General features: G+C 66.5%; 57 protein-coding genes and 2 pseudogenes (1 of these 59 running past the window's edge). 35 read left to right on the top strand and 24 right to left on the bottom strand.

The window, feature by feature from the left end; translation table 11 throughout:
- Together IPM60_12580 and IPM60_12585 are read left to right on the top strand one after the other, a co-directional pair.
- Window positions 1-2081, top strand: a 2081-nt coding sequence (locus IPM60_12580; GenBank protein ID MBK8908698.1) for a TRAP transporter permease, incomplete at its 5' end; no start/stop codon positions are given.
- A gap of 184 nt (window positions 2082-2265) precedes the next feature.
- Window positions 2266-2697: a universal stress protein gene (locus tag IPM60_12585; protein MBK8908699.1), complete on the top strand. Its 432-nt coding sequence runs from the start codon at window positions 2266-2268 to the stop codon at window positions 2695-2697.
- On the opposite strand, the gene IPM60_12590 is transcribed toward IPM60_12585, so the two are convergent.
- Window positions 2658-3728, bottom strand: coding sequence for a COX15/CtaA family protein (locus IPM60_12590; GenBank protein MBK8908700.1), 1071 nt, complete (start codon window positions 3726-3728; stop codon window positions 2658-2660). The two genes, IPM60_12585 and IPM60_12590, sit on opposite strands and share 40 nt — an antisense overlap.
- A gap of 161 nt (window positions 3729-3889) precedes the next feature.
- On the opposite strand from IPM60_12590, the gene IPM60_12595 reads away from it, so the two are divergent.
- From IPM60_12595 to IPM60_12605, 3 genes are all read left to right on the top strand, one after another.
- Window positions 3890-5452 carry a 4-hydroxyphenylacetate 3-hydroxylase gene (locus IPM60_12595; GenBank protein MBK8908701.1) on the top strand — a complete coding sequence of 521 codons (1563 nt, stop codon included), beginning with the start codon at window positions 3890-3892 and terminating at the stop codon, window positions 5450-5452.
- Window positions 5453-5545: 93 nt separating this feature from the next.
- Window positions 5546-5986 carry a large conductance mechanosensitive channel protein MscL gene (mscL, locus tag IPM60_12600; GenBank protein ID MBK8908702.1) on the top strand — a complete coding sequence of 147 codons (441 nt, stop codon included), beginning with the start codon at window positions 5546-5548 and terminating at the stop codon, window positions 5984-5986.
- Between the two features lie 102 nt (window positions 5987-6088).
- Window positions 6089-6841, top strand: coding sequence for a lytic transglycosylase domain-containing protein (locus IPM60_12605; protein MBK8908703.1), 753 nt, complete (start codon window positions 6089-6091; stop codon window positions 6839-6841).
- Window positions 6842-6946: 105 nt separating this feature from the next.
- On the opposite strand, the gene IPM60_12610 is transcribed toward IPM60_12605, so the two are convergent.
- Window positions 6947-7189 carry a hypothetical protein gene (locus tag IPM60_12610; GenBank protein ID MBK8908704.1) on the bottom strand — a complete coding sequence of 81 codons (243 nt, stop codon included), beginning with the start codon at window positions 7187-7189 and terminating at the stop codon, window positions 6947-6949.
- 215 nt (window positions 7190-7404) lie between these two features.
- On the opposite strand from IPM60_12610, the gene IPM60_12615 reads away from it, so the two are divergent.
- The 7 genes from IPM60_12615 to IPM60_12645 all read left to right on the top strand — a co-directional run bounded on the left by IPM60_12615 (window position 7405) and on the right by IPM60_12645 (window position 13796).
- A complete protein-coding gene (locus tag IPM60_12615; protein ID MBK8908705.1) occupies window positions 7405-7572 on the top strand; it encodes a hypothetical protein in 168 nt (55 codons plus the stop codon).
- Between the two features lie 143 nt (window positions 7573-7715).
- Window positions 7716-8285, top strand: a complete 570-nt coding sequence (efp, locus tag IPM60_12620; protein ID MBK8908706.1) for an elongation factor P — start codon at window positions 7716-7718, stop codon at window positions 8283-8285.
- A gap of 72 nt (window positions 8286-8357) precedes the next feature.
- Window positions 8358-9164, top strand: coding sequence for an inositol monophosphatase (locus IPM60_12625; protein ID MBK8908707.1), 807 nt, complete (start codon window positions 8358-8360; stop codon window positions 9162-9164).
- 127 nt (window positions 9165-9291) lie between these two features.
- Window positions 9292-10074, top strand: a complete 783-nt coding sequence (locus IPM60_12630) for an OmpA family protein (protein ID MBK8908708.1) — start codon at window positions 9292-9294, stop codon at window positions 10072-10074.
- A gap of 38 nt (window positions 10075-10112) precedes the next feature.
- The gene (locus IPM60_12635) at window positions 10113-11261 is read left to right on the top strand and encodes a flagellar motor protein MotA (GenBank protein ID MBK8908709.1); all 1149 of its coding nucleotides are present in this window, start codon (window positions 10113-10115) and stop codon (window positions 11259-11261) included.
- A gap of 12 nt (window positions 11262-11273) precedes the next feature.
- A complete protein-coding gene (locus IPM60_12640) occupies window positions 11274-12467 on the top strand; it encodes a peptidoglycan -binding protein (GenBank protein MBK8908710.1) in 1194 nt (397 codons plus the stop codon).
- A 132-nt stretch (window positions 12468-12599) separates the two neighbouring features.
- On the top strand, window positions 12600-13796 hold the full coding sequence (locus IPM60_12645; GenBank protein ID MBK8908711.1) for an MFS transporter: 1197 nt from the start codon (window positions 12600-12602) through the stop codon (window positions 13794-13796).
- On the opposite strand, the gene cyaY is transcribed toward IPM60_12645, so the two are convergent.
- On the bottom strand, window positions 13793-14122 hold the full coding sequence (gene cyaY / locus IPM60_12650; GenBank protein ID MBK8908712.1) for an iron donor protein CyaY: 330 nt from the start codon (window positions 14120-14122) through the stop codon (window positions 13793-13795). The genes IPM60_12645 and cyaY overlap by 4 nt on opposite strands.
- A 105-nt stretch (window positions 14123-14227) precedes the next feature.
- Between cyaY and rpmE the strand changes: the two genes are divergently transcribed.
- Together rpmE and IPM60_12660 are read left to right on the top strand one after the other, a co-directional pair.
- A complete protein-coding gene (rpmE, locus tag IPM60_12655; protein ID MBK8908713.1) occupies window positions 14228-14452 on the top strand; it encodes a 50S ribosomal protein L31 in 225 nt (74 codons plus the stop codon).
- Window positions 14449-14676 (top strand): hypothetical protein, encoded by a 228-nt coding sequence (locus tag IPM60_12660; protein MBK8908714.1) that lies wholly within the window; start codon window positions 14449-14451, stop codon window positions 14674-14676. The genes rpmE and IPM60_12660 overlap by 4 nt, the downstream gene beginning before the upstream one ends.
- 130 nt (window positions 14677-14806) lie before the next feature.
- On the opposite strand, the gene IPM60_12665 is transcribed toward IPM60_12660, so the two are convergent.
- The 8 genes from IPM60_12665 to IPM60_12700 form a co-directional block, all read right to left on the bottom strand.
- Window positions 14807-15253 carry an acyl-CoA thioesterase gene (locus IPM60_12665; protein ID MBK8908715.1) on the bottom strand — a complete coding sequence of 149 codons (447 nt, stop codon included), beginning with the start codon at window positions 15251-15253 and terminating at the stop codon, window positions 14807-14809.
- A 552-nt stretch (window positions 15254-15805) separates the two neighbouring features.
- Window positions 15806-15988 carry a DUF1192 domain-containing protein gene (locus tag IPM60_12670; protein MBK8908716.1) on the bottom strand — a complete coding sequence of 61 codons (183 nt, stop codon included), beginning with the start codon at window positions 15986-15988 and terminating at the stop codon, window positions 15806-15808.
- Between the two features lie 113 nt (window positions 15989-16101).
- A complete protein-coding gene (locus tag IPM60_12675; GenBank protein MBK8908717.1) occupies window positions 16102-16353 on the bottom strand; it encodes a hypothetical protein in 252 nt (83 codons plus the stop codon).
- 335 nt (window positions 16354-16688) lie between these two features.
- The gene (locus tag IPM60_12680; GenBank protein ID MBK8908718.1) at window positions 16689-20102 is read right to left on the bottom strand and encodes an AsmA family protein; all 3414 of its coding nucleotides are present in this window, start codon (window positions 20100-20102) and stop codon (window positions 16689-16691) included.
- Between the two features lie 177 nt (window positions 20103-20279).
- Complete coding sequence (locus IPM60_12685; protein ID MBK8908719.1) at window positions 20280-21050, bottom strand: slipin family protein; 771 nt, start codon at window positions 21048-21050, stop codon at window positions 20280-20282.
- Between the two features lie 23 nt (window positions 21051-21073).
- Complete coding sequence (locus IPM60_12690) at window positions 21074-22519, bottom strand: nodulation protein NfeD (GenBank protein ID MBK8908720.1); 1446 nt, start codon at window positions 22517-22519, stop codon at window positions 21074-21076.
- A gap of 144 nt (window positions 22520-22663) precedes the next feature.
- A complete protein-coding gene (locus tag IPM60_12695) occupies window positions 22664-23563 on the bottom strand; it encodes an SDR family oxidoreductase (protein ID MBK8908721.1) in 900 nt (299 codons plus the stop codon).
- A 19-nt stretch (window positions 23564-23582) separates the two neighbouring features.
- Window positions 23583-24287 carry a glutathione S-transferase family protein gene (locus tag IPM60_12700; GenBank protein ID MBK8908722.1) on the bottom strand — a complete coding sequence of 235 codons (705 nt, stop codon included), beginning with the start codon at window positions 24285-24287 and terminating at the stop codon, window positions 23583-23585.
- Window positions 24288-24432: 145 nt separating this feature from the next.
- On the opposite strand from IPM60_12700, the pseudogene IPM60_12705 reads away from it, so the two are divergent.
- A pseudogene (locus IPM60_12705) lies at window positions 24433-26013 on the top strand (YifB family Mg chelatase-like AAA ATPase).
- A gap of 51 nt (window positions 26014-26064) precedes the next feature.
- Here IPM60_12705 and IPM60_12710 read toward each other — a convergent pair.
- The 3 genes from IPM60_12710 to IPM60_12720 form a co-directional block, all read right to left on the bottom strand.
- Complete coding sequence (locus IPM60_12710) at window positions 26065-27024, bottom strand: cation transporter (protein MBK8908723.1); 960 nt, start codon at window positions 27022-27024, stop codon at window positions 26065-26067.
- Window positions 27012-27677: a transporter substrate-binding domain-containing protein gene (locus tag IPM60_12715; protein ID MBK8908724.1), complete on the bottom strand. Its 666-nt coding sequence runs from the start codon at window positions 27675-27677 to the stop codon at window positions 27012-27014. Before IPM60_12715 ends, IPM60_12710 begins: the two co-directional genes overlap by 13 nt.
- A gap of 204 nt (window positions 27678-27881) precedes the next feature.
- On the bottom strand, window positions 27882-29678 hold the full coding sequence (locus IPM60_12720) for an ATP-binding cassette domain-containing protein (GenBank protein ID MBK8908725.1): 1797 nt from the start codon (window positions 29676-29678) through the stop codon (window positions 27882-27884).
- Between the two features lie 152 nt (window positions 29679-29830).
- On the opposite strand from IPM60_12720, the gene IPM60_12725 reads away from it, so the two are divergent.
- Both IPM60_12725 and IPM60_12730 read left to right on the top strand, forming a co-directional pair.
- Window positions 29831-30517, top strand: coding sequence for a tyrosine-protein phosphatase (locus tag IPM60_12725; protein ID MBK8908726.1), 687 nt, complete (start codon window positions 29831-29833; stop codon window positions 30515-30517).
- A 150-nt stretch (window positions 30518-30667) separates the two neighbouring features.
- On the top strand, window positions 30668-31024 hold the full coding sequence (locus IPM60_12730) for a hypothetical protein (protein MBK8908727.1): 357 nt from the start codon (window positions 30668-30670) through the stop codon (window positions 31022-31024).
- On the opposite strand, the gene IPM60_12735 is transcribed toward IPM60_12730, so the two are convergent.
- The 5 genes from IPM60_12735 to IPM60_12755 all read right to left on the bottom strand — a co-directional run bounded on the left by IPM60_12735 (window position 31021) and on the right by IPM60_12755 (window position 34154).
- Entirely contained in the window at window positions 31021-31356 is a 336-nt protein-coding gene (locus IPM60_12735; GenBank protein MBK8908728.1) for a type II toxin-antitoxin system RelE/ParE family toxin, read from the bottom strand. The genes IPM60_12730 and IPM60_12735 overlap by 4 nt on opposite strands.
- On the bottom strand, window positions 31357-31644 hold the full coding sequence (locus tag IPM60_12740) for a hypothetical protein (protein ID MBK8908729.1): 288 nt from the start codon (window positions 31642-31644) through the stop codon (window positions 31357-31359).
- A gap of 31 nt (window positions 31645-31675) precedes the next feature.
- On the bottom strand, window positions 31676-32107 hold the full coding sequence (locus IPM60_12745) for a SufE family protein (GenBank protein ID MBK8908730.1): 432 nt from the start codon (window positions 32105-32107) through the stop codon (window positions 31676-31678).
- Entirely contained in the window at window positions 32100-33356 is a 1257-nt protein-coding gene (locus IPM60_12750) for a cysteine desulfurase (protein ID MBK8908731.1), read from the bottom strand. Before IPM60_12750 ends, IPM60_12745 begins: the two co-directional genes overlap by 8 nt.
- A 630-nt stretch (window positions 33357-33986) precedes the next feature.
- The gene (locus IPM60_12755) at window positions 33987-34154 is read right to left on the bottom strand and encodes a hypothetical protein (protein ID MBK8908732.1); all 168 of its coding nucleotides are present in this window, start codon (window positions 34152-34154) and stop codon (window positions 33987-33989) included.
- Between the two features lie 79 nt (window positions 34155-34233).
- Between IPM60_12755 and IPM60_12760 the strand changes: the two are divergent.
- From IPM60_12760 to IPM60_12785, 6 genes and pseudogenes are all read left to right on the top strand, one after another.
- Window positions 34234-35759: pseudogene (locus IPM60_12760) on the top strand (UbiD family decarboxylase).
- A 71-nt stretch (window positions 35760-35830) separates the two neighbouring features.
- Complete coding sequence (locus IPM60_12765) at window positions 35831-36043, top strand: hypothetical protein (GenBank protein ID MBK8908733.1); 213 nt, start codon at window positions 35831-35833, stop codon at window positions 36041-36043.
- A gap of 81 nt (window positions 36044-36124) precedes the next feature.
- A complete protein-coding gene (locus IPM60_12770; GenBank protein ID MBK8908734.1) occupies window positions 36125-36760 on the top strand; it encodes an SRPBCC family protein in 636 nt (211 codons plus the stop codon).
- Window positions 36761-36773: 13 nt separating this feature from the next.
- Complete coding sequence (locus IPM60_12775; protein MBK8908735.1) at window positions 36774-37949, top strand: glutathione-dependent formaldehyde dehydrogenase; 1176 nt, start codon at window positions 36774-36776, stop codon at window positions 37947-37949.
- A 206-nt stretch (window positions 37950-38155) separates the two neighbouring features.
- Window positions 38156-39244, top strand: a complete 1089-nt coding sequence (locus IPM60_12780; protein MBK8908736.1) for a type III polyketide synthase — start codon at window positions 38156-38158, stop codon at window positions 39242-39244.
- On the top strand, window positions 39244-39753 hold the full coding sequence (locus IPM60_12785) for a hypothetical protein (GenBank protein MBK8908737.1): 510 nt from the start codon (window positions 39244-39246) through the stop codon (window positions 39751-39753). The genes IPM60_12780 and IPM60_12785 overlap by 1 nt, the downstream gene beginning before the upstream one ends.
- 29 nt (window positions 39754-39782) lie before the next feature.
- Here the strand turns inward: IPM60_12785 and IPM60_12790 are convergent, their stop codons facing one another.
- Together IPM60_12790 and mepA are read right to left on the bottom strand one after the other, a co-directional pair.
- Window positions 39783-40379 (bottom strand): nitroreductase, encoded by a 597-nt coding sequence (locus IPM60_12790; protein MBK8908738.1) that lies wholly within the window; start codon window positions 40377-40379, stop codon window positions 39783-39785.
- A 32-nt stretch (window positions 40380-40411) separates the two neighbouring features.
- A complete protein-coding gene (mepA, locus tag IPM60_12795; GenBank protein MBK8908739.1) occupies window positions 40412-41272 on the bottom strand; it encodes a penicillin-insensitive murein endopeptidase in 861 nt (286 codons plus the stop codon).
- Between the two features lie 301 nt (window positions 41273-41573).
- Between mepA and IPM60_12800 the strand changes: the two genes are divergently transcribed.
- Both IPM60_12800 and IPM60_12805 read left to right on the top strand, forming a co-directional pair.
- Window positions 41574-42173, top strand: coding sequence for a Uma2 family endonuclease (locus tag IPM60_12800; protein ID MBK8908740.1), 600 nt, complete (start codon window positions 41574-41576; stop codon window positions 42171-42173).
- Between the two features lie 41 nt (window positions 42174-42214).
- Window positions 42215-43003, top strand: coding sequence for an enoyl-CoA hydratase/isomerase family protein (locus IPM60_12805; GenBank protein MBK8908741.1), 789 nt, complete (start codon window positions 42215-42217; stop codon window positions 43001-43003).
- Window positions 43004-43059: 56 nt separating this feature from the next.
- Here the strand turns inward: IPM60_12805 and IPM60_12810 are convergent, their stop codons facing one another.
- Window positions 43060-43317 carry a hypothetical protein gene (locus IPM60_12810; protein MBK8908742.1) on the bottom strand — a complete coding sequence of 86 codons (258 nt, stop codon included), beginning with the start codon at window positions 43315-43317 and terminating at the stop codon, window positions 43060-43062.
- Between the two features lie 48 nt (window positions 43318-43365).
- Entirely contained in the window at window positions 43366-43800 is a 435-nt protein-coding gene (locus IPM60_12815) for a PRC-barrel domain-containing protein (protein MBK8908743.1), read from the bottom strand.
- Between the two features lie 271 nt (window positions 43801-44071).
- On the opposite strand from IPM60_12815, the gene IPM60_12820 reads away from it, so the two are divergent.
- The 8 genes from IPM60_12820 (at window position 44072) to IPM60_12855 (ending at window position 54544) form a co-directional block, all read left to right on the top strand.
- Window positions 44072-44617 carry a peroxiredoxin gene (locus tag IPM60_12820; GenBank protein ID MBK8908744.1) on the top strand — a complete coding sequence of 182 codons (546 nt, stop codon included), beginning with the start codon at window positions 44072-44074 and terminating at the stop codon, window positions 44615-44617.
- Window positions 44618-44780: 163 nt separating this feature from the next.
- Complete coding sequence (gene glgX, locus IPM60_12825; protein MBK8908745.1) at window positions 44781-46952, top strand: glycogen debranching protein GlgX; 2172 nt, start codon at window positions 44781-44783, stop codon at window positions 46950-46952.
- Window positions 46953-46977: 25 nt separating this feature from the next.
- Window positions 46978-48828 (top strand): malto-oligosyltrehalose trehalohydrolase, encoded by a 1851-nt coding sequence (gene treZ / locus IPM60_12830; GenBank protein MBK8908746.1) that lies wholly within the window; start codon window positions 46978-46980, stop codon window positions 48826-48828.
- Window positions 48825-51770 carry a malto-oligosyltrehalose synthase gene (treY, locus tag IPM60_12835; GenBank protein ID MBK8908747.1) on the top strand — a complete coding sequence of 982 codons (2946 nt, stop codon included), beginning with the start codon at window positions 48825-48827 and terminating at the stop codon, window positions 51768-51770. The genes treZ and treY overlap by 4 nt, the downstream gene beginning before the upstream one ends.
- 170 nt (window positions 51771-51940) lie before the next feature.
- Window positions 51941-52798, top strand: coding sequence for a 3-hydroxybutyryl-CoA dehydrogenase (locus IPM60_12840; GenBank protein ID MBK8908748.1), 858 nt, complete (start codon window positions 51941-51943; stop codon window positions 52796-52798).
- A gap of 32 nt (window positions 52799-52830) precedes the next feature.
- Entirely contained in the window at window positions 52831-53121 is a 291-nt protein-coding gene (locus IPM60_12845) for a hypothetical protein (protein ID MBK8908749.1), read from the top strand.
- 22 nt (window positions 53122-53143) lie between these two features.
- Complete coding sequence (locus tag IPM60_12850) at window positions 53144-54226, top strand: exo-alpha-sialidase (GenBank protein MBK8908750.1); 1083 nt, start codon at window positions 53144-53146, stop codon at window positions 54224-54226.
- 21 nt (window positions 54227-54247) lie between these two features.
- The gene (locus tag IPM60_12855; GenBank protein MBK8908751.1) at window positions 54248-54544 is read left to right on the top strand and encodes a MoaD/ThiS family protein; all 297 of its coding nucleotides are present in this window, start codon (window positions 54248-54250) and stop codon (window positions 54542-54544) included.
- 278 nt (window positions 54545-54822) lie between these two features.
- Here the strand turns inward: IPM60_12855 and IPM60_12860 are convergent, their stop codons facing one another.
- Complete coding sequence (locus tag IPM60_12860; protein MBK8908752.1) at window positions 54823-55044, bottom strand: addiction module protein; 222 nt, start codon at window positions 55042-55044, stop codon at window positions 54823-54825.
- 132 nt (window positions 55045-55176) lie between these two features.
- Here IPM60_12860 and IPM60_12865 point away from each other — a divergent pair, with 132 nt between their 5' ends.
- A complete protein-coding gene (locus IPM60_12865) occupies window positions 55177-55482 on the top strand; it encodes a hypothetical protein (protein MBK8908753.1) in 306 nt (101 codons plus the stop codon).
- A 259-nt stretch (window positions 55483-55741) separates the two neighbouring features.
- A protein-coding gene (locus IPM60_12870) for a TolC family outer membrane protein (protein MBK8908754.1) crosses the window boundary here: on the top strand, window positions 55742-56555 show its 5' portion. 497 nt of this gene lie beyond the right edge of the window; only the first 814 of its 1311 coding nucleotides appear in the window; it begins with the start codon at window positions 55742-55744; its stop codon lies off the right edge, out of view.

The following is a 56555-nucleotide window of genomic DNA, read 5'->3' on the forward strand; positions in this document are numbered from 1 at the left end:
GCGGCGCGTACATGCCGGACGTCATCGCCCACCAGGGCGCGTCGCTCGCCAAAACCATGTCCCACCAGTGGCTGACGACCGAGGGCGTGTTCGGCATCGCGTTGGGCGTCTCCACCAGCTTCGTGTTCCTGTTCGTGCTGTTCGGGGCGCTGCTGGACAAGGCGGGGGCCGGCAACTATTTCATCCAGGTGGCGTTTTCGATGCTCGGCCATATGCGCGGCGGCCCCGCCAAGGCGGCCGTCGTCTCGTCGGCCATGACGGGCCTGATTTCCGGCTCATCCATCGCCAACGTGGTCACCACCGGAACCTTCACCATCCCGTTGATGAAGCGGGTCGGGTTCAGCGCCGAGAAGGCCGGCGCGGTGGAGGTCGCATCCTCCGTCAACGGCCAGATCACTCCGCCGGTGATGGGTGCGGCGGCATTCCTGATGGTCGAGTATGTCGGGGTGTCGTACACCGAGGTCATCAAGAGCGCCTTTCTGCCGGCGGTGATCTCCTACATCGCGCTCGTCTACATCGTGCATATCGAGTCGTTGAAGGCGGGCCTGCAGGGGCTCGAAAAGCCGGTGGCGCCGAAGCCATGGCTGATCCGCATCATGAACATGCTGCTCGGCTTCATCATCGTCGCCGGCATGGCCGCCGCCGTCTACTACGGCCTCGGATGGATGAAGGTCGCGTTCGGGGACGCCGCAACCTGGATCATCACCATTCTGTTGCTGGCGGCCTATCTCGGGCTGCTGTGGTTCGGAACGCGCTATCCCGAGTTGCAGATGAGCGACCCCAACGCGCCCATCGTCAAGCTGCCGGAAACCGGGCCGACGGTGAAATCCGGTCTCCACTTTCTGCTGCCGGTGGCGGTCCTGGTATGGGCGCTGATGGTGGAGCGGCTGTCGCCCGGCCTCTCGGCGTTCTGGGCGACGCTCCTCATGCTGTTTATCCTGATCACCCAGCGGCCGATCATCGCCCTGATGCGCCATCGGCCGGTGCCGGGAGCGGTCAAACAGGGCTGGCACGAGTTGCTGGACGGCCTCGTCGCCGGCGCCCGCAACATGATCGGTATCGGCATCGCCACGGCGACCGCCGGCATCATCGTCGGCACCGTGACGCTGACCGGCATCGGCGCGGTCATGACCGACCTTGTCGAGGTGGTGTCGGGCGGCAACATCATGCTGATGCTGATGTTCACGGCGCTCGTCAGCCTGATCCTCGGCATGGGGCTGCCGACCACCGCCAACTACATCGTGGTGTCGGCGCTCATGGCGCCGGTCATCGTCAATCTCGGCGCCCAGACGGGCCTCCTGGTGCCGCTGATCGCCGTGCACATGTTCGTGTTCTATTTCGGCATCATGGCCGACGTGACGCCGCCCGTGGGGCTTGCGGCCTTCGCGGCGGCGGCCGTGTCCGGCGGCGATCCGATCAAGACCGGCTTCGTGGCATTTTTCTACAGTCTTCGCACCGCGCTGCTGCCGTTTCTGTTCATCTTCAATACCGACCTGTTGCTGATCAACGTCGATTTCCTGCACGGCATTCTGATCTTTGTCGTTGCCACCATCGCGATGCTGTTGTTCGCGGCTGCCACCCAGAACTTCTTTCTGGTCCGCAGCCGCATCTACGAGAGCGTCCTGCTGCTGCTCGTGGCGTTCGCCCTGTTCAGGCCCGGATTCTTCATGGACATGATCTATCCGCCCTACGAGGAAGTGCCTCCCCAGGACTTCGCCGAAGCCCTGATGGCGAGGCCTGTGGGAAGCGAGCTTCGGGTCCGCGTCGCCGGCTTCGACCTCATCGGCGAGCCGCGCGAGTTCGTGACGCTCGTCCCGGTGCCGGAGGGAGGAACCGGCGAGGAGCGGCTGGCCGCGCTCGGGGTGGAACTCATCGAGGACGACGGCAAGGTGATGATCGACGCCGTCGAGTTTGGAAGCCCGGCCGAAGAGGCGAAGCTCGATTTCGATCAGGAGATCCTTGAGGTGCGGGCGCCGGCTTACCAGCCGCCCAAGGAGCTGATCTTCATTCCCGCGCTGGTGGTGCTGGCCGTCGTCTACCTGATGCAGCGGGCCCGGCGCCGCCCGGACGAGGCTGCCTGAGGCGCAAAGAGAGCCCGAGGTGCGAGAGAAGAGGATCGTGTCCGATGTTCAGGGAGATTCTGCTGCCCATCGCTTTGGAGCCTGAAGTGGCCGGGACCTCGGCCCTCGCGGCGGCGCTTGCCGTCGCCCGGGCGTTCGGGTGACACGACCCGGCAACCGGCCAGCAACTGGAGAGCTACACGCAATGTTCAAGAGCATCCTGTTACCCGTCGATCTGAACGAAGAGAGTTCGTGGCGCCGCGCCCTGCCGGCAGCGTTGGAGCAAAGCCGCGCGCAAGGTGCGTCTCTGCACATCGTGACGGTGGTGCCGACCTTCGGCCTCGCCATGGTCAGCCAGTTCTTCCCGGAGAGCTACGAGGAGAGGATCCTGGAACACACCGACAAGGAGTTGCACGCCTTCGTCCGCGCCCATGTTCCGACGGACATGGAGGCGCAGACTATCGTCACCAGCGGCAACGTCTACGAGGAGATCCTGAGGGTCGCCACCGAGATGAGCTGCGACCTCATCGTCATGGCGTCGCATCGCCCGAAGCTCCGCGACTACCTGCTCGGCCCGAACGCCGCCCGTGTCGTCCGTCACGCCACCTGCTCGGTGCTGGTCGTCCGCGGCGACTGACGCACGCGCGCGACCTCGCGGCGGTCCGGCCGCAGCTCGAACAGGGTCCAGAGGACGATCGTGAACAGCGCCACGGCCCCGGCCTGGTGGGCTGCGGCGAGCGGCACCGGCACGAACAGGAGCAACGTGGCGACGCCGAGGGTGACCTGTCCGAGAGCCGCGACGGCAAGCAGCACAGCCGCCGCGCGCGCCCGTCCGGCGATCGGCGACCGTAACGCCGCCGTCGACAGCGCCAGAACCCCGACCAGGGTGGTGATCGCCAGTATGCGATGCACGAACTGGATCGTCGTGATGTCCTCGAACGGGCTGAGGTACGGCGCATCCCCGGCGAACAGACCGTCAGGAATCCACTGGCCATCCATGGTCGGGAAGGTGTTGTAGGCGAAGCCGGCGTCGGTGCCGGCAACGAAGCCGCCGGACAGGGCGGTGACGAACACCAGCCCCGTCATGACCGCCGCGAGCCGCGCCAATCCCGCCGAGCGAACGTTTTCCGGCCGCGGCTCGCGCGCGAGCAGCCCGAGCGCCACCCAGATCAACGCTGCGTAGATGACCAGCGCCAATGCAAAGTGCGCGACCAGCCGGTACTGGCTGACGTCCGGCCGGTCGACCAGCCCGCTCTTGACCATGAACCAGCCCAGGACGCCCTGCAGGCCGCCGAGGACGAACAGCAGGACCAGCTTCGGTATCATCCGCCGCTCGATCCAGCCGAGCGCCAGGAACACCAGGAACGGCACGGCGAACGCCACCCCGATCGCCCGCCCCCACAGGCGGTGAATGAATTCGAGCCAGAAGATGCCCTTGAACTCGCCCAAGGTCATGCCGGCGTTGACTTCGCGGTACTCGGGGAACTGCCGGTACTCGGCGAATACCCGCTGCCATTCCGCCTCGCCGAGCGGCGGCAGCCAGCCGGTCAAAGGCCGCCACTCGACCATCGAGAGGCCCGAGTGGGTCAAGCGCGTTAAGCCGCCGAGGACGACCATGGCGAACACCATCGCGGCGACGGCGAACAGCCAGAACGCGATGATCCTCATTTGGTGTTGTCGTTGCTGTACGGTAATCACAATCTACTCCTTTCGCCGTCCGGCACTATCGCCGCTGCGGCGGCGGTTGCCAAGGGACCGCGCGCTTCTTGCATGCCTGAAGCGCTTGGCCTAGAGCATGTGAGACACGTTCGCAGTCAAGGAGTCCGATGATGTTCCTTTCGGCAAACGGCTACCGGGAGTCGCTCCGGCGCTATCGCCCGCGGGTGTTCGTCAACGGGCAGCAGGTAGACTCCGTTGCCGACGAGCCGCAACTGGCGCCGGGCGTCAGCGCCATCGGCGTCACCTATGACTTTGCGCTGCGCCCCGAGTTGCGCCGCCTGATGGTGGCCAAAGACCCGGTCACGGGCCGTGAAACCAACCGCATGCTGCACATCAACGGGGAGACGGGCGATCTTCTCTACAAGCTGGAGGCGGTGCGCGTCTTGTGCCGGGAAAGCGGCTGCGCCCAGCGCTACCTCGTCCACGACGCCCTCAACGCCATCTTTCAATCCACCCACCGCATCGACGCCGAGCACGGCGCCGAGTACCATGGACGGCTCCGCGCCTATCTCGACCGCGTCCAGGCCGAGGATCTGACCTGCGCCGTCGCCATGACCGACGGCAAGGGCGACCGCGCGCTCCGTCCCCACGCTCAGACGAACCGCGACTCCTATGTCCACATCCGCGAGCGCCGGACCGACGGCATCGTCATCCGCGGCACCAAGGCGATCGTCACCGGCGCCCCCTACGTCCACGAATTCCTCGTGATGCCGTGCCGATCCATGACGGCCGAGGACCAGGACTTCGCGGTCTGCTGCGCCGTGCCGGTCGACGCCGACGGCATCACCATCATCTCGCGGCCGGCCGGACGCCCCGGCGTCGCAGCGGCCAAGTTCAGCGCCCGCTACGGCCAGTCGGTGGCCGTCGTCCATTTCGATGACGTGCTGGTGCCGTGGGAGCGGGTGTTCTTGGCCGGCGAATGGGACCACGCGCAGTTCCTGACGACCACCTACGCCAACCACCACCGGCACAGTTGCATCGCGGCGCGAGCCGGCTTCGGCGACCTGCTCATCGGCGCCGGCGTGCACATGGCGGACATCAACGGGGTCGGACCCCAGTCCGTGCACCACATCCGCGACGCCATCGTCGACCTCATCAAGATCGTCGAAGGCTTCTTCGCCTGCGGAGTGGCGGCCTCTGTCTACGGCGTCGCCGACCCGGCTGGAAACGTCATGCCCGAGCCGGTGTTCGCCAACGTGGGCAAGCTGTTGTTGTCCACGCAGATCTACGACATGCAACGGCTTGCGCACACCGTGTCGGGCGGCCTTGTGGTCGCCCTGCCGACCCCGGACGAGGACCACAACCCGGCGGCCGCCGGCGACCTGATGGCGACCCTTGCCGGTCGCGGCGATGTGCCGCAGGCGCACCGTGCCGAGGTTGCGCGGCTGATGGAGGATCTGACCGCCTCCGACACCGCCGGCTGGTACTCCGTCATCAGCCTACATGGCGGCGGCTCGCCGGAAGCCATGAAGCGCGAGATCTACCGCAACTACCCGGTTCAGGAGCGGGTGGCGCTGATCGACGCGCTGGTGGAGCGCGGTGTCACCGGCGACGGCAGCGGCGAGGCGAGCCGCGACAGGCAACCGGGCCGCTGCTGCCCGGTCGGCTGCGCCGAGCCGGAGCACCATCGCTCCCCGCCATCGCCGCGGCACAAACCGCTTGCGGCAGAGTAGGCGCCCGCCGCCGGTCGTCACTGCGAGCGGTTGCGGGGCAAGCGCGCCGCAATACCACCGCTGCACTGGCAGGCCTCAAGGAGGACAGGGTCCATGGACGGCTTCATCAAGGAATTCCGCGAGTTCGCGGTTCGCGGCAACGTCATCGACATGGCCGTCGGCATCATCATCGGCGCCGCCTTCGGCAAGATCGTCGGCACGCTGGTCGAGGATGTCATCATGCCGCCGATCGGCTGGATCGTCGGCGACGTTGATTTCAGCAGCCTGTTCCTGAATTTGACCGGCGAATCCTATGCGTCGCTGGCCGCCGCCAAGGAGGCCGGCGCCCCGGTCATCGGCTACGGCACGTTCCTCAACGCCTGCCTGCACTTCCTGATCGTCGCCTTCGCCGTGTTTCTGCTGATCCGCTGGATCAACCGGCTGAAGGAGTTGGCCAGCACCGATCCGGCGGCGGAAGCGGCCGCCCAGCCGACGCCGCCGCGCCAGGAAGTCTTGCTGGAAGAAATCCGCGACCTCCTGAAAAAATCCGCCTGATCGGACCGCAGGGCGCCCGATCGCACCCTTGTGGGGGTCGCGCACAACACGATGCGGTTGTAGAGTGGCGTGGAGTTGTACGTCGCAGGAGAGTGACACGGCATGACGACGATCAGGAGAGCGGCGGTCCACACGATGGTGGTTGCGGTCGTTGCAATCATCGCTGCGGTGGCCGGCCTCCCATCGCCGGGCGCGGCTCAGCCACCGTATCACACCCAAAGCGGCAAAGGCTTCGGAACCATCGCCGTTGGCCGGCCCGCCGGCGTGATGAGCGTGCCGGGGCGCCATCGTCCCAGCGACGACGCGAAATCGCCAAGAGCATCGGCGCCCGGTCTCGGCCGCACCACCACCGGCAGCGTCCCCGTCCACACCCATGCAAGCAGGTGCGATGCGCGTTGGCAGCCGTGGATGGCGTCACGGGCGCCCGGCTGGATCACCGCCATCGTCGAGGACATGGCGCCGCGCTACGGGCTCGATCCCAATCTCGTCCTGTCGGTGATGGCAGTGGAATCCCGCTTTCAAGTGGAGGCCCGCTCCCACAAGAACGCCCAGGGCCTGATGCAGCTAATCCCCGATACCGCCGCCCGCTTCGGCATCGAGAAGCCGTTCGATGCGCGCCAGAACATCCGCGGCGGCATGGCCTACCTGCAGTGGCTGCTCGACTATTTCGAGGGCGACATCCCATTGGCGCTGGCCGGCTACAACGCCGGCGAGAACGCCGTGGACCGCCATGGCGGCATTCCGCCCTACGCCGAAACCCGGGCGTACGTGGAGAACGTGCAGGCGATCTACCGCTGCAACAGCGTATCAGACAACCCATGGCTGCTGGTCGTCAAGAACGCAAACCCGCGCTAGTGCACTGAATCAATTCGTTGCGTTCAGCGACCGTGCATTCGTTGAATGCACCGCTGCGCAAGTGACTCGGCGGGGGCACCATGCCGTCGCCAACGGTCTGCAACTTCAGAGAACGCCCTCGGTGTCGTCGAAGGGCCCGCTGGCTGTCATCAGGATCTCGCACACGGCGGCGACGTTCGGGCTCATGGGCTTCATCTTCTCGGCGCCGACCTCGTCGCCCCGTTGAACCCAGTTCAGCGCCTCCACCAGTTCCGCCTCATTGGCGCCGGTGCGGGCGATCTCGGCGATGGCGTGGTCGTCGAGGCGAGACCGCCCGACCAGCTTCAAGATGGTTTCGCGGTGCAGCATGGCTGGTCAGCTCCCACCCGGTCCGTCCTCATACGCAGCCCTGGCATCACCTTATCCCATCTGCCTTTCCACGCAACCCCGCTCTATAGTCATTCCGAGTGCTGAAGACTCGTCGCGGCGGGCCAAAGATCCGCTTCGCGCCAGACCGGAGATCGGTTGTCTGCAGCATCGGTTTCGACATACCCTGTCGCCAGAAACCCTGGGGGAGAGACGCAATGGCCGGCCCATTCCAGCAGCTTGCATGCTGCCACATGCTGTGGACGCGCCAGTGGCTGATGACGCTCGTGGCGGTGACGGACGCCTACCTCGCCGTCCTCGACCCGCGTCCGGATCTCGCCAGCCGCGCCCGCGAGTTGAAAGCGCCCTTCGCCTGGTGGTGGTGACTGTGGTCGTGCAGAGAGGCGCGGCAAAGCGGCGCCGCGTCGCTCGCCGTTGCCGGCAGCGGGGCAACCTGCTAGGGTCCGCCGCATGGTCATGAAGACACCATGACGCCATCGTTGCGATTTATCGAGACACGGCGCGAAACATGAAGATCAGCGGCAATGCCGTTCGCCCCGGCATGGTGATCGAGCACCAGGGCCGGTTGTGGCGCGCGGTCAAGATCCAGCACACCCAGCCCGGCAAAGGGGGAGCCTATCTGCAGGTGGAGTTGCGCGACGTGCGCGACGGCACCAAGCTCAACGAGCGCTTCCGCTCGGCGGAGACGGTGGAAAGAGTACGCCTTGAACAGCGGGACTTCCAATACCTGTTCACCGACGGAGACACCTACACCTTCATGGACATCACCACCTACGACCAGGTGGCGCTCGGCGCCGACGTCGTCGGCGAGGACCAGATCCCGTTTCTCCAGGAAGGCATGGCGGTGACCATCGAGTTCCATGAAGAGACGCCGATTGGCTTCCAGTTGCCGGACACGGTGACCCTCGCCATCGTCGAAGCGGACGCGGTGGTCAAGGGGCAGACGGCTGCGTCGTCCTACAAGCCGGCGGTCCTGGAGAACGGCATTCGCGTCATGGTTCCGCCGCACGTGGAGGCCGGCACCCGCATCGTCGTCAACACCAGCGATCGCACCTACGTCGAGCGCGCCAAAGACTGATCACTTTGCGGCTCGCTCCCGAACCCGGAGCGCCGCTGCGATTCCCTCCAGCCTCTAGCCCGAACGGAACCCATGGCGAACCGCTCGCCCCTTCTCAACGTCATGGTCGCCGCCGCGCAAAAGGCGGCGCGCCGCTTGATCCGCGACTTCGGCGAGCTGGAGCATCTGCAGGTGTCCCGCAAGGGACCGGCCGACTTCGTCAGCAAGGCCGACCGCCGCGCCGAGCAGATCATCCACGAGGAACTCGCCAAGGCCCGCCCCACCTTCGGCTTTCTGATGGAGGAAAGCGGCGCCCAAGTGGGCACCGACACCTCCAATCGCTGGGTCGTCGACCCCCTCGACGGCACCACCAATTTCCTGCACGGCATCCCGCACTTCGCCATCTCCATTGCGCTCGAACGGGACGGCGAGCCGTTCGCCGGGGTCGTCTATTCCCCTGTGCCGGACGAGATGTTTTTCGCAGAGAAGGGCGCCGGCGCGTTCCTCAACGGGCGGCGGCTGCGCGTCTCGGCGCGGGCGCGGATGAACGAGGCGATCTTCGCTACCGGCATCCCGTTTTACGGCCTGCCGGACCACGAGCTGTTTCTCGCGCAGGTCCGTGCGGTGATGGCGGTGTCCGCCGGCGTGCGCCGATTCGGTTCGGCTGCCCTCGATCTCGCATACGTCGCCGCCGGCCGCTACGACGGGTATTGGGAAAACGGCTTGCACCCTTGGGACGTGGCGGCCGGCATCGTGCTGGTGCGGGAAGCCGGCGGCTTCGTCGCCGACCTCACAGGCGGCCGCAAGATGCTGTCGGAAAGGGGAATTCTTGCGACCAACAGCGCCTTGCACGAAGAACTCGGCCATCTCGTTCGGGGCGCCGCAGCGTCTGGCCCGTAGATCATGCCGCCGCCCGGATCCGGTGGAAGCCGGTTGTGCATGCCGGGTCGCGATACTATCGTGGCGAAACTTGGATTCTCGCATAAGATATACAAGCAGAGGTTAAACAAACGCAGGTCGCGCACGCATGGTCGCCCCCCTTCGGCTGCTGATGCTGACGGTGGTCGCGGGCTTGGCTAGTCCCTGGCCGGCAATAGCGTCGGCGACAGTGAGCGGCGCCGCATCCGCCGCCGCAGACTCGTCCGTTCGCTTGGCCTCCCGCCTCGACGAGCCGGTCCGCAATCCCCGGCGTGCTGCCGCGCCCGATCAGGACCGCGGCGCAGAAACTCGCCGATCCGGCGCCGGGGTTGGCGTGCGGCAAGCGGCGGTCGTTCGCAAGCCAGACGTGACCGGTGCGACAGCCGCCGCGCCGGGCGCATCCCCGTCCCGGGACGTCGGCGCCTCGACACCAAAGCCTGATAGCGCGCAGGGACGGTCTGCAGCGAAGGACAGGGGCGCCGCACAGCCGGCATTGGAGAGCGGCGCATCCGTCACGGCGCCGCCGGACGATCGGCAAGCCGCTCCCGCGCCCGAGCAGCGGACTCCCGAGGCGGTCACCCTCGTCGCCATCGCGTTTCCGGCGGACGGCGCCATGCTGGACGATCAGGCGCGAGCCGGACTGGATCGCGCCGTCGGCGACGCGGCGGCGGACCCCGGGCTCCGCTTCCAGTTGCTGGCCTATGCCCGCGCCGGCGGGGCATCCGCAAGCAAGGCGCGCCGCCTGTCCCTCTCCCGCGCCCTGGCGGTCCGCAGCTATCTCATGGAAAGCGGCATCGCCGGCAACCGCATCGACGTCCGCGCCCTCGGCGCCAGCGACAGCGCTGGCGATGCGCCGCGGGACCGGGTCGACGTGAGGATCGTGGAGCGTTGATGCCGGTCCGCGAACCCCCGGTAGTGCAGGCGAAGCCGATGAACCGGCCGCGCCGGTATCTGTATCGCATGATCCTGTTCGTCGGCGTGGTCGTGATCACGGTGCTGGTGCTGTACCGGCCGCTGCAGGCGGCGTTCGTCACCAACGCGCCGATCAACGGCCTGATCGTCGGCGTGCTGCTGCTGGGCGTCATCTACAATTTTCGCCAAGTCCTGATGCTCTGGCCGGAGGTGTCGTGGATCGAGCATTTCCGAACCGAACCGGGCTCCCGCGGCCAGCACGCGCCGCCGCGGCTGCTGGCGCCGATGGCGACCATGTTGGGCGAGCGGCGGGGCCGTCTCAGCCTGTCGGCGCCGGCCATGCGCTCGCTGCTCGACGGCATTGCATCGCGGCTGGACGAATCCCGCGATCTGTCCCGCTACACCATTGGACTGTTGATTTTTCTCGGCCTGCTCGGCACCTTCTGGGGCCTGTTGGAAACGATCAGCTCGGTCGGCGACGTCATCGGCGGCTTGTCGTTCGAGAGCCGTGACGCATCGACGGTGTTCTCCGAACTGAAGCGCGGCCTCGAGGCGCCGCTCAACGGCATGGGCACCGCCTTCTCGTCATCGCTGTTCGGCCTCGGCGGCTCGCTGATCCTGGGGTTCCTCGATCTGCAGGCCGGCCAGGCGCAGAACCGCTTCTTCAATGACCTGGAGGAATGGCTGTCGGGGATCACGCGGCTCGCCAGCGGGGCGCTCAGCGGCGACGGCGATCAGTCGATCCCGGTCTATGTGCAAGCGCTTCTTGAGCAGACCGCTGAAAGCCTCGACGCGCTCCAGCACACCATCGCCCGCGGCGAGGACAGCCGAAGCGCGACCAACGCCCACCTGCTGCGCCTCGCCGAGCAGATCTCGACGCTGACCGACCAGATGCGCACCGAGCAGTCGCTGATGCTCCGGCTGGCGGAGGGCCAGTCGGATTTGAAGCCGGCGCTGATCCGGCTCGCCGAAATGCGCGCCGCAGAGGCCTCGCCGGCGCTCGACGAAGCCACGCGCGCCCACATCCGCAACCTCGAGCTCTACGTGGCGCGCCTGGTCGAGGACGTCTCGACGGGGCGCGACGAGATCCTGCACCAGGTGCGCGGCGACATCAGGCTGCTGGCGCGCACCATCGCGGCAGTGGCCGAAGACGCCGAGCAGCGGTAGCGCCGCTTTCCGATGGCCACCCTCGCCCGCCGCACCCCCTATTCCATCAACACCTGGCCCGGCTTCGTCGACGCCCTGGCGGCGCTGCTGATCGTCGTCATTTTCCTGCTGATGGTGTTCGTGCTCGCCCAGTTCTTCCTTAACGAGGCGCTGACCGGTCGCGACGAGGCGCTGATGCGCCTGGAGACAAGGGTTTCCGAGCTTAATGACCTGCTCGGCCTCGAACGCAACGCCAACGAGGACATGCGCGCCAACGTTGCGCAGCTTTCGGACGACCTGCAAGCCTCCCTCGCCGTCCGCGACGACCTTCGCTCTGCCATACGGGCTCTGACCGATCGCGCCACCGCCGCGGAGAGCCGGGTGGAGGATCTCGCCACGGATCTCAGCCGGGCACAGCGCACTGTCGCGGCGGACAAGCGGGCGATCGACGAGCAGACGCGCCGACTCAACCAGCTGCTGAGCCAAGTCGCCGCCCTCCAGGCGCTGAAGGAGGAGCTGGAACGGGAGGCCCTTGCGCTCGGCCGCAAAGCCGAAGACACCGAAGCGAGGTTGATCGAGGAGCGCGAGCTTTCGAACAGCGCCCGCGCCCAGGTCGCCCTTCTCAACAAGCAGCTGACCGCCCTCCGGGAGCAGCTCGGGCAACTGAGCGCTGCGCTCGACGCGTCCGAGCTGAAAGCGGTGCAACAGGAGGAGCAGATCGCGACGCTCGGCCAGCGCCTCAACGCGGCACTCGCCGAACGGGTCCAGGAGCTGGCCAGCTACCGCTCCGAGTTCTTCGGCCGGTTGCGGCAGGTTCTGGGCGATCAGGAAGGGATCCGGGTGGTCGGTGACCGCTTCGTGTTCCAATCGGAAGTGCTGTTTGAAAGCGGCTCGTCCGAGCTGGACGAAGAAGGCCGGCAGCAACTGTCCCAAGTCGCCGACAGCATCCGGGAGCTCCAGGACCGCATCCCCGACGACCTGCCATGGGTGCTGCAGGTCAATGGCCATACCGACAGCCTGCCGATCCAGACACCGGCGTTTGCCTCCAACTGGGAGTTGTCGGCGGCGCGGGCGCTCTCCGTCGTCAACCTGTTGATCGAGCGTGGAATTCCGCCCAACAGGCTGGCGGCCGCCGGCTTCGGTGAGTTCCAGCCGCTGGTCGAGGGATCCTCGCCCGAGGACCTGCGCCGCAACCGCCGCATCGAGCTCAAGCTCACCCGGCCCTGAGTCCTTCGCGGGCTTCCCTAAAGAGTCGTCATTGCAGGCTTCTTCGTAGAAGATGCGCGGCAATCCGGCACTCTGCCCTCCTGCGCCGTCTGGACCACCCCGTCGGCACCGCCGCCTAGCAATGACAATTTCATGCTCACGCTGTTTCTGATCGTCTTCATCGACCTCGTCGGCTTTGGCATCGTCATTCCGCTGCTGCCGTTCTACGGCGAGCACTTTGCGGCCACGCCGGCTGAGGTGGGGCTGCTGATGGCGACGTATTCCGCAGCCCAGTTCCTGGCGGCGCCGCTGTGGGGTCGCCTCAGCGACCGGGTGGGGCGGAGGCCGGTCCTGGCGGTCAGCCTCGCCGGCATCGCCGCCGCCTACATGTGGCTCGCTTACGCCACGCAGCTATGGGAGTTGTTTGCCGCGCGCGCCGTCGCCGGCGCCATGGCCGGCAACATTGCGGTCGCCTTCGCCTACGCCGCCGATATCACAACCCCCGCCAACAGAGCCAAAGGCATGGGCCTGATCGGCGCCGCCTTCGGCCTCGGGTTCATCTTCGGGCCGGCCATCGGTGGCGTGCTCGCCGGGCCCGACCCGTTGCAGGCGGACTACCGCTCTCCGGCGCTGGCCGCCGCGGTCCTGTCGGCGATCGCATTCGTCATGACCGTTGCCACGTTGCCTGAGTCCGTGTCACCGGAGGTACGCGAACGGCTCCGCGCCATGCCGCGGCAAAGCCGCTGGCGGCAATTGCGACGGTCGTTGACCCAGCCCGCGGTGCTGCTGCTGATCCTGCTGTCGTTCCTGGCGCATTTCGTCTTTGCCGGCATGGAGACCACCTTCGCCATGTGGTCTCGCCGCCAGTTCGGATGGGGACCGGAGCAGAACGGCTACGTGTTCGCCTTCATCGGCGTAGTTTCCGCGGCAATTCAGGGGGGGCTGATCGGTCGCCTGGCGCGCCGCTTCGGCGAGCCGCGGCTGATCGTGTTCGGTGCGTGCGCCCTGACCGTAGGCATTCTGTTGATCCCATTGTCGCACGGTCTGCCGTTGCTGTTGACGGCGATGTTCGTCGTTGCGGTCGGATTCAGCCTGATGTCTCCCGCTCTCAACAGCCTGACGTCGCTGCAGGTGCACCCGGACGCGCACGGCGGCACCCTGGGTGTCAGCCGTTCCGCAACCACCCTCGCCAGGGTCCTCGGCCCCGTGTGGGCCGGCGCGCTGTTCTTCTATTTCGGCAAGGCGTGGCCGTTCCTCGGCGGCGGCGCCGTCATGGTGCTGGTCGTAGCCCTCGCGCTCCGCATCGGCGCCCGCGTCACCTCGCCCGCATCAGGCGGCGACCAAGGCTAATTCAGGGACACCGGGGCCCCGGTCTCGTCCGATAGTTCCATGGCCAGAATTTGCGGGAGCGTTCCGGCGCCGCTGGTCGCCACCCAGCCGTCGGTCTCGTGGTGGTCGAAATGCAGGGCGCCGCTTTTCGGCGACGACATCCAGATCTGGCGGCTGGCGGCATGCTTGTTGATGACGTAGTGACCGCCCGATTCCAGATCGATGGTGAGGATCCCGCCGTTGAACTCCACGTCTAGGAGGTCGCCGACGGCTTCGTCGATGGCGTCGGCGAGGCGGGCCAGGGTCTGCTCGGCGCGCGTCTCGAATTCTGCTTCGGTGGTGAACATCGGCTCCTGCTCCTGCGCAACCTCTGCCGGGCGTCGGCATTGCGCCCGCCGCCCCCGCCAGATATATACAGGCTCTCCAGACGGCCCTCCTACAGAGATTAGGCGATGAAGAAAGACATTCACCCCGACTATCACGAGATCACCGTCGAGATGACGGACGGCTCGTCATTCACGACCCGGTCGACCTATGGCAAGAAGGGCGAAACCCTGAAGCTCGGCATCGATCCCAAGACTCACCCGGCCTGGACCGGCGTGCACCGCCTCATGGACAGCGGCGGTCAGGTCGCCAAGTTCCACAAGCGTTTCAAGAACCTGGGCATCGGCGGGTGACCGTCCGAGGCGCTGGGAAGATCGTCGACCTGTTCATGAAACTGCTGCCGGCGGCGGCATTGCTGCCGGCACTGTTCGTGCTCGACGGCGGGCTGCGCTGGATCGGGTTGCTGGGCCTGATCCCTCTGGCTTTCGCATTCGTCAAAGGCTGCCCCGTTTGCGCTGTGCGCCATGGTGGTGCTAGCCAGATCCCTCCCGGCTGGACGCCATTCGCGGGCCACTGACTCCTATCTTCGATAAAGAAGAATCCTCGTGCCGAGCCCGTCGAAGCATGAGCCCGACAACGGCGCGCCCGCACTTGGACCGCGCTCAGGGTGAGCTGCCGGTCTCAGCAACGCCGATGCCTCGCGCAGTTCACACCGGCTCCGGCCTGTAGTAGCGCTGGTACACGGCGCGGATGGGGTCCGGGATCGCGACCGGCGATTCGCTTTGGCGCTCTACATAGACGTGCACGAAATGGCCGACTGCGGCCGGGTCGGAGTCGTTGCGGGCAAACAAGGCCAGCCCGTAGGTGACGCTGGTTGTGCCCAGCCGAGCGACGTTCAATCCTGCCTCTACCACCTCTGGAAACGTGAGCGGCTGCCGGAACTGGCAGCGCACGTCGACGGCATAGGGAATGAGCGGATCCCGACGCCAGTCCAGCTGGGCTTCCTCGATCAGCATGGCGACGACCGCTGCCTCGAAGTAGCGAAAGTACAACACGTTGTTGACGTGGCCGAGCTGGTCGTTGTCGCTCCACCGGGTCGAAATCGTCGTCCAGTAGAAGTAATCGGCGCGTGACAAGCTGTATTCGAGCGGCATGATCAGTCCGAAGGTGGTGGAAGCGACGGCCGGCACTTTGGACGCTTTGCCTCCCTCGGTCAACGGCGATGGCTTAGCGTCGGACCGCCGTCCTCCCTCCAATGGAGCCGCATTGCCCGCGCTAGTGCTCTTGATTCTCGTGCACACCGTGACCCGTTCAAGTGGGTCTGTGCACTACCACAAAAAAAGCCGCCCCGGAGGGCGGCTTAGTTTGGATAGGGAGGAGGTCAAATCGAACCGGGGAGGGATGGCGATCCCTGAGGACGCCGGTCCGGTTCGATATGGACGCTCGCGGGACAAGGATGTGTATACCCCCTTTGGGTTACGTACACAACAAAAGAATTGCCGCGATCGAAGATTTTTTTTGAGCGCCCGGTGCCGCCGTCCCCGTCGTCGGGCCAAGCGCCGCGCCCAGCGGATACGCTGATCCATCGACGGCATGGCGCTCTGGTGCAGAAACCGACCCGGATGAATCAGTCGAATGGGTCATTGCATGCACGAGAATAAACAGCTACGTGCAGCAATGGTGCATTCTTGGAAGGCGCCGCTGCCCTAGCGCTTGAACAGCTGCTGAGCGCCGGATCGGGCGGCTTGTTTGTGTTGGATGGCGGCGCGAGCTCGAACGATTTCGGCTTCCAACGCCGCGATGTACTCGTGCAAGGCGGCGATGGACATTTCGTCCAGGTTCACTGGCGCCGGCTGCTTCCGAACCGGTTGCAGATCGTCGGGATCCACGGCCTCACCTCCGCTCTGCTCGCCTTCGCGCACCTCTGTGCGCCTCCGCAGATTGGAAGGAAGGGCCGGCAGTCCGTCCGGCCCTGCGCCTTCGATCGTGCGGCAACTCGGCTCTATCTCTCCTGCGTCGATGGACGCCAGCGATAGTGCGCTCCAGCGAGCTGGTGGCCGGGACGGCGAAACACGCTGCCCCAGGACTGCGCAGTGCGCTTCAACCAGTCCGTGATATAGGCGCTCCGGATGGCGCGCGCCCGCCTCACGTGGATTTCGACTTCAGACCAGGAAATCTCGGAAAGCCGGCGTTCGCCGGTCCGGTTATCGCTGGTGACGTGAGCCTGCAGGTGGTTATTCTGGAATCCGCTCATGGTTGCATTTCTCCAAAGATCGATCGGTGTCCCACAACCTTGCGACGGATCCTCCCGTTCTTATGCGCTTCCCAGCGTTCCAATTCGTCGCCCGTTGCGCACTCTCCATATACGCTCGTTGCCGCTGCCGCACAAGTTGCGTGTGCAGTGCACAATACCCTCTTTACTGTCATATTTCTGCCACACGAAAACGGCAAACTATTGAAATCATTGCCAGCCTTGTCAGATGTGGAGTACGGTCAGGTTCGAAGCAAGGGCACTTATGCGCTGCGTGCGCGACAGGACTGCGTGCAAGTACTGGCTGCTAGTGCACGGACATACTGCTTATGCGCGTGTCAGGGCGGCGTTTCAAGAACTCCGGGCGGCGAATCCGACGGGTCCGTGAGGGGCCCAAGTCCCCGCTGAAGACCCTCGCCGCCCGGCGTCGGAGTCACCGTGGGCAGTGATTCGATCCGGATGCGGACGTCGGCATCGTCGATGGGACCGCTAACCGTGAAATCGATTCGCTGCGGCGGATCGATGCGCCCGAGGTCAGCGACGACATCGACGGCGAGCTGGCGCCAAACCTCGGGCGCCATGGTGACCCCGCCCGCCATATCGATCATCCATGCCGGCAGATCCACCACGCCGCGCCCTTCTCCGCGGGCCCAGCCGAGGACGATGGATAGATCGTCAGACCGAACAATCCCGTCCTCCACCCGCGCCGTCGCACTGACGTCGGCGCCTGATGCCGGCGCCGCCGCCGGCCGCAACAGGGCGCCCGCCTGGTCGAGCGCCTTCAGGATCCGAAACAATGGCGCGGTGCCGGCGGCCGCCGCATCCGTCACCACCACATCGGTCAGCGTCAGGCGTCCCGAGCCCTGCAGACGGGACACCAGTTCGGCAGTGCTCTGTCCCGAAGCCGCCAGCCGGAGATCGACGTCTCCCCGTCCGGCGGATACCGCCCGCGCAGCAGAATCTTCAGCCGATGCCGCGGAGACTCGCCGTAGATCCGCCCCGGAAAGCTCCGCGGTCATGTCCACCGCCGCAGGCACGCCCGCTGCTGAAACATGACCCGATGCGGTGAAGGCTCCGTCCCACAACCGCCCCGCAATATCTGCAATGGTCAGGCGTCCGTCGGCGAGAGTCGCCTGCAGGCGGGCGGCCTCCAGGGCCGTGGCGCCGTACGCAATCGCTTCGGCATCAAGCATCAGACGGCCGTCGATCGCCGTGAGCACGCCGAAATCGAACGGTATCCGCGACCAGTTCGGTTGAGTGGCACCCCTGGTACCGGACGCTGGCGGGTCCTCGCGCCGTCGCTCCGCCGACGAGGCCGGCATCGGTTTCCTCAACGACGCCTGATCGTCGGTTGCGGAGAGGAACCGGTCGATCACGATGCGCCCGGCGGCAAGCTCGGCGTCGATGCGAGGGCGCGGCGCGGCGAAATTGACGTTAGCCGATCCGGTCATGCGGACGCCGGCCACCGTCCCTTCGATGGCGGCGGCGGACACGCCCTTGCGGTCGGCGGTGACGGAGCCGCTGACGTTGGTCGGGCCCCACGCCCGGGCTGGAGGGGCGCCGCCAAGCGCAGCGATCATGCGCGTGAGGTCGTCGTGGCGGAGCGTCGCCCGGCCGACGAATCTCGGTTCGCCGTCGAATGCCGCGACATCGCCGGTCGCTTGCAGGAAGGCTCCGGCCACCGTCAGGCTCAGGTCGAGAGCCGCTTGGTCTGCCGTTCCCGAAAGCCGGCCGGAACCGGCAACGGGTCCGACGGCGCGCGCCACTTTCGGAACCTCCATGGCCAAAACCGGCAGCAATCGGGCCGGATCGGTTGCGCTGAACTCGAAATTGAGGCCATCGAACCGCGGGCGCTCGGCCGGCGTGCTGACCACGCCGGAGATCCAGCCCGAGGCTCCTGCCACGTCGCCGACGCTGAGCCGCCGCAGCAGCAACCGGTCGCTCCCCAAGGCCCCGTCGAACACTACCGTCTCCATCCGGGCTCCGCGATAGCCGAGGGCGCCGACGCGAAGCCGCAGATCGAGGGCCGGGTTTGCCGGAACTTCCGCTTCCGTTTCGCCCGCGCCGTCGGGCGAGGCGGCGCCTGCCCGTCCGCCGGTTGCCACCGTGCCGCCTTGGGCGGTCGCGGTCGACCATAGCGACGACGGCAGCAGCCCGTCCAAAGTGAGGCGATCCATGCTCAAGTCCGCGACGAGCGGCGGGGAGTCTTCCGGGCTCCAGATCACGCGGCCGGCCACGGTCGAGCCGTCGAGCTGCGCCGTCAGGTCGTCGGCCGCGATGTGCTGCGGCGATGCCGAGAGTGCCGTCTTCAACGTCACGGACCGCAGGTGCTGGCGCGGCAAATCGTCCCGATCCAGGCCGAGCCAGCGCAGGACGCCGCGCAGATCATCCGACCGGGCCGCGGCGCGCCCCTCGAAACGGGGCGCGGTAGGCGCGCCGCGGACCGTCGCCGTCGGCTCCCAGCGCACGGATCCCTCAAGAGCAACCTCCGCGGCGCCGGGAATCAGCGCCGACATCTGTCGAACGAACAGAGTGCCGTCTGCAAAATCGCCGCCGGCTTCCATCTGGCGGATGATGCCGTCGCGGTAGGTGAGGGCGTCGACCTTGAGGTCGATCGACGCCGTCAAGCCGTCGAGCAGGCGCGCGGCCGCCGAGCGTGTCCTCTCCGCACGTGGCTGCGGCTGCGCGGGGCGCGGTTGCCCGGGCGCCGGCATCGCCAGCCACGCATCGAGATCGAGACGGGTCGCGCGCAGGTCGAGTTGCATGTGTGGCGGCGTGCCGAACGCGACAGCGGCGGTTCCCGACGCGCGGCTGTCACCGATCGTCAGCGACAGTGCCCGGACCTCCGCGCCCACTGCCGCAGCCTCCAGCGTGCCGGAGAACGTGGCCGCCTGCGCGAGGAAAGCGGGGGCGTGCATGTCGAACCGCTCGGCGAGAAAGGCGGCGAGGTCGGCGCTGCTCCCCTCGATGTGTCCCTGCAGACGCGGCGCAGCGTCGCCGAGGCCCAACAGGGTTCCGCGTACCTGACCGCCGGTTCCGGTCGAATCGGCGACGGCCAAGCGCAGCGGCACCGGATCAGATCCGCTGACGTCGCCGAGCGCAAGTTCGAACGCCAGTGCCGCGTCTCCGTAGCGCAGCCGGCCCTTGCCCTCGAATGGACCGCTGAGCGAACGTGCCGCGAGGTTCGCCGTCAGCCCGCCGATCCGCTCGACTGTCCCTTCCGCCTCGTTGCGGATGATGACCGTGCCGTTCTCGATTTCGATGCTGTCGAGCCGAACCAGCGACCCGTCCCACGGCGCCGCCGCCGCGCCATTCCCGCTGCCGGAAACCGGAAGGGCGAGGGAAGATTCTGAAGACTGTCGGGTGCGGACCCCGTCCCAGTTGAGGCGGCCGTCGGCGAGGACCTCGATGAGAACGACCGGGTCGATCAGCCGCACCTCGGCGAAGCGGATCCTTCCGCCGAACAAGGCGCCAGGCTCGATCCTGATGTCGGCGCGGGCGAGGCGAAGCATGTAGGGGTCGGGGCGGCCGGCGGCGTTAGCGAGCCGCAGGTCCTCCACGGTGACGGCTGGGCCCGGTAGCAGCCGCAAGTCGAGGTCGCCGCCGATGACGATGTCGCGGCCGGTAACGCGCTGCACCTCCCGCGCGACCGCGTCCTTGTATTGTGTCCAATCGACGAAGCTGGGGGCGGCGAGAGCCAGCGCGACAAGCATGATGAGCGCGCCGAACAGGCCGATGAAGATCCGTTTCACGCTTCGTCCCTGGTCCATCGCCTCCGGTTGATCGCCCCCGCGGGAGCCTACAACCTCCGATACCCGAGATCAAACAGCGCAAGTGGGCCCTGCCGTCAACCCCATGGGAAACGGCGCCGGCCCAAATGCGTGAAACGGTGGCGAGGTTGCCTTCCCCGCCTCTGGCCGCACCTTCCCCTACCCCTTCCGCTCCGCGTCTTGCTCGGTGAAGCCCTTGATGAGGTCGATGGGGAACGGGAAGACGATGGTGTTGGTGCGGTCGGTGCTGATGGTGGTGAGCGTCGTCAGGTAGCGGAGCTGCATGGCCTGAGGAGCGCCGGCGAGGATTTGCGCCGCCTCCAAAAACTTCTGCGCCGCCTGCATCTCGCCCTCGGCGTCGATGACCTTGGCGCGGCGGTTGCGCTCCGCCTCGGCTTGCTTGGCGATGGCGCGGATCATCGATTCGTCGATGTCGACGTGCTTGAGCTCGACGTTGGCAACCTTCACTCCCCAGGCATCGGTCTGCTCGTCGAGGATCCGCTGCAGGTCGCGGTTGAGCTTTTCGCGCTCGGCGAGCATCTCGTCGAGATCGTGCTGGCCAAGCACGGAGCGGAGCGTGGTCTGGGCGAGTTGGCTGGTGGCGGCGTGGAAATCCTCGACCTGGACGATGGACTTCTCCGCGTCGATCACCCGAAAGTATAGGACGGCGTTGACCTTGACCGACACGTTATCGCGGGAAATGACGTCCTGCTGCGGGACGTCGAACACCCGCGTCCTCAGGTCGACGCGCACCGCTTGCTGGATCACCGGGATCACCAGGATCAGCCCCGGCCCTTTGACCTTCCAGAACCGGCCGAGCATGAAAACAACGGCGCGTTCGTACTCACGCATCACCCGAATGGCGGATGCGATGATCAGCAGCACCAGGATGGCCGGGACGATCAGCCAGATCTCGTTCAGGAACGGCATGTCGGCATCTCCCTCTCCGTCTATCACATCCCACCGGTTGGAACGGGCGTAGAACTCTCCGTGGGGGCGACGTGCAACGTCAAACCGTCCATTGCCGCGACGCGAACCACGGCGCCGGGCTCCATCGGCCGATCACTGAGGGCGCGCCAGATCTCCCCATGAATGCGGACATGCCCCTCCTCGTCCGACCAGTCGAGCACCGTGCCGATTCCGCCGATCATCTGCTCGGCCCCCGCCACCACCGGTCTCCCTCGCGCCCGCATCAGCGCCATCAACAGCGCAAGAAGCGTCACCGCCGCGACGAACGCCGTGACGCCGATGAGCTCCCAGGCGATGGCGAATCCCGGCACGTCGGTGTCCATCAGCATCACCGAGCCGATTACGAACGCGGCAATGCCGCCGAGGCCAAGCACACCAAAACTGGGAGTCACCGTCTCTGCGACGATCAGGCCGATCCCCAGCAGCAGCAGCGCCAGCCCGGCGTAGCTCACCGGCAGCACGTGGAAGGCGTAGAAGGCGAGCAGCAGGCAGATGGCGCCGATCACCCCCGGCCCGACCAGGCCGGGACTGTAGAACTCGAACAGCAGGCCGTAGATGCCGACCAGCATCAGGATGTAGGCGACGTTGGGGTTGGTGAGAACGGCGAGCACGCGGGTGCGCCAGTCGGCCTCGAGGCGCTCGATGGCGATGCCCGAGGTCTGCAGCCGGCGGTTTTGACCCTGCACCACCACCTCGCGACCGTCTAAGGCGGCGAGCAGCGCATCCATGTCCGCGGCCACCAGGTCGATGACGTTGGTCTCCAGTGCATCGTCGGCCGCGAGGCTGGCGGCTTCGCGCACCGCCTTCTCTGCCCACTCCACGTTGCGTCCGCGCAGTTGCGCGAGGGAGCGGATGTAGCCGATGGCGTCGTTGACGGCCTTGTCGGAGAGGCCGGGGGGGCGCGCCGGGTCGCTGCCATCGGTCCCGTTCTTCCCGCCATCGTCGCCTTGCTTGCCGTCGGCCGGCCTGCCATCCCCCTGCTTGTCGTCAGTTGGTGCCGGCGACGGCGTGCCGGGGGCCCCGATCTGCACCGGCGTCGCGGCGCCCAAATTGGTGCCGGGCGCCATCGCCGCCACGTGGCTTGCGTAGCTGATGTAGGTGCCGGCGCTGGCGGCGCGCGCACCGCTGGGCGCGACGTAGCTCACCACCGGCACCGACGATGACAGGATCGCGCGGATGATGTCGCGCATCGATGTGTCGAGGCCGCCGGGGGTGTCCATGCGCAGCACCACGACCTCGGCGTCGCGCTCCGCCGCTGCGTCGAGGCCGCGAACGACGTAGTCGCTGGTCGCCGGCCCGATCGGTCCCTCGATGTCGAGCACCAGCGCCACACGACCGGAGGCATCGCTTGCGGGCTCGGCCCACACCACCCCCCATGCGGCGGAGATCACGCCGACCAACAGCACTGCGATCGAGGCAACACGTCCCACAGGCGCACCGGTGCGTCAACTCGGCCGCGACATCGGCCGTCACTGATGATTGCGCACTCTCGTCAGGATTTCCAGCCGCCTGCGCGGCTGATGATTTCGATCACCTGCCCGGCGTGCACGCTCCGCCGTCGCATTTCGTTCCCGTCACCTGCCCGTGCGCATCGCCCGCCGTTCCGCGGCCAGCACGCCGCGGAGGCCGGAGCGGTAGTTTGGCCACGCGAGGCGGACGCCGAGGTCCTGCTTGATGCGGTGGTTGGAGACAAGCCGGTCGTCCTGCCAGAAGCTCTGCGCCATCGCAGACATGTCGCGGACGGCCTCGTCCCAGGTGAGGAGGGGCGGCGCATCGACGCCGAGAAGATCACAAGCGTAGGAGATGACATCGGCCGGCCGGGCCGGCTCGTCGTCGCAAACATTATAGATCGCAGCAGGATCGGGCCGCGCCATCGAGGCCGCCAGTACGGTCGCCACGTCGTCCACGTGGATGCGCGAGAACAGGTTCGGCCGATCGATGCGGCGGGCCCGGCCGCTCCGCACCTGATCGAAAGCGCTGCGGCCGGGCCCGTAGATCCCGGCCAGCCGGAACACGTGCACCGGCAGCCTGTGGGTCCGCGCCAGTTCGAGCCAGCGCCGCTCCGCCTCGACGCGGCGTCGGCTCCTTGCTGACGATGGCCGCAGCGGCGCCATCTCGTCAACCACCCGCCCGCCAGTGTCCCCGTAGACGCCGGTGGTGGAGAGATAGCCAATCCAGCGCACGTCGCCGAGGCGGGCGAGCGCGTCGCCATGCAGGTCGAGCACGACGTCGCCGGCCTCGTCGGGGGGAACCGACACCAGGATCGCCGTCGCGCCCGCGAGCGACGCTTCAGGATCGGCAAGCGGCCGGTTCCGCGAGAACGGCAGGATGCCGCAGCCGCCGGCCGGCGTCTCCAATCTGCTGCCGACCTCGCGCGCGGTGCCGGTGATCCGCCAGCCCTCCCGCTGCAAGCGCTGCGCCAGCGCGGTCGCGCAATAGCCGAGGCCGAAGCAGAACAATTCCGGCGCTGTCATTGATTCAGAATCCCAGGGTTCAGAAATCCAGGTCCGCGTAAGCTTTCGGAGGCGGCAAGCCCGGAATCGCGTCGGCGAGGATGGCGCGGAAGCTGCGCCGCGACTTGATTCTCGCATACCAGTCGCGGGCCTGTTCGTGCCGGTCCCAGGGCACATCGCCGACATAGTCGACGCAGGAAAGATGAGCCGCAGCGGCGATGTCGGCGAGGCTGAAATCGGCCCCGGCCAACCATGGACGGCGGTCGACCAGAAACCCGATGTAGTCGAGATGGTAATGGATGTTCTTGAGCCCGGCGCGGATGGCGCCGGAGTCCGGGTGGCCGGTGCCGAGCAGCCGTTTCATGACCTTCTCGGTCACCAGGTTCTCCGTCACCTCGTTGTTGAACTTGCGGTCGAACCACGCCACCAGTCGCCGTACTTCTGCGCCGTTCAGCGGATCGCGCCCGAACAGCGGCGGTTCCGGCTGGATGGCGTCCAGGTATTCGGCAATGGCGGCGCTGTCGGCGATGGCAGCGCCGTCGGCAACTGCAGCGCCGTCGGCAACTGCAGCGCTGGCGGGCACGACCAGAACGGGCACATCTCCGGCCGGGTTCATGGCGAGGAAGGCCGGGCGCCGCTCCCACACCGGCTCGACCACCATCTCGAAATCGAGGCGCTTCTCAGCGAGGACGATCCGCACCTTGCGGCAGAATGGCGACAGCCACAGGTGGTAAAGGGTGTGCATGGCAGCCACTGCATACACCGAAACCATTTCGTCGCAAACGGTCGAGCGCGCGGCGCTGACTGGATTTACCCAAAAGGGGGTGGCAATCCACGCCGCCCGAGTGTAATCTGCCCAAAATGCAACTAAAACGGGATACTCCTAGCTGATGGTCGCGCGGGTCCACACGTTCGCGTTCAGGGGATCGACGTGCTTGACGTGGACGTTCAGGTGCAGATCGCCGGCGGGCTCCCGAACTTCTGCGTCGTCGGCCTGCCCGACAAGGCGGTGGCCGAGAGCAGGGAGCGGGTGCGTTCGGCACTCGCAGCCATGGGCTTGGCGCTGCCGCCGAAGCGCATCATCGTCAACCTCGCTCCCGCCGACGTGCAGAAGGAAGGCAGCCACTTCGACCTGCCGATCGCGCTCTGCTTGTTGGCGGCGATGGGCGTGCTGCCGAAGGACGAGATAGCCGGCTATGCGGCGGTCGGCGAACTGGCGCTGGACGGCGCGGTGAGCAGGGTGGTGGGCGGGCTGCCGGCGGCCGTCCACGCCAGCGCGCGCGGGCTGGGGCCTGATCTGCCCGGCCGCTCAGGGCGGCGAGGCGGCTTGGGCGGCCGGCATCGAGATCCTGGCGCCGGCGTCGATGCTTGCCCTCGTCAACCACTTCAAGGGCACCCAGATCCTCTCCCCGCCGCAGCCCAAGATCGCCGACGCCGCGGCGAGCTACCCCGACCTCGCGGATATCAAGGGGCAGGAAACCGCAAAGCGCGCCCTCGAGATCGCCGCCGCCGGCGGCCACAACCTGTTGATGAGCGGGCCGCCGGGTTCCGGCAAGTCGATGCTGGCGCAACGTCTGCCCGGCCTGCTGCCGCCGCTCGACCCGGGCGAGGCGCTCGAGGTCAGCATGATTCACAGCCTCGCCGGCGAACTCACCGGCGGCGGCCTTACCCGTCGCCGGCCGTTCCGCGATCCGCACCATTCGGCCTCGATGCCGGCGCTGGTCGGCGGCGGGATGCGGGCGCGGCCAGGCGAGGTGTCCCTTGCCCACCTCGGTGTGCTGTTCCTGGACGAACTGCCGGAGTTCCAGCGCGCCAGCCTGGAGGCGCTGCGCCAACCGCTGGAGACCGGCCGCGCCCTGGTGGCGCGCGCCAATTCCCACGTGAGTTATCCGGCCCGCACCCAACTGGTCGCCGCCATGAACCCGTGCCGCTGCGGGTTCCTCGGCGACGCCGAGCGCGCCTGCAACCGGGCCCCGCGCTGCGCCGCCGACTACCAGGCGCGCATCTCCGGGCCGCTCTTCGACCGCATCGACCTGCACGTCGACGTGCCGGCTGTATCCGCAGCCGACCTGTCGCTGCCGCCGCCGGCGGAGCGCAGCGCTCACGTCGCCGCGCGGGTCGCCGCCGCCCGCGATGCCCAGCGCCGCCGCTACGCCAACAGCAACGGCGGCGGTGGCGACGCGGAGGTCGGGCGGGAACTTCCGATCCGCACCAACGCGGAAGCCGACGGCAAGCTGCTGGAGACCGTCGCCGCGCCCGACGCCGCCGGCCGGGCGCTGTTAGCGCAGGCGGTCGACCGCATGCACCTCACCGCCCGCGGCTACCACCGGGTGCTGCGCGTCGCCCGCACCCTCGCCGATCTCGAGGGCGTCGATGACGTCAAGCGCATCCACATCGCCGAAGCCCTCTCCTACCGCCGCACCGTGCCGGGGCGGGGGGCGCTGGCGAAGGCCACGGACGCGAGGGTTTGATGGGCGCCCTGCTCATGCTCCACCTCGCCAAGAGCTTGTGCCGCTCTGACTTCACGACCGGGGTTCAGGAGGCAAAACCACGACGTTGAGGTCGTAGGTGCGCCAGTCGGCGGCGTGGGCCGCGTTACAGGCGTCCCGCAGGCGCTCGACCCACGGCTCAGGCTCCTTCGGGCGGATGTAGATGGTGCCGCTGACGGGATGGCCCTCGTCGCGGAGCGCCACTTCCGCCTCGGCGACCCAGTCGAGCGCCAGCACCGCGGCGCGGACCTCTTCCGTGACAGGGTCCTCGTCGCGGTCCTTGAACGTCATCGGGATCTCGTCCGCCAGATCGCGGAGAGCGGCCAGCACGTGCCGTCGGCCATCGTTGAGGACGTCGACGGCGATGATGAGCGCCGCGACCGCGTCCGCCCACCAGAGGCCGAAGCCGACGCCGGCGACACCGGCAAGGGCCGCGAGCCCGGTCTTCCAGTCGGCGCGCTGCATGGCGGCGTCGGCGATCAGCACCTTGTCGTGGAGTTCTTCCGCCACCGGCGTTTTCATGGCGCCGAGGACCATCGGCGGGATGACGCTGTAGAGGAGCGCCGCCATCATCACCCAGCCCATCCACACGTCGTTGCCAAACACCGAAACCAGGCCGATCGAAGGATGGTCGTCGCTCAGCAACTCCTTGCCGCTGGAATAGATCATGTAGCCGGCGAAGATCAGGATCGTCGTTGCCGACACAAGATAGGCGAGCGGGATGGCGTTGTAGTAGCCGAACGGGAACCGGTGGTCCGGCGGCCGCTCCTCGAACCGGCGGGCGATGAGGTATGTCGTCGCCGGCACCAGGCTCAGCACGTCCTCGATCCACGCCGAGCGCATGGCCTGGGACGACCCCTGCGCCAGCCACATCACCACCACCACGGTCGACATGAAGAAGAGCGTCGCCCATTCTAGCCGGTCGGCCCGGTGCAAGAGCTGCGCCTTGTCCGGCGGCCACGGGAATGGTGGCCGAACCTTCATCCCGGCCACGATCTCAGGGCCTCCCGCACCCGTGCGGCGGATCGCCTTAGAAAAGCGTCCACTCCGATGAGCCAGGCATTCTCCCCGGGCGCCACCGCCCACACATGCTCGACGTTTTGCATCTCGTAGACCGCTTGCTCCCCTGGCTGCAGCTTCCAGTTCGGCTTCACGCTCAGCCCCGTCTCAACTCCCGCGGTTCCCTCAAGGACCGGTACACCTCCGTGATCCTCGACGCGCATCGCCTCCGTGGTGCCCGGCGAGACGAGGATGGTGCGTCCATCAATGTTCCGGAGTGACGGACCCGCCGTGGCCGCGACGACAAGAACCTCATGGAAGTACGGGCGCGTGAGGGCGACCTGGTCCTTCCACAAGCTGTCGGTGGATAGACCCCCGATGACCAGATGAATGTGTCGCGCCTCGAGCGCCGTCAGCAAGTCGTGATCGCTGCCTCGGATCCACTCGACCGTTGCGTTTAGCGTCCCGGCTAGATCCTGCACCAGATCGACTTCCACGCCTTGCGGGGCTGCGTCTTCGACCTGAACCCAGGGAGGATTGTCGATCAGCCCGACAAGCAGGATGCCGCCCTGGACCTTCCGCGACGTGTCATCGGGATCGCGCGGAAAGTCGTCGCAACCGCCGACCACCGCTGTGGCGAGCAGCATCCACAGCGCCAGACATCTGAGACTGCGCCGTCTGCGTCTCGTTTCCTGGAACAAGCGACCCTTTCGCGGTGCCAGCAACCTCAGCGTCAAGCCCGGTTCCTCCAAAGCATGGCATCATCCTCTTCTATACGCGGGGAACGCCGGCCCGCTGCCATTGTTCCGGCGGCGCTTCCGGCAGTGGCGACGAAAGCCCGCTTGGCTTCCCTACTCCCTGAACTGCAATGCGTGGAGGCGGGCGTAGAGGCCGTCGCCCCGGCCGATGAGGGCGCCGTGGGCGCCGCTTTCGACGACGCGGCCCTCGTGGAACACGTGGATCACGTCGGCGTGGCGGATGGTCGACAGGCGGTGGGCGATGACGATGGTGGTGCGGCCCTGCATCAAGCGCTCAAGGGCCGCCTGGATCTGGCGCTCCGATTCGGTGTCAAGGGCGCTGGTCGCTTCGTCGAGCAGCAGGATCGGCGCGTCCTTGAGGATGGCGCGGGCGATGGCGATGCGCTGGCGCTGGCCGCCCGAGAGCCGCAGCCCGTGCTCGCCCACCCGTGTGTCGTAGCCGTCGGGAAGGTCGCGGATGAACGCATCGGCGGCGGCGGCATCGGCGGCGGCGCGGATGTCGTCGTCGCCGGCCCCCATGCGGCCGTAGCGGATGTTGTTCCGCACCGTGTCGTCGAACAGCACCACCTCCTGGCTGACCAGCGCCATGGCCGCGCGCAGTTCGGCGACGGCAACCGCGCGCACGTCGCAGCCGTTGACCAGCAGCCGGCCGGCCGTCGTGTCGTAGAAGCGCGGGATCAGGTTGAGCACCGTGCTCTTGCCGGCCCCGGACGGTCCGACGAGGGCGGTGACCCCGCCGGGCGGCGCCTCGAAGTCGACGCCGTGGAGGGCCGGAGCCCCGTTCGGATAATCAAACCGCACCGCCTCGAAGCGCACTGCTCCGGGAATGCGCGGCAGCGGCTGTGCTTCAGCGGGCGGCGGATCGGCGATGGCGGGAGCACGGTCGAGCACCGCGAACACCCGCGCCGCCGCGGCCAGCCCTTCCTGCAGATAGGCGTTGACCTTGCCCAGCGCCCGGATCGGCTGATACGCCAAGCCCACCGCGGTGATGAACGAAAAGAAGGCGCCGGCGGTCATCTCACCGGCGATCACGCTCTGGCCGCCATAGAGGATGACGGCGCCCATGGCGACGCCGCCCAGCGCGTCGATGATCGGGATCACGGCCGCGCGAATGCGGGTGGCGCGCATCGTCAGCCCGAAGATGGTCTCGACCCGGCCGGCGATCCTGTCCGCCTCCATCGCTTCCAGGCCATAGGCCTTGATCATGCGGATGCCCTGGAAGCTCTCGGAGAGCCGCGAGGTGAACGCCCCCATCTCCTCCTGGGTCGCGGTCGAGACGCGGCGCATGCTGCGGCCGAGGCGATCCACGTAATGCGCCGACAGCGGCGCCACCACCAGGGTGATCAGCGTCAGCAGCCATGCCTGATAGAACATCACGCCGACGAGGAAAATGACCGACAGGCTGTCCCGGCCGACGGCGACCAGGGCGTTGGAGACCGCGTTGCGCATGGCGTTGGTGTCGTATGTGAAGTGCGACACCAGCGCGCCGGAGTTTCGCTCCTGGAACAGCGCCATGTCGGCGCCCATGAGGTGCGCGAACAGCCGCTTCTGGGTGTCCGTGATCACCCGTTGGCCGACGTGGCCGACCAGCACTTCCTGGGCATAGGCCGCAGCGTTCTTGAGGAGGAACACGACGATGACAGCAGCGGCGAGGAGCCACAAGACGGCGCGTTCGCCTTGCACGAACACCTTGTTGATGACCGGCTCCATCAGCCAGGCGAACGCGGCGGTCATGGCCGCGACCACCGACATGCACAGGATCGCGGCGATCAGGTGCAGCGCATAGGGGCGCACCGCCTCTCGCACCAGGCGCCTCGTCAGCGGCCAGGTGCGGGCGTCGCCGAGCGGGATCTTGAGTTCAGCAGAGGCGTCGGATTGCGTTGCGGCCATGGTCTCCCTTCGACCGGCGCCGACCGGGGGCGCCGCGCCGCATTGAATGCGCCAGCCGGGTCTGCTAACCGGTACCCGTTGCTCCGACATCATTCAGAGGCCGGCCGCGCTTTGCAACAGCGCCTTTCCGAAACCGCCAGGAACCCGTCTCGATGGTCGATCTCCCGGTTGTTGCGTCTCCGGCGGCGCCGCTGAGCGCTGCGGAGCGGTGGCGGGCGCGCCTCGACAGCTTTTTCGTCGACCACGGCGTGTTCCGCCATGTCTACTGCAATCGCCACCGCGTCGGCGAGAGGCTGTGGCGCTCGGCGCAGCCGTATCCCGCCCAGCTGCAGCGGGAGAAGGCTTGGGGGACGCGCACGATCGTCAACCTCCGCGGCCGGCGCGACACCTGCGGCAGCTACGTGCTCGAACGCCGCGCCTGCGAGGAGCTTGGCTTGGCGCTGGTCGACTTCCCGATCCGTTCGCGAAGCGCCCTCGACAAGCCGACCCTGCACGCAGCGGCCGACATGTTCCGCAGCATCGAGTACCCGGCGCTGATCCATTGCAAGTCCGGCGCCGACCGTGCCGGCCTGATGGCGACGCTCTACCTGTTCCTGGCCGAGGGCGAACCGCTTCGCCACGCCATGCGGCACTTGTCTCTGCGCTACGGCCACATCAAGGCGGCGAAGACCGGCGTCATCGACCACTTCTTCGAGCAGTTCCTGAAAGACACCGGCGGCACCCGGGCGGAATTCTATCCGTGGGTGGACGAGGTCTACGACCCGGTGGCGTTGACCGCCGAGCATCGCTCCAGCCTGCTCGCCAATTTCCTCGTCAACCGCATCCTGCGCCGCGAGTAGGCTCAAGGTCTTCACCCAGGTCGACGCCGGACCAGGGCCAGCGCCGATTCCAAGTTCCCGCGTAAGATGTATTTTTCTCCATTACACATTTAAAAGTTGCGTAGAATACACGTGAGGCGCATAGTGGTTGTGTCGTCAAGGGAGAACCCGATGATGCTTACCGCCGCCGCTTTCCAGCCTGACACCGTCAGCCCGCACGATCACGACGCCCGCGCCCTTCTGGGTGCGCCATTCCTCGAAGAGCATTGGGACATCGCGTTTCGTTTGCCGGACCTGATCCGCGGCGCCGCAAGGTCACGGCGCCTGGCCGAGCAGCATAAGTTCGCCGCGTGGCAGGCAATGCGCGACGCCCGCGAGGCGAGGAAGATCGGCGACCGGCTCAGCCATCGGGATCATCTCGACGACGCCAGCACGGCCATTCGCAGGGCCACCGAATGCGACGGCTACGCCCGCCGCTGCGAGCGCGAAGCCAACGCCATCGCCGTATCCTCCGGATTCCTGCGTTAAGAACTTTTGCGATCGTGGTCGGTCCGGCTACGGCGCACCTGTTTCCGGATCGTCTCCGGGCGCATGGCGCCGTGCTTGACGTTGAGGACGGTGACGCCGCTTTGCTCGGGACGATAGAAAATCAGGTAGCTTCCTTCAAACGGAACCCGCCGCACCTCCCATCCCAGTTCGGGATAGGAGCGTCCCGCTAGCGGAGTAAATGCCAAACTTTCACATCGCTCACGAAGACGCGAAACGAACTGCCGCGCCGCTTCCGGATCATCAAGGGCGATGTAGTCGCTGATTTGTTCGATGTCGCGGTCCGCGGCCGCTGTCAACCGACAGCGGGGCATTCAGACATTCGGCCAGTTCCGGTATCGCCGTTCAAGCCTAGCGAACGCCTCGGCACCGTCGATGGTCTCCCCGCGATCCGCCTGCTCCAGACTTTCCTGGATCTTGGCGCGAAGCTCCTCCGCCGTCAATTCGCCGAAACCGCCATCCTCTCTCAGATCCGGCACATCCAATTCGTAAACCAGCATGTCCACGGCGACCTGAACCGCTTCCTCGACGGACGCGAACCGGCCTTCGGCAACGGCTTCGTTAAGCCAAGTCTCCTGGTTCGGCTTCAGCGCGATGTTCATGGCTTTCAGTATACGCCGCGGGTAGTTGGGTTCAAGCAGAAGACAGCGGAGCTTTGGCCAGCCGCTGGAAGTGCTTCAGCATCGCCATCATGCCGACTTGGCGCTGGGCGGTGAGGGCGCCGAGGCGGAAGCGCCGGACGTGATCGAGGGTGAGCGCTGCCAGTTCGGCGCGGGTCAAGCCGCTGAACGATTCCGTCATGACGGCGACCAGGCCGTTGACGATGAGGGAGTCGCTGTGGCCGTGGAAGGTATGGCGGCCGTCTTGCCGTTGATGGACGATCCACACCTTCGACATGCAGCCGTGCATCTGGTTGGCGTCCGTCTTCCAGGCGTCGGGAAACGCTTGCGCGTGGTGCCGGCGGCCGAGATTGATGATCGCGTCGAGGCGTTCCGCCTCGCCGTCGATGGCATCGAGACTTTCCACGTACGCCTGATAGGCTGCGAGCAGGGTCATGTCAGGCAAGCGCGTCCATCGCTGCGCGCACTCCCGCCGCCAGAGCATCCGCTTCGGCGCGCGTGTTGTAGACACCGAAAGAGGCGCGGACGACGCCGGTAATGCCGAGACGCGCCATCAGCGGCTCCGCGCAATGGTGGCCGGCGCGCACGGCGATGCCGCGACGGTCGAGAAGCGTCGCCAGATCGAATGGATGAACGTCGCCGACGGCGAACGACAGGATCGGCGACTTCTCCGGCGTCGTCCCGAAAACCCGCACGCCTTCGATGTTCACCAGCTTCTCGGTCGCATACGCCAGCAAATCGCGCTCATGCGCAGCGATGCGGTCGAGGCCGAGGCTGGTCAGATAGCGGATCGCCGCAGCCAGCCCTACGGCCTGGACGAACGGCGGCGTTCCCGCCTCGAAACGGTGCGGCGGCGCCTTGAAGATGGTCGCGTCGAAGGACACCCGCTCGATCATCTCGCCGCCGCCCTGATACGGCGGCATCGCCTCGAGCGCCTCCCGCTTGCCGTAGAGCACGCCGATCCCGGTCGGGCCGTAGAGCTTGTGCCCGGTGAACACGTAGAAGTCAGCTTCCAGGTCCTGCACGTCGACGCGGCGGTGGACGATGGCTTGCGAGCCATCGACCAGCACGCGTGCGCCGGCGGCGTGGGCGAGACCGATGACGTGGCGGATGGGGGTCACGGCGCCAAGGACGTTGGAGCAGTGGGTGATGGCGACCAGGCGTGTCCGCTCGCCGAGCAGATCCGCAAATGCGTCGAGCCGGAGAGCGCCATCGTCGTCGATCGGTGCGATGCGCAGGACGATCCCGCGCTCGTGCCGCAGCATCTGCCAGGGGACGATGTTGGCGTGATGCTCCATCTCCGAAAGCACGATCTCGTCGCCGGGGGCAAGCGCTGCGCGGCCATAGCTGGAAGCGACCAGGTTGATCGCCTCGGTGGCGTTGCGGGTGAACACGATCTGGTCGGCGCTCTCGGCATTGATGAAGCGGGCGACGTCGTCACGCGCCGCCTCGTACGCATCGGTCGCAAGAGCACCCAGGCAATGGACTGCCCGGTGAACGTTGGCGTAACCCCGCTCGTACACAGCCTGCATGGCCTCGATCACCGCGCGCGGCTTTTGGGCGCTGGCGGCGGTATCCAGGTACACCAACGGCTGCCCATGAACCGTCTCAGCAAGGATCGGGAAGTCGCGGCGCACCTGAGCTACGTCAAGCGGCGCCTCGGCGGCGGAGTGGTGTGAGGCGTGGTCAACCATCCGCCGAGTCAACGCTTCAAGCAACGGCTTTGCAAGTGGAGCCTAGGTCGACCGCATCTGGCGCCCTTCCTCTCCCATCGCAGAACCATGCGGCGCCCGATGGCCGGGATGGCGCAACCTGCAGGTAAAGAGGATGACGTGCATCTGCACGTCATGCGTTTCATGTCCTGGCCGAACCCGCACGGATTCGTGTAGATTCGCCATCGTTTTGCACGAGCGAATCAGGACCAAATACCTGAAAACCCTCGCTTTGTGTCATTCTCGGCAGCACAGATGTATGCATTTGTATGGAAATGTATGCAAAACCCGAGGCAACTCATTGATATTGCATGCTTCCTCTTTAGGTTTAAATTCCTGCTAGGCAACCCGCGCGTGACGCGACGGGCGGCGCGCCCCACTCGGGCCGATCAACAATAGACCATAGGGAACATGAACACAAGAAGAACATACTGTCCGGCGGGATTGCGGTCAAGGACAAGATAGCCGCACCCCAGGCGATTATATCTCAGCTCTTATATCTCAGCTCTCTCGCCCCAGTTCTGAAATGCGATCGGCCTAACGTGCAGCCGTTCATGCTGCTTGTTGCTTTGACCAAGTCGGAGGCAACGTTGCTGCGCACCAGACCTTGGTTCATTCGCTCCGCGTCAGCACCATGATCTCGTCCGTCGACATCCCGACGGTGGCGGCGCCTTGCAACCGCGCGACGGCGTAGGAGCGATCAAACCAGAGCCGCAACTCCTCCAGTTCCCGTGGCGAGAGCGCCTTGATCTGCCGCTCGATACTTTGAATCCTGTCCACATCCTACCTCACGCCGCAGCCATCATGATATAGGTGCGACAGAACGAGTGAAAGCACACGCACGCGGGGAGACGAGACAATGGCATACAAGTCTCTGCGCGAGTTCATGGACCGCCTGGAGCGCGACGGAAGGCTGGTAAGGGTCGCTGAGCCGGTCACGCCGGTGCTCGAGATGACGGAGATCCAGACGCGCCTCCTTGCGGAGGGCGGGCCGGCGGTGCTGTTCGAGCACGTCGTGCGCGAGGACGGCATACCCTACGACATGCCGGTGCTGGTCAACCTGTTCGGAACCGTCGAGCGGGTGGCGTGGGGCATGAACCGGACGCCGGCGCAATTGCGGGAGGTGGGGGAGATGCTGGCGTTTCTCCGCCAGCCGGAGCCCCCGGGCGGCTTTCGCGAGGCGCTCGACATGCTGCCGCTCCTCAGGACCGTCATGGCGATGAAGCCGAAGAGCGTCAGTCGTGCGCCCTGCCAGGAGGTGGTGCTGACCGGCGGCGACATCGACCTCGCCCGCCTGCCGGTCCAGGGCTGCTGGCCGGGGGAACCGGCGCCGCTGATCACCTGGCCGCTGGTGGTGACCGAAGGGCCGAACCGGAGCGGTAGCGGCGCCGACAAGCGCGACGCCCCCAACCTCGGCATTTACCGGATGCAGGTCACCGGCCCGAACACCACGTACATGCGCTGGCTCAAACACCGCGGCGGCGCCCAGCATCACGCGCGCTGGAAGCAGGAGCCAGGCGCGAGCCGCTGCCGGCCGCGGCGGTGATCGGCGCCGATCCCGGCACCATCCTCGCCGCGGTGACGCCCGTGCCCGACACGCTCTCCGAATACCAGTTCGCCGGCCTGCTGCGCGGCGCCAAGGTGGAGCTGATCGACTGCCGGACGGTGCCCCTCAAGGTGCCGGCGGAGGCGGAAATGGTCATCGAGGGCCACGTTTCGCTCGACGATACCGGCGATGAAGGGCCCTACGGCGACCACACCGGCTACTACAATGCCGTCGAACCGTTCCCGATATTCACCGGCTCCGCCATCACCATGCGGCGCGACCCGATCTACCTGACAACCTTCACCGGCCGGCCGCCGGACGAGCCGTCGATCCTCGGCGAGGCCCTCAACGAGGTGTTCGTGCCGCTCCTGATCCAGCAGTTCCCGGAGATCGTCGACTTCTGGCTGCCGCCGGAGGGATGCTCCTACCGCGTCGCCGTGGTGTCGATGCGGAAGGCCTATCCCGGTCATGCCAAGCGGGTGATGATGGCTGTGTGGTCGTACTTGCGCCAATTCATGTACACCAAGTTCGTCATCGTCGTGGACCACGACATCGACGCCCGCGACTGGACGGACGTGATCTGGGCCTTGTCCACCAACGTCGATCCAGGGCGGGACCTCACGGTCATCGAGAACACGCCGATCGACTATCTCGACTTCGCCTCCCCTGACTCCGGCCTCGGCGGCAAGCTCGGCATCGACGCCACGGCCAAGATCCCTCCGGAGACGAAACGGGAATGGGGCCGCCGCATTCGCATGAGCGACGACATCGTCCGCCTAGTGACCGAAAAGTGGCCCCGCTACGGCCTGCCCGGCTCCGGAAAAGCGATATGGAGGTGATGAGCAGTCGGAGGAACCTGCGGGGCGGCAGCGCGTTGTCCCCTTGAACAGCATCAGGAAAGAGATCTTCGATGAAGGACAAGGGAAGAACTCAGGGCGTTTCCGAGGTTTCACCGGAAACCGTCAAGAAGGTCACCTCGGTCGCCGAGGCGGAGGGCCTCTCGAAAAAGGTGGCAAAAGAAGTGATCAACGACGCCGTCGAAGAGGGGGTGGCTCCCGAGAAGATCGAGGAAGTTGCAACCGAGGCCGTACGCGTCGAAAGGGAAGATCAGCAGCAGAAGTGAGCTGCCGCTGATCGTCCGGGTGGTGAACGGAAGGTGCGGGGCGGCGTCCTCGCCCCCGCACGTATCGGGGAGCGCACCAGCATGAGCTATCCTCGCAACAGAAGTGGCGAAATCCTCGCCGGAGTTGCGCTCGCGGCGGTGATCGGCGGGACCATCGCAGCAGCCGTCGGCAAGACCAGGCGGCGCGACGAGTGGCCGCCCGACAGCGCGCCGGGGCGCACCGCTCGCCACACGGGGTTCGGCCGTCACGCCGTCGTCGGGCGGAGCGTCACCATCAACAAGCCTCGGGCGGAGCTTTACGGCTACTGGCGTACCTTTGAAAATCTGCCGGCGTTCATGGAGAACGTCGAGGAGGTTCGATCCATAGGGCCGAACCGCTGGCGATGGAGCATTGCGGCTCCAGCCGGGCAAGTCGTCGATCTCGAAACCGAGGTGGTCGAAGATCGGGAGAACGAAGTCATCGCTTGGCGATCCACCGCCGAATCCAGCATCGAAGCCCACGGGCGGGTCACATTCAGGGACGCGCCTGCGGGTCGCGGCACCGTTGTCGAAGCGGTGATCGCCTATGTTCCTCCGGCCGGAGAAATCGGCCGCCTCGTCGCAAAGCTGTTTCAGCGCGAGCCGCAGCTCCAGGTCCGGCGGGAGCTCAAGCGCTTCAAGATGCTAATGGAAACCGGAGAGATCGCGATCTCGCACAATCGGCGCAACGCCGCGTGAAGGAAACCGTTCCATGCGCGCAGTGACCTATCACGGAACTCACGACGTTCGCGTCGACACAGTTCCCGACCCGGAGATCGTCAACCCGCGCGACGCCATCATCAAAGTGACGTCGACGGCGATATGCGGATCGGACCTGCACATCTACGACGGAGTCATCCCGGGCATGCTGACGGGCGACATCCTCGGCCACGAGTTCATGGGAGAGGTGGTCGAAACCGGCCGCGCCAGCACTCTGGACATCGGCCAGCGTGTCGTCGTGCCGTTCGTCATAGCATGTGGAAGCTGCTTTTTCTGCAACAAGCGCCAGTACTCGGCCTGCGACAACAGCAATCCGGCGGAGAAGCAGGACATCTCGGAGACCGCGTTCGGTCGGCCGTCGAGCGGCCTGTTCGGATATTCGCACATGACCGGCGGCTATGCCGGCGGGCAGGCTGAGTACGTCCGGGTGCCGTTTTCCGACGTCGGCCCGGTGGTCGTCCCCGACGGCCTCGATGACGAACAGGTGCTTTTCCTGTCCGATATCCTGCCGACCGGATGGATGGCGGCCGATAATGCCGACATCGAAGAAGGAGATACGGTTGCGGTGTGGGGCTGCGGCCCCGTCGGATTGTTCGCGATCCAGAGTGCCCTGCTCATGGGCGCGCATCAGGTCATCGCCATCGATCATTATCCCAACCGGCTGGCCCTCGCACGCAAGCTCGGCGCCGAGATCATCGACTACCGGCAGACGGATGTGCGCGAGGCGCTGACCGAGATGACCGGCGGCATCGGCCCCGACGCCGTGATCGACGCCGTCGGCATGGAGTCCCATGGCTTTGCCGTCGATAATATCCTCGATACGCTGAAGCAGACCGTCGGCATCGGCGCCGACCGCGCCCACGCTCTCCGGCAGGCGATCCTGGCATGCCGGAAGGGTGGCCGGATCTCCATGCCCGGGGTCTACGGCGGACTGGTCGACAAATTCCCCTTGGGCGCGCTGATGGAGAAGGGGCTGCAGCTTCGCACCGGTCAGACCCACGTCCAGCGCTACAGCCACGATCTGCTGAAGCGCATCGAGGCGGGCGACATCGACACGACCTTCCTCATCAGCCACAGGCTGCCGCTTGAAGAGGCTCCGCGTGGTTACAAGAACTTCAAAGACAACCAGGACGAGTGGACGAAGGTCGTCCTCCGACCCGGCGGGTAGAACGAGACGACCCGGCGGGTAGAACTGAAGCGGGCCGACGGGCAACCCGCCGATCCCCCGGTGCAAACCGGCAACCGGATGCGGCGCGGTCGTCGTTTTTTTCCGCCGCGACTGCATTGCAGCTTGGCAGAGGGCGGTGCGGGCCGTACTTCAGGAACGTACGAAGACGTTTCAGCATCTGCTCCCCCTCCAGTGACGAGCACTTCATGTCGCGCGCCTCACAGCACCGGCCCGCACTGCTGTCTTTAACGACCGCTGTTCCGCCCTACCGGCTGGAGCAGGCGGACGTGGCGCGGTTCGGGGAGGCGCTGTTCGGCGGGTCGTTCGCGGATTTCCAGCGTCTGGTTCCCGTCTATGCCAACGCTGCCATCGCCAAACGTCATTCGTGCGTGCCGATCGAGTGGTATGCGGAGCCGCACGGTTTCGGCGACCGCAACGGGCTGTTTGTCGACCACGCGGTAACATTGCTCGAGGACGCAGCCGATCGCGCTCTGGCGCAGGCCGGGCTGGAGCGCCGCGACATCGACATGATCGTGTCCGTCTCCAGCTCCGGCATCGCGACGCCGAGCCTCGACGCGCTTCTGGTCGAGCGCATGAAGCTACGCCGTGACGTCCAACGGCTGCCGGTTTTCGGACTCGGTTGCGCCGGCGGCATCCTCGGCTTGGCGCGGGCGGCGCAGATGGCGTTGAGCCGCCCCGGCGCCCGCGTTTTGTTGCTGGTGGTCGAACTTTGCGGCCTCACCTTCCGGCACGGGGACCGATCCAAGTCGAACGTCATCGCCACTGCCCTGTTCGGTGACGGCGCCGCCGCGGCGGTGCTGACGGCAGAGCCCGATGACAACGCCGCCTCTGCTCAGCCGACCCTGCGCGCCTGGGGCGAGCACACATGGCCGGGGATGCTCGACGTGATGGGCTGGCAGGTGGCGGACGACGGCCTCGGCGTGCTGTTCTCCCGCGACATCCCCGCCATCATCCGCGGCCACTTCCGTGACGCCCTTGACGAATTTCTTGAGAATAACGGCCTGTCGCTCGCCGACTTCGATGCCTTCGGCCTCCACCCCGGCGGCGCCAAAGTGCTCGATGCGCTGGAAGACGTGCTCGGCCTCGCCAACGGCGCGCTGACCGACTCGCGCGCCATCCTCAGGGACTACGGCAACATGTCGGCGGTGACGGTCCTGTTCGTGCTGCAGCGCGTGCTCTCTCGCGGTGCGCCGCCGCGGCGCATCCTGCTGTCGAGCCTCGGACCCGGCTTCACCGCCGCCTTCGGAGTCGTCGAGCGTATCGAGCGGCGGTGATGTCCGTGACGGCGCATGCGCTGCTCGTCACCTACGTCATCGTCGCCCGCCTCGTCGAACTGGCGGTGGCCCGCCGCAACACGCGCCGTCTGTTGGCACGCGGGGGCGTCGAGGCGGGCCGCGCCCACTATCCGGCGATCGTCGTCCTGCACGCCGGGTGGCTTGCGGTGGTGGCGTTCTTGATCCCCACCCACGCGCCGCCGGCGCCGGTGCCCCTTATTCTGTTCCTGATCGTCCAGGGGCTGCGGTACTGGGTGATCGTCAGTCTCGGGGAGCGGTGGACGACGCGCATCATCGTGGTGCCCGGCGCGCCACTGGTGACGAAGGGGCCATACCGGTGGCTGCGTCATCCCAACTACGTCGTTGTCGCGGCCGAGATCGCGCTGCTGCCGCTGGTGTTCGGCGCCTGGGAGATCGCCCTGGTGTTCTCCCTCCTCAACGGCGTGGTGCTGTGGCGCCGGATCCGTACAGAGGAACGGGCGTTGGGCCTCCGTCCGACGGAGGGCTGACCGAGTTCGATCGTTGCCCGCCCGTTCGTTCAGGGGCCGAAGGCGAGGTGGTCGTCGGGGTTGGGGCGGCGCTTCGGCGGCAAATCGCCGTCCGGCGTGCCGATGGTGATGAAGCCGATCAGTTCCGCGTCGTCGGCAACCGCGAGGACTGCCCGCACCGCCGGATCCCGCACCCGCTCGCCGCTCAGCAGGATTCCGGCGTACCCCAGGGATCGTGCGGCGAGCAGCAGGTTCTGCACCGCCATTCCCACCGAGACGTACTGCTCGCTTGCAGGGACCTTGGGATGGCCATGGTTGATGGGCGCGGTGACCGCCATCAGGACGGGCCCGGCCAGTGCCTTGTCACGCTCCTTGTCGACCACGGCGGCCGGCGCATCGGGCGCGCCGCCGGTTCTGGCGGCCACGAACAGGTCGGCGAGGCGTAGCCGCGTATCCGAGTCGATGACCCTGAATCGCCACGGCCGAAGAGCGCCGTGGTCGGGTGCGGTCACCGCCGCCGCCACCATCCGGCGGATTTCGTCCGGCGTCGGGCCCGGCGGACCGAGCCGCTGCACCGGCACCGAGCGGCGCGCCATGATGACGTCGAGCACGCCTGGCGCATCAGCCGCTGTAGCGTCATTCCGCATCGCCGTCTCCTTGCTTGTCGGCGCCGGGAGCATCAAGGCTGCATCAGGATCGGCGCGCAGCCGGCCGGCAGTTCGGCGAGGGTGATCGGCGGCGTGTCCGCGGGCGTTCTTGCCTTGCGCTCGGCGGCCATGCGCTGCGCATCCTCGGAAAACCACCAGGCCAGATCGTCGCCGCACCCATCTCCCGGCGGCGGCGGTGTCTGGTCGACGCACGTCCGATCATCGGCCGGGCAGTGCAGCCTGACGTGAAAATGGCTGTCGTGCCCCCACCATGGCCGGATTTTCTGCAGCCAGCCACGATCGCCGCTGCCGCTCTGGCAGAGCCGCTGCTTTATCGCCGGGTTGACGAAAATGCGCGCCACCCGCGGATCGCTCGCTGCGGTGCGCAGGAGAGCGGCTTCGCGGTGACTCCAACCGCCGTCGACCGCACGTCCGCCGCTGTCGACCATCGAGACGGCGGCCAAAGCGTCGCGTTCCGTCCGGCTCAGGGGCCGCTCCGGCGCCGGGCGGAACCAGATGTCGACGTCGAGCCCGGTCTGGTGGCTGGCGTGTCCGCTCCGCATCGGGCCGCCGCGCGGCTGGGCAATGTCGCCGACGAGCAGACCGGCCCACCCCTGCCTTTCGACCTCTCGAGCGAAAGCGCGCACGAAATCGATGAGTTCGGGGTGCCCGAAAAAGCGATTGCGGGACGGCCGAACAACCTGGAATCCGGCGCCATCGTCGGCCAGTGCCACGGCCCCGGCCAGGCAACCGCGCGCGTGACTGCCGAACGCCTGAGCCCGCTCGGCGAGCGGTTTCTCCACCTGCCACCACTGGGGTTCGGCCGACGACGCGCCGGCCGCAGCAATCATCAAGAAAAGGGCGTTGAACCCGATCGCGATCCTTATGAGCATCGTCGACACACCTGACCAGTTCTGTGAGCGTCTTTCAGCAGGCGACCGGCATGGCCTGGATGGTGCTCTCCCGAGTACACACACCCATTCGAGTAATTCAGTCGAGTGGGCGACAGTGTGCACGGGAATCAAGAGGTTATCTGCAGCAATGGTGCATTCCTGTATGCACCGCTGCACTGGGACATCTGGCGCACCAAGATCAAGTGTGATGTTATAGCAGGAATCGCTGGAGCGATCGACGTGAGTGATGCGGCGGTTCGAGTTGCTCGTTGAAACAGGGATTGTGCGTAAGGATTCGGCCGTGCGGCTGCAGGATCGCGACAAGCGCTACACCGTCGAGGAGTATCTTGCCCTCCCCGACGGCCCGCCATGCGAACTGATTCGCGGCGAGTTGCGGCCGTGCTTGTCGGCGCCGTCCAAGGATCGCGACCGTGCTCTGATCGCACTCGGAAGCCTGATCGTCGGGTTCCTCCGCGCTGAGGGCGCCGATCGCGAGGGATCGTCTTGCGGCGTCTTTGTCGAGCCGGTCGACGTGGTGCTCGCTGCCGATACGGTCGTCCATCCGGATATCGTCGTCGTCTGCGACCTCCGCAAACTCGCCAACGATCGCTATGTGGACGGAGCGCCCGAACTGGTCGTCGAGGTGGCGGCGGCGGAGACAGGAGTCGGACTGCGCACCGAGAAGCGGGCGCTTTACGAGCAGGCGGGGGTCGACGAGTACGTTATCGTAGCGCCCGAGGAGCGTCGGGTGCAGATCTACCGGCAGAGTGTCGAAGGAGGTTTCGCCGCGCCGGAGATGCTGAGGCCTGCAGACATGCTGACCTTCCGGACGATTCCATTGCTCGAAGTTCCGGTCTGCGAGGTGTTCGGCTGGCCGAGCGCGCAACAAGAGACCGAGTAGCGCCGCTCCGCGGTTGAATGCCGAAAATACGGGGATGACCGATGTCCTACCAGACGATTCGCTTCGCGGTGACCGACCATGTGGCGCACGTCACCCTTGATCGGCCCGAGGCCGCCAACGCCCTCGACCTCACCCTCGCCCGCGAACTGATGCAGGTTTCCATCCGCTGCGACCAGGATCCGACGGTACGCGCCGTGCTGCTTACCGGAGCCGGCAAGATGTTTTGCGCTGGTGGCGATCTTCGCGCCATGGCCGCCTTCGGCGACGACATCGGGGCCGGATTGAAGGAGCTCACCATTTACCTGCACGCCGCCATCGCCCACTTCGCCCGTATGGCGCCGCCGCTGGTCATCGCCGTCAACGGCGCCGCGGCGGGCGCCGGCATGAGCCTCGCCATCGCCGGCGATTTCGTCCTCGCCGCGGAAAGCGCCAGCTTCGTCATGGCCTACACCGCCGCAGGCCTGGTGCCGGATGGCAGTTCCACCCACGTCATGCCGCGGCTGATCGGCTGGCGCCGCGCCATGGAATTGATGCTCACCAACCGACGCCTCGGCGCCTGCGAGGCCGCCGAGTGGGGGCTGATCAACCGCGTCGTCGCCGACAACGCGCTGATGGACGAGGCGAACGACCTTGCCCGGCGCCTGGCCGAGGGCCCGACCCGCAGCTACGCGACCGTGAAGCGGCTGCTCGCCCGCAGCTTCACGGCCGACCTGGAAACCCAGATGGAGATGGAGGGCCGCGCCATCGCCGAGATCAGCCGCTCGCGGGACGGTCGGGAAGGCATCGCCGCCTTCCTCGACAAGCGCAAGCCCACGTTCACCGGCGAATGAACGCCGTCGCAATCGTCAGCAACGAAGTCGCCAGCGTTCAAGCTTTATCTCTCTCGCTAATCCTGGTCGCGGGCGCGCTCGACGTCGCTTTCCGGGAGATCGTCCTCGTCTTTCATCCGATCCAGTTCCTCGCCGCTGCCCGGCGTGCCGATCGCGGCTCCGTGCAGCGTCTGGTCCTCGCCGGTCTCTTCGAGGCCATCTTCCGGGGCGGCTTCCGTCTCTTGCCCATCGGCGTCCTTCGACGGCACTGCGCCTTTATCCGCGACTCCTCCGGTGCTTTCGGTCATGGCTCCGGGCTTCTTTTGTTTCGTCATGAATCATTGTCCTCCGGTTCACGCGCACGAACTCTGGCGAAACGATCCCTACTGGGCGTACTGGAAGGCCGGGGCGGATTCCACGGCTTTCTTGGTCACGCCGGGCAGGACGAACTTGCCGGCCACCGGCGCACTGAAGTCGTCGGCTCCGATCAGGATATACTTGCTGCCGATGCCGAGGAAGCCCCCCGCCTCGACGACGGCGTAAGCGATGCCGGCGTCCTTGGCGATGATGATGTCGGTCACCGTGCCGATGGTCTCCGGCGGCGACGCGTCGTTGATGACCTCCTTGCCGAGGATGTCGTTCTTGGCGCTCCATCCGCCGACGACGCTTTGCACCTTGTCCTGGCTGGTGACGATGTTGCCACTGGTCGGCGGCTGCTGGCTCTTGAGGATGGTGGTCTGCTGCGCGAGAGCAGCGCCGCTCAACAGCACGGCGACCCCGCTCACCAGCAGCAGCTTGTCAAGTCCGCGTAGGATCATGAGTTTCGCTCCGTTCGTCGTGACCCCCTCGAGGCCCCAATGGGTGAGTCGCCACTTAGCGACGGGATCCGCGGCACGGCAAGCCTTTTCGTGAAGCGGCGGATGGACGGCTTGACGTGGCGGGCTTCCGACTTACATTAGAGTTGTTCCAAATTAGTCGAGGCGCCGCGCCGGCGGTGCTGCAACCCACCCCCATCGCTTCGACATGCATGGTCGGCTGGCCGCCATGGTAGTGTCGAGCAGCTTCGCAACCAGAGGAAAGGATTGCCTCATGAGAAACACCGTGCCGAACGTGACATTCAAGACGCGGGTTCGCAACGACGCCCTCGGCGGGCCGAACCCCTTCGAGTGGAAGGATCTGACGACCGATGAGATCTTCAAGGGCAAGCGCGTGGTGCTGTTCGCCCTGCCGGGCGCCTTCACGCCGACGTGCTCTTCGAGCCACCTGCCCCGTTACGAGGAGCTCTACGAAGAGTTCAAGGGCCTGGGCGTCGACAAGGTCGTTTGCCTCTCCGTCAACGACGCGTTCGTGATGTATCAGTGGGGCAAGGCGCAGGGTGCGGAGAAGGTGTTTCTGCTGCCCGACGGCAACGCCGAGTTCACCCGCAAGATGGGCATGCTGGTCGACAAGTCGAACCTCGGTTTCGGCATGCGGAGCTGGCGTTATTCCATGTACGTCGTCGATGGCCGGATCGAGAAGATGTTCATCGAGCCGGAATTCGCCGATCTGTGCCCGATCGATCCGTTCGAATCCTCCGACGCCGACACCATGCTCGACTACCTCAAGAGCCAGGCTACGGCGAAAGACGCCGCCTGAGCCGTTTTCTGCGTCCCTCCAGTTCCTCCAGGTCCGTAGCTCCGGCGCGCCCAGCGTGCCGGAGCAGCGGTCGCTTAGCAGCGCGGCATTGACAAAAGTCCTGATCGCCGCGACTTTGTGACCGCTTCCGCCCCGGATCCCTCTCCACAATCCGAGCATCACGATGGCGTCCAAAAAGTTGCGGGTCTGGCCGGGCCGTCCGTACCCGCGCGGCGCCACGTGGGACGGCTCCGGCGTCAACTTTTCCTTGTTCTCGGAGCACGCAGAGAAGGTCGAGTTGTGCCTGTTCGACCGCAGCGGAGCTCGCGAGACGGCCCGGATCCCGCTGCCCGAGTACACCGACGAGGTCTGGCACGGCTATCTCCCGGACATCCGGCCGGGGCAGGCCTACGGCTATCGCGTGCACGGACCGTACAAGCCCGAGGCCGGGCTTCGCTTCAATCCCCTCAAGATCCTGCTCGATCCGTACGCCAAGGCTATCGTCGGCAACTTGAAGTGGACGGACGCCCACTTCGGGTATCGCATCGGCGGGCCGAAGGCGGACCTCGCCATGAGCAAGCGCACCAACGCTCGCTGGATGCCGAAGGGCCGCGTAGTGGAGAACCGGTTCGACTGGGGCGATGACCGCCACCCTGACCACGAATGGCACGACGCGATCATTTACGAAGCGCACGTGCGCGGCATGACCATGCGCCATCCGGACGTGCCGGACAAGCTGCGCGGCACCTTCGCCGGCCTCGCCACGCCCTCGATCATCCGCTATCTGCAGGAGCTCGGCATCACCGCCATCGAGTTGTTGCCGGTGCAAGCGTTTCTCCAGGACCGACACCTGGTCGAACACGGGCTTACCAACTACTGGGGCTACAATACCCTCAACTTCTTTGCGCCCGAGCCACGCTACCTCGCCAGCCGCAACATCGACGAATTCCGTCTCTTCGTGAGGGCCTACCATGCCGCCGACATCGAGGTGATCCTCGACGTCGTCTACAACCACACCGCCGAAGGCAACCAGATGGGCCCGACGCTGTCGTTCCGCGGCATCGACAACGCGTCCTATTATCGTCTCGTCCCCGGCAATCCCCGCTACTACACGGACTTCACCGGCTGCGGCAACGCCTTCAATCTGCATCACCCGCAGGTCCTGCAACTGGTCATGGATTCCTTGCGCTACTGGGTCGAGGAGATGCACGTCGACGGCTTTCGCTTCGACCTGGCGTCGACCCTCGCCCGCGAGGACCACGGCGGCTTCGACCACCACTGCGGCTTCCTCGACGCGATCCGCCAGGATCCGGTGCTGTCGCGGGTCAAGCTCATCGCCGAGCCGTGGGACGTGGGCGACGGCGGCTACCGCCTCGGCGGCTTTCCGCCCGGCTGGGCCGAATGGAACGACCGCTACCGCGACACCGTGCGCCGGTTCTGGAAGGGCGAGACCGGGATGGTCGCAGAACTTGCGACGCGTATCACAGGCTCCAGCGACATCTTCGATACCAACGGCCGCCGCCCTTGGGCATCCGTCAACTTCGTCACCGCCCATGACGGATTCACCCTCGCCGACCTCGTCTCCTACAACGGCAAGCACAACGACGCCAACCGGGAGAACAACCGCGACGGCACCGACAACAACAACTCCTGGAACTGCGGCGTCGAGGGACCGACCGGCGATCCTGCGGTGCTCCGGCTCCGCGAGAAGCAGCGGCGCAATCTGTTCGCGACCCTGATGCTGTCGCAGGGCTTGCCGATGTTCGTTGCCGGCGACGAGTTCGGCCGCTCCCAGCATGGCAACAACAACGCGTATTGCCAGGACAACGAGATCAGCTGGCTCGAATGGGAGAACCGCGGCGAGGCGGAACGGCGCTTTCTCGACTTCGCCCGGCGGATCATTTTTCTCCGCCGCGACCACATCGTGTTCAACCGGGCGCACTTCTTCCATGCGCGCACCATCCCGGGAACGACCGTCCAGGACATCGTCTGGTGCCGGTCGGATGGAGCGGAAATGCGAGACGCCGACTGGGCTGTGCATGGCCGCCAGTCCCTCGGCTTTCTGATCCGCGGCGAAGCGGGAGAATATCATCTGACGGCGACGGGCGAGCCGCAACCGGATGACGACTTCTTCGTTATCATGAATGCCGGCCACACCGCCATTGCGTGGACCCTGCCGGCGATGAAGTCCGGCGCCGGCTGGCAGCGCATTTTCGATACCGACGAGGACGACGACACCGACTTCGGTCCGGTGCTGAAGGATCGGAAGACGTACGAAGTCCAACCGCGGTCGATGGTGCTGTTGATCCGCGCCGCTGCCGATACCGAACCGGAATCATCAAGCCGAAAACCATGAGACGCAGGAGCAAGGTGTACACAGCATGACGACAACACCATCATCATCGGGTCGGCCCTCGCGGTTCGGCGCCGAAGTGACCGCCGACGGCGTCCGCTTCCGCCTGTGGGCGCCCGACTCCCGCTCCGTCTCGCTGCATCTGGAGGACGGCAACGGCGGCCGGGACATCGACCTGCGGCGCGACTCCGACGGCTGGTACGAGACGCTGGTCGAGGGCGCCGGCGCCGGGACCCGCTATCGCTACCGCATCGACGGCGACCTTCTGATCCCCGATCCCGCCTCCCGCTACCAGCCGGACGACGTGCATGGGGCCAGCGAGGTGGTCGATCCGGGCGCCTACGGGTGGCGGCACACGGCGTGGCGCGGCCGGCCGTGGGAGGAGACGGTGCTCTACGAACTGCACCTCGGCACGTTCACGCCGGGCGGCACCTTCCGCTCCGCCATCGAGCGTCTCCCGCATCTGGCGGAACTCGGAGTGACCGCCGTGGAACTGATGCCGGTCGCAGACTTCCCCGGCCGCTGGGACTGGGGCTACGACGGGTGCTACCTGTTCGCCCCGGATGCCGCGTACGGGCGCCCGGAGGACCTCAAGGCGCTGATCGACGCCGCTCACGGTCTCGGGCTGATGGTGTTCCTCGACGTGGTCTACAACCACTTCGGGCCGGAAGGGAACTACCTCTACGCCCACGCCCGGCGCTTCTTCAATCCGGAGCGGGAAACGCCGTGGGGTGCGGCCATCAACTTCGACGGCACCGACAGCCGCTTCGTCCGCCAGTTCTTCATTGAGAACGCGATCTACTGGCTTGAGGAATACCGGTTCGATGGACTCCGCTTCGATGCCGTGCACGCCATCAAGGACCGGTCCTCGCCCGATATCCTCGAAGAGATCGCCGACGCGGTCAGCGAGAGCATCGACGCCGACCGTCACGTTCACCTGGTGCTGGAAAACGACGACAACGAGGCGCGCTACCTCGCGCGCACGGACGGCGGTCGTCCCCGGCATTACGTCGCCCAGTGGAACGACGACAGCCACCATGCCTATCACGTCGTGATCAGCGGCGAGAGCGCCGGATATTACGCGGACTACGCCGACAAACCCGTCGCCCATCTCGGCCGCTGCCTGACCGAGGGCTTTGCCTACCAGGACGATCCGTCGCGATTTCGCAAAGGAGAGCGGCGAGGCGAAGCCAGCGCCCATCTGCCGCCCCTCGCCTTCGTCGATTTCCTGCAGAACCACGACCAGATCGGCAATCGCGCTTTCGGCGAGCGCATCTCGGTGCTGGCGGCGCCGGCGGCGGTGCAGGCCGCGACGGCGATCCTGTTGCTGGCGCCGTCGCCGCCGATGCTGTTCATGGGCGAGGAATGGGGGGCGAAGACGCCGTTCCTGTTTTTCTGCGACTTCGGGCCGGAGCTGACCGAGCCGGTGCGCGAGGGTCGGCGCCGGGAGTTCGCGTCGTTTCCGGAGTTCAGCGATCCGGCGGCGCGGGAGCGGATTCCCGACCCGACCGTGGAGGCGACGTTCCGCGCCAGCGCCCTTGACTGGAACGATCTGGACGAAGACGAGCACCGCGAATGGCTGGCGCTGCACCGCCGGTTGCTCGAAATCCGCCGCATGGAGATCGTGCCGCACCTGGCCGGAACGGGCGGACACAGCGGAACATGGACTGCCTGGGGCGACCGCGGCCTGACTTGTACGTGGCGGCTGGGAGACTCATCGACGTTGACCCTGATCGCCAATCTCTCGGCCGATCACGCCCCCCTGCCCCCCGAGCGTCCGGCCGGCCGCATGATCTACGCGTTCGAGGGATATGAAGGCAGCATGCCCAAGCAGGGGATGCCGCCGTGGGCCGTCGCCTGGTTCCTGGAGGTGTCATGACAGAGGCCGGAGCCGTGCGTCGCGGGCGGTACGCGCCGCTCGCGACTTATAGGCTGCAGTTCAACAACGCGTTCACCTTTGCGGATGCCGAGGCCATCATCCCCTACCTGGCGGAGCTCGGCATCAGCCACGTCTACGCCTCGCCCTATCTCAAGGCGCGCGCCGGCAGCACCCACGGCTATGACATCACCGATCACAACGCCCTCAACCCCGAAGTCGGCGACGAGGCGCAGTTCCTCGCCTTTTGCGACGCCATCGACCGCCATGGCATGGGCCAGATCCTCGATTTCGTGCCCAACCACATGGGCATCGGGCTGGCCGACAATGCCTGGTGGCTGGACGTGCTGGAGTGGGGCGAGGCGTCGCCTTATGCCGAGTACTTCGACATAGACTGGCAGGCGGCCAAGCCCGAGCTACGCCACAAAGTTCTGGTGCCCAGCCTCGGTGATCACTACGGGAAGATTCTCGAGGCCGGAGAGCTGAAGCTGGCGTTCGACGACGCCGAGGGTTCGTTCAGCGTCTGGTACTATCAGCACCGCTTTCCTGTCACCCCAGGGGAATACACGCCGATCCTGCAGGAGGCCGTCGCCGGGCTGCGGGCCGATGCGGAGGATGAGACCGGCCTGGTCGAGCTGGAGCTGCTGCTGGCGGGCTTCCGCGATCTGCGCCGGCAGTTGCGGTCAGGACGCCAGCGCTCGGTCCGCCGCGCCAAGGCGGACCGCCTCAAAGGCCAATTGGCCGAGCTCGCTCGTGATCGGGCTTCGGTGCGTGCCGCCATCGACCGGGCCATGGCGATGTTCAACGGCGCCGAAGGCAAGCCCGCCGGCTTCCAGAAGCTCCACCGCCTGCTGCAGGCGCAGCCGTATCGCCTCGCCTTCTGGCGGGTGGCGGCGGAGGAGATCAACTACCGACGCTTTTTCCAGATCAACGATCTGGCCGGCATCCGGGTCGAGGAACCGGAGGTGTTCGAGGACGTCCACCGCTTCGTGCTGGACCTGATCGCCGCGGGTCGCCTGCACGGGCTCCGCATCGACCACATCGACGGGCTGTTCGATCCCAAGAACTACCTCGTGCGCCTCCAGAACAAGGCCCGTGAGAAGCTGGCGGCATCGGGCGATGCCGACGCCGACGGCTCGGCGGAGCTCTACATCGTCGTCGAGAAAATTCTGGCCCCTCATGAGCGCCTTCGCGACGATTGGCCGATCGCCGGCACCACCGGCTACGAAGTCCTCAACCGCATCAACGGCCTGTTCGTCGATCCGGACGGCGAGCCGGCGCTGGACAGGCTGTATGCGGAGTTGGTCGGCGGCCATCCCGGCTTCGAGCGCATGGCCTACGACGCCAAGAAGCAGGCCATGGATCTGGAGCTGGCGAGCGAGCTCCGGGTTCTCGCCAACCAGCTCAACCGTTTGGCCGAAACGAGCTGGCTCACCCGTGACCACACCCTTGTCGGGCTGCGCCAGGCGCTCCGCGAGCTGGTCGCCAGCTTCCCCGTCTACCGCACCTACGTCGGCCGCTCCGGCGCGTCGACGGAGGACCGGCGCGACATCGACTGGGCGATCGCCCACGCCCGCCGCCGCAGCCAGCGCATCGACATGAGCGTGTTCGACTTTCTCTACGGCGTCGTCACCATGGATTACGCGCGCGGCCGGCGCGGCCCCTACAGCCGGCGCGAGGTGCAGCGCCTCGCCATGAAGGTGCAGCAGTACACCGGGCCGGTGATGGCAAAGGGCGTCGAGGACGCGGCATTCTATCGCTTCAACCGCTTGAGTTCACTTAACGAGGTCGGCGGCGAGCCCAACCACTTCGGGCTGTCGGTGGCCGCGTTTCACCGCCAGGCACAGGAACAGGCGCGGCGGTGGCCGCACACCATGGTGTGTACCGCCACCCATGACACCAAGCGCGGCGAGGACGTGCGGGCGCGCATCAACGTGTTGTCGGAGATCCCCGACGAATGGGCGGAGCGCGTGCAGCGCTGGATGACGCTCAACCAGCGCCGCAAGAGCGAGGTCAGCGGGGCCCCGGCGCCCACCGTCAACGACGAATACCTGTTCTATCAGACCATCATCGGCGCCTGGCCGCTGGCGTTCACGAGCGACGCGCCCATCGATCCGGGAGCCATGGACGGCTTCCGCGAGCGCCTCGTCGCCTACATGCTGAAGGCGGTGCGCGAAGCCAAGGTCCATTCCATGTGGATCCAGTTCAACGAGGAGTACGAGGGGGCGATCGAGACCTTCATCACCCGGGTGCTGGACGTCGCCAATCCCAACCCGTTCGTCGCCGACGTCCAGGCGTTCCACGACCGCATCGCGCCGATCGGGGTGCTCAACGGCCTCGCCCAGACGATCCTCAAGCTGACCATCCCCGGCGTCCCGGACATCTACCAGGGTTGCGAGCTGTGGGAACTGAGCCTGGTCGACCCCGACAACCGCCGCCCGGTCGATTTCACCGCCCGCGCCAAGCAGTTGCAGGAGATCAAGGGAATGCGCGGGAACGCCGCCCGCGACTTGCTGGACGTCTGGCGGGACGGCGGTATCAAGATGTACGTGATCTGGAAACTGTTGCAATTGCGGCAGAGCGAGTCGGACCTGTTCCGCGACGGCGCCTACGTGCCGGTCGACGCCCAAGGCGCGTCCGCTCCCCATCTCACGGCGTTCCTCCGCACCGGCGGCGAGCAGCCGCTGCTGGTGGCGGTGCCGAGGCTCGTCGCCGGGCTCATGGGCGAAGGCGGCGCGCTGCCGATCGGGGCGGAAGCGTGGGCGGATACGGCCGTCGCCCTGCCCGATGCGGGCGGCGGGCGTCGCTGGCGCAACATCTTCACCGACGAGGTGGTGGAGGCCGTAGCAGACACCGACGGAGCCTTGCGTTTGCCGCTCGCCGACGTGTTCGCTACGGTGCCCTTTGCGGTGTGCGTCCCCGCGCCCCCGGCGTCCCCCGCATAGCCCGGATCAGCGAAGCGTAACCGCCGAGGCGATGGCGCGATCTGCGGCGCCGGCCCGTCTCTATTCCCTTCCGTTGGCTTCGGATCTGTGCGAAAACGCGGCCCGCAAGACCGTCGGCGCAGAACGCCACGACGGCGCCACAGTGCGTGACGCAGCAGGGAGGGACTGAGATGCAGATTCAGAAGGTCGGCGTGGTCGGCGCGGGAACAATGGGCTCCGGCATCGCCCAGGCGTTCGCGGTCGCGGGGTTCGACGTGGTGATGCGCGACATCAACGAGCAGTTCGTGCAGCGCGGCCTCGGCACCATCAGGAAGAGCCTCGAGCGCCTCGCCTCTCGCGACAAGATCACCGCCGACGTCAAGGACGCCGCCCTCGCCCGCATCCAGACCGCGACGGCGTTGGAGCCATTCGCGGACTGCGATCTGATCGTCGAGGCCGCCCTGGAAGAAGTCGGCCTCAAGGTAGCCCTGTTCAAGGACCTGGACGCGATCTGCAAGCCGGAAGCCATCCTCACCTCCAACACCTCGTCGATCTCGCTCACCAAGATCGCCGCGGCTACCAAACGCCCGGGCCGGGTGATCGGCATGCACTTCTTCAATCCGGTGCCGATGATGAAGCTGGTCGAGGTGATCCGGGCATTGCAGACCGACGACGACGTCTGCGCCGCGGTGGAAGAGGTCAGTCGCAAGGTCGGCAAGGTGCCGCACGTGGTGAAGGATTCCTACGGCTTCGTGGTCAACCGGGTGCTGGTGCCGATGATCAACGAGGGCGTCAACTGCCTCTACGAGGGCCTCGCCCAGCCCGAGGACATCGACGAGGTGATGAAGCTCGGCGCCAACCACCCGATGGGGCCGCTGGCCCTCGCCGACCTCATCGGCCTCGACATCGTCCTCAACGTCATGGAGACCCTTTACCAGGGCTTCGAGGATCCCAAGTACCGGCCAAGCCCGCTCCTGAAGCAGATGGTCGACGCCGGCTACCTCGGCCGCAAGACCGGCCGCGGCTTCTACGACTATTCCAAGGCCTGACGCGCGCTCACGTATTTTTTGGGAGGGCCGCCATGTACATCAGCGTCCGCCGCTATCAGAACGTCAAGAACGTCCGCAAGGTGTGCGGGATGATCGCCGAGAGCTTCGTGCCGCTGCTCAAGCGCTCGCCCGGCTTCATCGCCTACTACGCCGTCGACGGCGGCAACGGCACCATGGCGACGGTCAGCATCTTCTCCACCGAGCGCATGGCGTTGGAGTCGAACGAAACCGCCGCCAAGTGGATGCAGGAGAACGTCGCCGACCTACAGCCCGACCCCCCCGAAATCATCGCCGGGAAGGCGGAGGTGGCGGTCAGGGCCTAGAGCGTCGGCAAGCGAGGCCGAGATGACGAAGACCGTACTGCTGCTGGTCGGCACCAGGAAGGGCGTCTTCCTGTTAGAAGGTGACGGAAGGCGCAACCAGTGGGGGCTGCGCGGCCCGTTCTGCGAGGCGTGGCCGATCAATCATGTCGTCGGCGATCCGGCGAGCGGCGCGATCTACGCCGCCGGCGGCAACGAGTGGTTCGGCCCGGCGGTTTGGAAATCAGAGGATCTCGGCGCGACCTGGACACACTCGAGCGAAGGCTTGGCCTTCCCACCGCAAGAAGACCCGGTCAAGGCCGTCTGGAGCTTGGCGCAAGCAGACGGACGCCTGTACGCGGGCGTCGAGCCGGCTGGCCTGTTCCGAAGCAACGATGGCGGGGCGACCTGGCAACACGTTGCAGGCCTGCGCGACCACCCCTCGCGTCCCGAGTGGCAACCCGGAGGCGGCGGACTGATTCTCCATGCAGTGCTGCCACACCCTGAGGACGGGGATCGGCTTTGGGTGGCGATCTCGACCGGCGGCGTGTTCAGCACCGCTGATGGCGGCAAGACCTGGGAGCCCCGCAACAAGGGAACTCGGAACGACTTTCTGCCGGAGGAGTATCGATACGCCGAGTACGGCCAGTGCGTACATTCGTTGGTGATGGCGCCGGGCTTGCCCGACCGCCTCTATCAGCAGAACCACTGCGGCATGTACCGCAGCGACGACGGCGGGCGCGGCTGGGACAGCATCGAGCCGGGCCTGCCGTCCACTTTCGGGTTCCCCGCCGCCGCCCATCCCCGGGACCCTGAAACGCTTTACCTGGTGCCGCTCAACGGTGACAGTGTTGGGCGCTACATGCCGGAAGCCAAGGCCGCCGTCTGGCGCACCCGCGACGGCGGCGCGACCTGGCAGGATCTGCGCGCCGGCCTACCGCAGGAGAACGCCTTCTTAAGCGTCTACCGGCAGGCACTGGCCACGGACCCCCTGGAACCGGCCGGCGTCTACTTCGGCACCACCTCCGGCGCGCTTTTCGCCAGCACCGACGAGGGCGACACCTGGACAAGCATCGCACAGCACCTGCCGGCGATCACCTCCGTCGAGACGCTCGTTGTCGGAGGTTAGTCCACGTCACGGGGATGCCCGATGCCTCACGATCATCCCGCTTCCGCGCTGCCGACCGTAACGGTGGTGTTGCCGGCCCCACTCGTCTCGCTGTTTCCAGGCGCGCCGCCGCGCGTGGAGGTGAGCGCGGCGACCGTTGACGCCTTGCTCGACGCTCTCGATGCGCGGTGGCCTGGTATGCGAGACCGCCTCTGCGATTCGCGGCCCGCGATCCGGCGACACATCAACGTCTTCGTCAACGGCGAGCAATCCACGCTTGAAACTGAACTCACGCCCGGCGCAGACGTCTACATCCTGACAGCCATGAGCGGCGGCTGACGTCATGCTGAAGGCGACCGAGTTTTCAGACCCGAAGCCTTCGCCATCTACAGGGTTCCTGCTACTTGCGCTCGGTCCGGGCCTCAAGAGGCATGGGTGTCCGTGCCGCAATGCATACGGAGTTGATCAAGACGGGCGAGGTCTCCCGCGACCTCGGCAAGGCATACGATGTATCTTTCAAGAATCGCCTCTCGGCTGAATACGGCGCGCTGGTAGAGGTGGGCCGCGAGCAATGGCTTCTTCGAACTCGGCGCGGGCGACTTCGAGGATAGAAAGTTTCAAGGCGTGCGGTGCTTGGCGAGAATGTCGCCGATCGGCATCGCGTTGAGTTCGCCGCGTCGATAGGCCTCCAGACGCGACTCCGCTTCGGCGGCCCATGCTGCATCCAATCGCTCGTCCGGTGCGTCCAGGCTCGCCAGAATGTCATCAAGCAACTCGACCCGGTCCTTCGGCGGCAGGTCTCTCGCGCGCCGGCTCAGTTCCTCCACCAGTTCGTTCATCGTGTCGCTCTCCCAAACAAATGAAGGCATCGATGCGATCTTAAACGATCGCGCCTGATGATGTGACCTGTTCCTAAAGGGCACAGCGAATACCGATCGGCGCCGCCGCCGCTAGCGCACAACCCACACGCCGTGGTCCCGGACTTCCCGGTGCATGGCGTCGGGCGCCAGGTCGAGTCCCCCGGGCCGGGTAACGGCGCCAAGGACGATGTGCGCTTTGCCAAAGATCCCTTTACCCGGCTTCTCTCGGTCCTCCTGTGCAGATACGGCGCGGAGGACGGCCATCCCGCCCTCGCGGACGCATACCGCGCCGGCATCCGCTCCTTCGCGGTCGTGCTGATGCACGGCTATAGCTATCCGAGCACGCACGGCGGATTGCCGCGCGAGAAGGTCCCCAGCTTCGTTGCAAAAAAATCACGGCCGGTCGGATTCTCATGACTGCCATTCGTCTCGGCTGCTGCGGAGCGTTGGCGGGGGATGCCTCGTTTGGGGGAAACTGCGTGCATTTTGAACATGTTGCGCCCTGGCGTCTGCATCTCCGGCGGCAGGTGCGGCTGCTTGCCCCCACGGTGTCTTCGGGAAGCTCCGTAAGCCATTAATTTGACCCGGAATCATCTTCAAGTACACTTTGCTTCGCGTCGATTGCAGGTCCGTATCCGGACGGTTCGGAGGTGAGGCAGAGCAAGTGCCGCGATTGATGGAAGCTGTCAGCGTTTGCATCATGGGCGGTGCGTTCGCCGTTTTCTGCTCCGGCGCGTCCCTGGCGGCGTCGCCCTCGTTCAAGTCGGAGCTCGCCGGCCTCATCGCCGACCATCCGCGCATCCGCGCCGAGCGCGCCAGTCTGGAAGCGACCCGTCAACAGGTCGACCAGGCCTTTGCAGGCTACGCGCCGCAACTCGATGTCACCGGCAATATCGGGCCGACCAACATCCAGACGGAAACACGGGAGGAACTCGGTCTGGAACCGTTCACTGAAGTGCAGAAGGTAGTGCGGATGACGCTGGCGCAGAACGTGTTCGACGGCTTCGAGACGCCGGCGCGGGTCCGCATGGCGCGCCTCAACACGGAGGTGGCGGAACAAACGCTGGAAGGCCGGATTCAGGAGGTGTTGATCGCCGGCATCGGCGCCTATCTCGACATCCTGCGCCAGCGCCGGCTGGTCGAGCTGGCGCGCATCAGCGAGGATTCCATCAGGACGCAGGCGCGTCTGGAGGACGAGAGGGTGGAGCGCGGCGCCGGCATCACCGTTGACGTGCTTCAGGCTAGGGCGCGGATGCAGATCGCCGAAGAGCGGCGGGTGGCGTTCGAAGGCGCGTTGCAGGATGCGATCAGCCGCTACATCCAGGTGTTCAATCATGCGCCCCACCTGGAGGGTCTGTCGAATCCGACCCCGCCCGAACATCTCTTGCCGCCGAACATCGAGGCCGCCGTGGATGCGGCGCGCCACGACAACCCGGCCGTCACCTCGAGCCTGGCGACGGTCGAAGTTGCGGCCGAGCGTCGACGTCTGG

It is taken from the genome of Rhodospirillales bacterium (assembly GCA_016710335.1).
GTDB lineage: Bacteria > Pseudomonadota > Alphaproteobacteria > Rhodospirillales > Defluviicoccaceae > JADJXQ01.

Coding starts and splice junctions, on each gene's coding strand:
- IPM60_12585 (MBK8908699.1), top strand. CDS start 2,266: ATGTTCAAGAGCATCCTGTTACCCGTCGATCTGAACGAAGAGAGTTCG.
- IPM60_12715 (MBK8908724.1), bottom strand. CDS start 27,677: ATGCTGCTCGCCACAGCGGTGGTCGGCGGTTGCGACGACTTTCCGCGC.
- IPM60_12750 (MBK8908731.1), bottom strand. CDS start 33,356: ATGGTTGACCACGCCTCACACCACTCCGCCGCCGAGGCGCCGCTTGAC.
- IPM60_12695 (MBK8908721.1), bottom strand. CDS start 23,563: ATGACAGCGCCGGAATTGTTCTGCTTCGGCCTCGGCTATTGCGCGACC.
- IPM60_12740 (MBK8908729.1), bottom strand. CDS start 31,644: ATGAACATCGCGCTGAAGCCGAACCAGGAGACTTGGCTTAACGAAGCC.
- rpmE (MBK8908713.1), top strand. CDS start 14,228: ATGAAGAAAGACATTCACCCCGACTATCACGAGATCACCGTCGAGATG.
- IPM60_12765 (MBK8908733.1), top strand. CDS start 35,831: ATGAAGGACAAGGGAAGAACTCAGGGCGTTTCCGAGGTTTCACCGGAA.
- IPM60_12780 (MBK8908736.1), top strand. CDS start 38,156: ATGTCGCGCGCCTCACAGCACCGGCCCGCACTGCTGTCTTTAACGACC.
- IPM60_12845 (MBK8908749.1), top strand. CDS start 52,831: ATGTACATCAGCGTCCGCCGCTATCAGAACGTCAAGAACGTCCGCAAG.
- IPM60_12790 (MBK8908738.1), bottom strand. CDS start 40,379: ATGCGGAATGACGCTACAGCGGCTGATGCGCCAGGCGTGCTCGACGTC.
- IPM60_12605 (MBK8908703.1), top strand. CDS start 6,089: ATGACGACGATCAGGAGAGCGGCGGTCCACACGATGGTGGTTGCGGTC.
- IPM60_12590 (MBK8908700.1), bottom strand. CDS start 3,728: ATGAGGATCATCGCGTTCTGGCTGTTCGCCGTCGCCGCGATGGTGTTC.
- IPM60_12855 (MBK8908751.1), top strand. CDS start 54,248: ATGCCTCACGATCATCCCGCTTCCGCGCTGCCGACCGTAACGGTGGTG.
- glgX (MBK8908745.1), top strand. CDS start 44,781: ATGGCGTCCAAAAAGTTGCGGGTCTGGCCGGGCCGTCCGTACCCGCGC.
- IPM60_12770 (MBK8908734.1), top strand. CDS start 36,125: ATGAGCTATCCTCGCAACAGAAGTGGCGAAATCCTCGCCGGAGTTGCG.
- IPM60_12665 (MBK8908715.1), bottom strand. CDS start 15,253: ATGCCGCTCGAATACAGCTTGTCACGCGCCGATTACTTCTACTGGACG.
- IPM60_12815 (MBK8908743.1), bottom strand. CDS start 43,800: ATGATCCTACGCGGACTTGACAAGCTGCTGCTGGTGAGCGGGGTCGCC.
- IPM60_12685 (MBK8908719.1), bottom strand. CDS start 21,050: ATGCCGTTCCTGAACGAGATCTGGCTGATCGTCCCGGCCATCCTGGTG.
- IPM60_12640 (MBK8908710.1), top strand. CDS start 11,274: ATGGCCACCCTCGCCCGCCGCACCCCCTATTCCATCAACACCTGGCCC.
- IPM60_12635 (MBK8908709.1), top strand. CDS start 10,113: ATGAACCGGCCGCGCCGGTATCTGTATCGCATGATCCTGTTCGTCGGC.
- mepA (MBK8908739.1), bottom strand. CDS start 41,272: ATGCTCATAAGGATCGCGATCGGGTTCAACGCCCTTTTCTTGATGATT.
- treY (MBK8908747.1), top strand. CDS start 48,825: ATGACAGAGGCCGGAGCCGTGCGTCGCGGGCGGTACGCGCCGCTCGCG.
- IPM60_12630 (MBK8908708.1), top strand. CDS start 9,292: ATGGTCGCCCCCCTTCGGCTGCTGATGCTGACGGTGGTCGCGGGCTTG.
- IPM60_12700 (MBK8908722.1), bottom strand. CDS start 24,287: ATGCACACCCTTTACCACCTGTGGCTGTCGCCATTCTGCCGCAAGGTG.
- IPM60_12840 (MBK8908748.1), top strand. CDS start 51,941: ATGCAGATTCAGAAGGTCGGCGTGGTCGGCGCGGGAACAATGGGCTCC.
- IPM60_12730 (MBK8908727.1), top strand. CDS start 30,668: ATGATGCTTACCGCCGCCGCTTTCCAGCCTGACACCGTCAGCCCGCAC.
- IPM60_12850 (MBK8908750.1), top strand. CDS start 53,144: ATGACGAAGACCGTACTGCTGCTGGTCGGCACCAGGAAGGGCGTCTTC.
- IPM60_12735 (MBK8908728.1), bottom strand. CDS start 31,356: ATGCCCCGCTGTCGGTTGACAGCGGCCGCGGACCGCGACATCGAACAA.
- IPM60_12860 (MBK8908752.1), bottom strand. CDS start 55,044: ATGAACGAACTGGTGGAGGAACTGAGCCGGCGCGCGAGAGACCTGCCG.
- IPM60_12595 (MBK8908701.1), top strand. CDS start 3,890: ATGTTCCTTTCGGCAAACGGCTACCGGGAGTCGCTCCGGCGCTATCGC.
- IPM60_12805 (MBK8908741.1), top strand. CDS start 42,215: ATGTCCTACCAGACGATTCGCTTCGCGGTGACCGACCATGTGGCGCAC.
- mscL (MBK8908702.1), top strand. CDS start 5,546: ATGGACGGCTTCATCAAGGAATTCCGCGAGTTCGCGGTTCGCGGCAAC.
- IPM60_12610 (MBK8908704.1), bottom strand. CDS start 7,189: ATGCTGCACCGCGAAACCATCTTGAAGCTGGTCGGGCGGTCTCGCCTC.
- efp (MBK8908706.1), top strand. CDS start 7,716: ATGAAGATCAGCGGCAATGCCGTTCGCCCCGGCATGGTGATCGAGCAC.
- cyaY (MBK8908712.1), bottom strand. CDS start 14,122: ATGTTCACCACCGAAGCAGAATTCGAGACGCGCGCCGAGCAGACCCTG.
- IPM60_12615 (MBK8908705.1), top strand. CDS start 7,405: ATGGCCGGCCCATTCCAGCAGCTTGCATGCTGCCACATGCTGTGGACG.
- IPM60_12775 (MBK8908735.1), top strand. CDS start 36,774: ATGCGCGCAGTGACCTATCACGGAACTCACGACGTTCGCGTCGACACA.
- IPM60_12645 (MBK8908711.1), top strand. CDS start 12,600: ATGCTCACGCTGTTTCTGATCGTCTTCATCGACCTCGTCGGCTTTGGC.
- treZ (MBK8908746.1), top strand. CDS start 46,978: ATGACGACAACACCATCATCATCGGGTCGGCCCTCGCGGTTCGGCGCC.
- IPM60_12820 (MBK8908744.1), top strand. CDS start 44,072: ATGAGAAACACCGTGCCGAACGTGACATTCAAGACGCGGGTTCGCAAC.
- IPM60_12720 (MBK8908725.1), bottom strand. CDS start 29,678: ATGGCCGCAACGCAATCCGACGCCTCTGCTGAACTCAAGATCCCGCTC.
- IPM60_12675 (MBK8908717.1), bottom strand. CDS start 16,353: ATGAGCGGATTCCAGAATAACCACCTGCAGGCTCACGTCACCAGCGAT.
- IPM60_12785 (MBK8908737.1), top strand. CDS start 39,244: ATGTCCGTGACGGCGCATGCGCTGCTCGTCACCTACGTCATCGTCGCC.
- IPM60_12625 (MBK8908707.1), top strand. CDS start 8,358: ATGGCGAACCGCTCGCCCCTTCTCAACGTCATGGTCGCCGCCGCGCAA.
- IPM60_12725 (MBK8908726.1), top strand. CDS start 29,831: ATGGTCGATCTCCCGGTTGTTGCGTCTCCGGCGGCGCCGCTGAGCGCT.
- IPM60_12810 (MBK8908742.1), bottom strand. CDS start 43,317: ATGACGAAACAAAAGAAGCCCGGAGCCATGACCGAAAGCACCGGAGGA.